This is a genomic window from Saccharopolyspora gloriosae (assembly GCF_014203325.1).
GTDB lineage: Bacteria > Actinomycetota > Actinomycetes > Mycobacteriales > Pseudonocardiaceae > Saccharopolyspora_C > Saccharopolyspora_C gloriosae.
On the sequence record NZ_JACHIV010000001.1, the window covers coordinates 1,667,763 to 1,724,537 of the forward strand.

Consider the following 56,775-nt stretch of genomic DNA (forward strand, 5'->3'; position numbering starts at 1 on the left):
CGAGGCCGATCTCCAGGCGGGCAAGTGGGGCGCCTAGGCAGTAGTGGGTGCCGACGCCCAGCGCCAGGTGCGGGTTGGGGGCTCGGGTCAGGTCCAGGGCGTCCGGGGTGGTGAACGCCGCCGGGTCGCGGTTGGCCGCGCCGAGCAGCACCACGACCTTCTCGCCCACCTCGATCCGGTGCCCGCCCAGCTCCAGGTCTCGCACGGCGGTCCGCTCGAACAGCTGGTTCGGGGTGTCGTGGCGCAGCAGCTCGTCCACCGCGGTGAGCAGCGCCGGCTCGTCCTCGCGCAGCCGGCGCAGGTACCGCCACTGCTCGGGGTGCTCGTGCAGCGCCACCACGGCGTTGCCGATGCCGTTGACGCTCGCCTCGTGCCCGGCCATCAGCAGCAGCACGTAGTTCGCGATGAGCTCGTCCCCGCTCAGGTCGCCGGAACCGTCGGCCAGGGAGCTCAGCAGGTCGTCACCGGGGCGGCGGCGCCGGAGGTCGGCCAGGTCGGCGACGTAGCCGCGGAACTCGCTCGCGGCCTGTTCGGCGTCCCTGCGGGCGGGCTCGTCGAGCTCGGGCTCGTACATCCGCACGATGCGGTTCGACCAGGACCGCAGCAGCGGCCCGTCCCGCAGCGGGAAGCCGAGCAGCGTCGCGATCACGTCCACCGGCAGCAAGCGGGCGAGCCCGGCCATGAGATCGGCCGCGCCGTGCGCCTCGATCCGCTCGCACAGCTCGTCCATGCGGCGCTCGACCAAGGCGGTGATCATCGGGCGCGTCGACTCGACGTGCCTGCGGTGGAACAACGGGGCGACGGCCGCGCGGAGCCGGTCGTGGTGCTGCTCGTTCTCCAGCATGCTCAGCCGGTGCAGCGCGTTGAACGACTCGAAGTCGGCGGCGGGCTCCCGATCGGTCCACACCCGCCGCAGATCCCGGTGCCGCAGCGCGGCCGAGCACAGCTCGTGGGACAGCACGACGTGCGCGCCCCAAGCCGGATACCAGTGCACGGCCGCGCGGGAGCGGAGCGCGTGGAAGACGGGGTACGGGGCGGCGACGAAATCCGGGTCGCCGGGATCCAGTGCGTCCGGCTCCACCTGCTCACCACCCCTCGATCATCGCGAGGGTAGGCCGTCAGCCGGTGCCTGCGGTAGCGGAGACGGGACCGGCCGGTGAGCACGAGGGCCGCGGGAATCCGGATCGGTTCCCGCGGCCCGTTCGCGTCGCAGCCGCGTCAGGCGACCGAGGCGGTGTTGATGTGCACCGGCAGCTTCGGCTTGCCATCGCCCTGACCGGTGTCGTCGCCCGCCGCGGCGACCTTGTCGACGACCTCCAGCCCCGGGTCGCCGACGGTGCCGAACACCGTGTACTTCGGCGGCAACTGGGAGTCGCCGTAGACGATGAAGAACTGGCTGCCGTTGGTGTCCGGCCCGGAGTTCGCCATCGCGAGCGTGCCCCGCGGGTAGGAGAGGCCGGGCTCGACCTCGTCCGGGAAGGAGTAGCCGGGGCCGCCGCTGCCGGTGGCGCTCGGGTCGCCGCACTGCAGCACCTGGAGGCCTTCGGTCGTGGTCAGCCGGTGGCAGTCGGTGTCGTCGAAGTACTTCGACCGCGCCAGGTGCGCGAAGTTGTTGGCCGCGCACGGCGCCTTCGCGTAGTCCAGCGTGACCGGGATGTCGCCTTGGTTGGTGCTCAGCGTGACCGGCTGGGACTGCGGTGCGTCCGGCCCCGGAGGCTGTGGTGGCTCGACCGGTTTCGCGGCGGGCTGCCCCGTCGTCGGTTCGTACGCGCAGGCCTGCTCGGCGGCAGGCGGCTGTTCCTGCGGGGCGGCGGTCGACTCGTCGCCGCTGTTGGTGAAGTAGACGACGCCCGCGACGGCCAGGATGACCACGGCCACCGTGGCGCCGATGGTGATCATCCGGCGACGCTTGGCCTGCTCGGCTCGACGCTCCAACTGGCGTTCGAGCTTGCGTTTGGCGGCCTGGCGACGTTGTTCGTTGCTCGGCACCTGCTCCCTCCCCGGGGGCTCCGACACGATCAGGACGCTTCGAGTTTATGGGCCGCCCTGTGCACCGGATCGACCAGACCATGCGGGACGATGTTCTAGGCTGAACAGGCCAAGGCCCCTGCCTGTCCGCGTGCTCGGCGCGCGGACGGCGGCGGAGTTCGTGTTCGACGACGAAAGGCGCGTTGCGTGCTGGTGCTCGGGTTCCCGGCCGGACCTCTGCAGGCGAACTGCTATCTGCTCGCCGCGGGCGAGGGCGCGGACTGCGTGATCATCGATCCGGGTCAGGAGGCCGCGGCGGCGCTCGACGAGCAGGTGCGCGACAACGGCCTGAACCCGGTGGCGGTGCTGCTCACGCACGGGCACTTCGACCACGTCTTCTCCGCGGGCGACGTGTGCCGCACCTACGACGTGCCCGCGTGGATCCACCCGGACGACCGGTACATGCTCACCGACCCGGCCGCGTCGATGGGACCGCAGGGCGCGGAGCTGTTCGCGGCGCTGCCGCCGCTGACCGCGCCCGCCGAGATCCGCGACCTCGCCGACGGCGAAGCGCTGGAGCTCGCCGGGCTGAGCCTGAGCGTCACCCACAGCCCCGGCCATACCGGCGGGTCGGTGCTGTTCGGCGTCGGCACGGACGAGGGCGGCCGGCTGCTGCTGGCCGGGGACACCTTGTTCGCCGGGGCCATCGGACGCACCGACCTGCCCGGCGGCGACCACCCGACGATGCTGCGCACCCTGCGCACCCGGGTGCTGCCGCTGGAGGACGACACGGTCGTCCTGCCGGGCCACGGACCCACGACCACCATCGGCCGCGAGCGCGCGAGCAACCCGTTCCTGCAGGACCTGGTTCCCGCGAGCGACGAAGCCGGCCGGTGACACCCCCAGCTTGAGGACAGCGAAGCACCCCTGATGAGCACCTTCACCGCCCCCAAGGGCATTCCCGAGTACTACCCGCCGGAGTCCGCCGGGTTCCTGGCCGTGCGCGAGACGCTCGCGGACGCGGCGCGCCGCGCCGGTTACGGCTACATCGAACTGCCGCTGTTCGAGGACACCTCGCTGTTCGCGCGCGGCGTCGGCGAATCCACCGACGTGGTCAGCAAGGAGATGTACACCTTCGCCGACCGCGGCGGCCGTTCCGTGACGCTGCGGCCCGAAGGCACGGCCGGCGTGATCCGGTCGGCCATCGAGCACGGCCTGGACCGCGGCCAGCTGCCGGTGAAGCTGCACTACAGCGGCGCGTTCTTCCGCTACGAGCGTCCGCAGGCCGGGCGCTACCGGCAGCTGCAGCAGGTCGGCGTGGAAGCGATCGGCGTGGACGACCCGGCGCTGGACGCCGAGGTCATCGCCATCGCCGACGAGGGCTACAAGCGGCTCGGCCTCACCGGCTACCGCATCGAGCTGACCTCCCTCGGCGACGACACCTGCCGCCCCGAGTACCGGGCGAAGCTGCAGGAGTTCCTCAGCGGCCTGCCGCTGGACGAGGCGACCCGGCAGCGCGCCGAGCTCAACCCGCTGCGAGTGCTCGACGACAAGCGCCCCGAGGTGCGGGAACTGGTCGCCGAGGCACCGCTGATGGTCGACCACCTCTCGGTCGCGGCCAAGGAGCACTACGAGCAGGTCAAGCAGCACCTGACCGACCTGGGCGTCGCGTTCACCGAGAACCCGCGGCTGGTGCGCGGGCTCGACTACTACACGAAGACGACGTTCGAGTTCGTCCACGACGGCCTCGGCGCACAGTCCGGCATCGGCGGCGGCGGCCGCTACGACGGGTTGATGGCGCAGCTCGGCGGCGCGGAGCTCTCCGGCGTCGGGTTCGGGCTGGGCGTGGACCGCACGCTGCTGGCCTGCCAGGCGGAGGGCATCGCGGTCGGCGACCAGGCGCGCTGCGACGTGTACTGCGTGCCGCTGGGCGAGTCCGCGAAGCGGCGGCTGGTGGCCACCGCAGGCGGGCTGCGGGCCGCCGGGGTGCGCGCCGACGTGGCCTACGGCGGCAAGGGCCTCAAGGGAGCCATGAAGGCCGCGGACCGCTCCGGCGCCCGGTTCGCGCTGGTGCTGGGCGAGCGCGACGTCGAAGCGGGCAGCGCGCAGCTCAAGGACCTCGCCAGCGGCGAGCAGCGCTCGGTGCCGCTGGACGCGCTCGTCGACCAGGTGAGCGCTGCCGTCGCGGAGACCGCCCGATGACCGAACCCGCGGGCAAGCCCGTCGAGACGGTCGACCTGGATCTGCTGGACCGGGCGACGGTGCGCAAGCGCGCCCGCAACGTGGTGATCGCCGGGTTGATCGTGGCCGCCGCCTTCGGCGGCATCGTCGGGCTCGTCGCGGGACCCCTCGGGTTCGCGGTGGGTTCGGCGGCGGTGGGGGTCCCGCTGCTGCTGCTCGCCTACGGCGAGTCCCGCAAGACCACCTGGCTGACCGGCAGCGAGGTCTCGGTGCGAGCGCTGGGCACCCGCATGGTCGACCTGCGCACCGCGGACCGGCTCGACGTGGTCATCACCGACGTGCGCGGGATGCGGACCGTGGGGTTGCTGGTCGCGGGCCCGCCGAAGGGCAAAGCGGTGACGGTCTCGCTGGCGATGTACGCGGGCACCGGTGGCCGCGAGCTCGGCGTGCTCGCGCTGCGGCGCATCGCGGACTCGCTGGCCTCGGTCGGCAGCACGCACGCGCTGGTGCTCTCCGAGCTCGTGGTCGCCCAGCTGCGCGCCGAGGCGCGCGGCGACGGCGCGGCGGCCCGCCCGCTCTACCGGCTGGCGTCGGCGGCTCCGCAGGGGCGGATGGCGCAGAAGCTGCACCCGCAGGCGGTGGCGGGTTTCGTCACGACCCTCGAGTGAGCTCCGCCGCCGGGCGCGGTGGTTTCAGCACGTCGACGGCCCGATGGCCGGCCGAGCGCGATGCCCGTCAGGACGAGCACGATCCCGCCGACCTGCTGGAGCGTCAGCGCCTCCGCGGCTACGACGGTGCCCAGGAGGACGCCGACCAGCGGGTTGAGCAAGCCGATGAGCCCCACCTGACCGGCCTTCAAGTGCCGCAGTCCGGTGAACCACGCGGCGAAGGCGATCGCGGTTCCGACGACGCTCACGAACGCGAAGCCCGCCACCGCCGCCGCGTCCAAGGCGGGTGGCGGGCCTTCGAGCAGCACGGCGAACGGCAGGAGCAGCAGGCCGCCCGCGATGAGCTGCCAGCAGGTCGAGGCGAGCACGGGGACCTGCCCACTCCACTTCTTGGCCAGCACGTAGCCCACCGATGAGATCGACATGGCCGCCAGGGAGGCGAGGGCACCCCGGAGGTCGATCGACTCCCCGCCGGTCAGCAGCATCGCGCAGACCCCCGCGATGCCCAGGACCGCGCCCCCTGCGGCGGCGGCGCCGGGGCGTTCGGAGAGCAGGGTCCAGGCGAGCGTCATCAGCACCACCGGGCTCATCGCCATGATCACCGCGGCCACGCTCGTGGGCAGCAGCTGGGCCGCCAAGTACACGAGGGTGAAGAACGCGCTCATGTTCAGCAGGCCGAGCAGGATCGACTTCCACCACCACGAACCGTGCGGCAGCGAGCGGCACGCGATCAGCAGCAGCAGCCCCGCCGGGAGCGCGCGCAGCACGGCCCCGTAGAGCGGGTGGCCGACCGGCAGGAACTCGCGGGTGACGAAGTAGGTGCCTCCCCACGCGACCGGAGCGATCGCGGTCAATGCCACCCATCGCCATGTAGCTTCCATGGAAGCTACTATAGCTTCCTGGGAAGCTACCCTGGGCTCATGAACCACTCGCCCGACCACGTCGCCCGCATCCAGGCCGAATGGGCCCGCGAACGCCCGGATCTCGACGTGTCCCCGCAACGCGTGCTCGGCAGGCTGCACCGCCTCGCGGCGCACCTCACCGAGGAACTGTGCGTGGTCTACCGGCGCCACGGGCTCAGCGAGGGCGAATTCGACGTGCTCGCCGCGCTGCGCCGCGCCGGAGAACCCTTCGAACGGGCACCCGGGGAGCTCGCCCGGTTCACGATGGTGACCACCGGGGCGATGACCAAACGGATCAGCCGCCTGGAGAACGCCGGCCTCGTCAAGCGCCGACCCGCCACCGACGACGGGCGCGGCCGGGTCGTCGTCCTCACGCGGGCGGGCCGGGAGCTGTTCGACCGAGCGTTCACCGATCACATGCGCAACGAGCACCGGCTCCTCGCTGCCATGACGCCCGCCGAGGCCGACCAGCTCGAAGCGCTGCTCGCCACCTGGCTGGCCCGCGTCGAAACGACCTGAGCGGGCTCCGGGTCAGGTGGTCGGCGCCTGAGGTGGCCGCCGACGCCGGTGGACGCGGGTCGTGGCGCTCTCGGCGGCCGCCGAACCGACCCGCTCGGCGGCGGTGCCGCGGGCGGTGCCGCCGGTTTCGCGGGACGCGACGAGCGCGGCGATCAGCGTGGTGATCGGCACCGCGGCCACGAGGCCGATGCTGCCGACCAAGGTGCGGACCACCTCCTGCGCGACCGCCTGGGTGCTGATGATCTCGCCGAAGCTGCGCCCGGACAGCGAGTAGGCCAGCAGCAGCGGCAGCGAAGCGCCCGCGTACGCGAGCACCAGCGTGTTCACCGCGGACGCCACGTGGTCCCGGCCGATCCGCAGCCCGGCGTTGTAGAGCTTGCGCCAGCCGAGGTTCGGGTTGGCCCGACGCAACTCCCACACCGCGCTGGTCTGGGTGACGGTCACGTCGTCGAGCACGCCGAGCGCGCCGATCACGATCCCCGCCAGCAGCAGCCCGCGCGCGTCGATCGGCGTGCCCAGCGCGGCGATGAGGCTGGAGGTGTCGTCGTCGAGCCCGGTGAGCCGGGTCGTCGCGGAGAACAGCGCGCTGAGCCCGCCGATCAGCGCCAGGCTCAGCAACGTGCCGAGCACGGCCGTGGACGTGCGCGCCGAGAACCCGTGCGTCAGGTACAGCACCACGAACATGATCAGCCCGGAGCCGACCACCGAGACCAGCAGCGGGTTCTCCCCGGCCAGGATCGCGGGCAGCACGAAACCGATCAGCACCACGAAGCTCAGCACCAGAGCTCCCAGCGCGGCGAGCCCCTGCCACCGCCCCAGCAGCAGCACGGCGACGGCGAACACCAGGCCGAGCACGATCAGCGGAGTGCCGCGCTGGAAGTCGACGACCTGGTACGAGGACTCCTCCTCCGGGTTGGCGCCCGCGTAGGAGAGGACCACCTGGTCGCCGACGGCGAAGCGCGGAGTCCCGGGCTCGGTCGGCATCACCTGGGCGATGGTGCGCCCGGGGTTCGGGCCGTCGGCCATCCGGACCTGCAGCGTGACGCAGCCGTCGGAGTCGCCGCAGCCGCCCGCTTCGGCGGCGATCACCTCGCCGTTCACCGGGTACTGGCCGAGGCCGAGGTCCGCACCGGTGCGCTGCTGGTGGCCGAAGGGGTAGAGCAGGGCGGTGCCGATGATGGCGGCCAGCGCGAACGGCACCAGGGCTATCGCCAGCAGGCGCTTGACGGTGCGGGAAGCCGGGGGACCGTCGTGTCCGTGTCCGTGTCCGTGTCCGTGTCCGTGTCCGATGGCCGTGGAGCCGGAGGCGGGCTTGGTGCTCGGGTCGGGAGCCGCGGCCTCCTCTTCGGCGGCCCGGTGCGCGGCGCCGGGGCGGTGCTCGCCGGTATCCGGGGCGGCGGGGCGGCGTCGTGAGCGCGGCCCGCTCGCGGCCGGTCCACCCGGCTGGGCGCCGGACCCCGAGCCGTGCTGGGAGCCGGGCTGCGAGCCCGGTTGGGGGCCGGTGCGCGGACCGTTGCCCGGTCCTGGCGCGGAACCCGCCGGACGCCCGCCGGAGTCCGGTCCGGGCCGTCGTGGCGGTTGCGGTCGGCCGGGCCGGGGTCGGCGATGCTCTCCGCCGCCGGGAGGCCCTGCTGGAGGCACGTCGGTCACCGGCCAATCGTATGGGGTGCTCGCGTTCGCGCACCGCCGCTCCGCCACCGCGCGATCACCGCAGCGCACCGCACCGGCACGACGCCACCACCGGATGAGGTGAACCCCCTGGACAAGTAATCGAAAATGTGTTCGACTCGAAGAATGCGATGGGAGAGCCAACGGGTTTCGAACCAGCGGGAGCAGCTGCTCCCGCTGGTGGTCGACACGGGCGCGTCCGCGCGCGGCACCGGCAGGGCGGGCCTGGCCGAACCGGGGCCGGGGCCGGTGGCGGCGGGCACCGAGGACGCGCTGGCCATCGAGGTCCAGGCCAAATCGATCATCAACCGGGTGCCCGGCGGCGCCGGTGTGCCGTTCCGCTGGACGATCAACCCCTACCGCGGCTGCTCCCACGCGTGCCGGTATTGCTTCGCGCGCAGCACGCACACGTACCTGGACTTCGACTCCGGGCACGACTTCGACCGCGCAGCAAGATCGTGGTCAAGGTCAACGCCGGAGCGCTGGTCCGGCTGGAGCTGGCGCATCCGCGCTGGGCGGGCGAAGCGGTCGCGATGGGCACCAACACCGACCCGTACCAGCGCGCCGAGGGCAAGTACCGCCTGATGCGGGAGATCATCGCCGCGCTGCGGGACCGGGCGAACCCGTTCTCCGTGCTGACCAAGGGCACGTTGATCTTGCGCGACCTGGACCTGCTGCGGCAGGCGGCCGAGGTGGCCCCGGTGTCGGTGGCGGTGTCCCTCGGGTCCTTGCAGGAGCAGGTGTGGCGGGCGGTGGAGCCGGGTGCGCCCTCGCCGCTGCGGCGGCTGGACGTGGTGCGCCGGCTGGCGGACGCGGGCGTGGGGTGCTCGGTGATGATGGCGCCGATCCTGCCGGGGCTCAGCGACACGCCGGAGCAGCTGGACGAGACGGTCGCGGCGCTGGTGGGTGCGGGCGCCACGAGCATCACTCCGCTGGTGCTGCACCTGAGACCGGGTGCGCGGGAGTGGTATCACGCCTGGCTGAGCCGGGAGCGGCCGGAGCTGCTGCCGTTGTACGAGCGGCTCTACCGCAACGGTGCCTACGCGCCGAAGTCCTACCAGGACGGCGTGGTCGAGCGGGTGCGCGCAGCGCAGCGACGGCACGGGATGCGGACGCCGCGGGAGGGGACGGGTTTCCGGATCGCGGGGGAGGAGCGGGTGCCGGAGGGCTCCGGTCAGCTCGCGCTGCTGTGACGGCGGGAGGTCCAGTCCAGTCGGCGGCGGAATCGTCGGGCGCACGATTCGGGTTCGCTGCGAACTCGGGAAATCCGAACCGGCGGAGGTGTTTCCGAACGCGCGGAATCCGTGTTGAAAACCGTTGTCGAAATACCGACGAAAGTAGTATTGAGCCGCGAATTTCTTTCGCGTGAACTAGTCGTGTCGTAGATCGAATCCGCAGGTCGCGCGGTTCGCCCACAGGCGGCGATGGCTACTCTGAGTGTCGGAGCAACTTCCTCTAATGGAGCAGTGGCGCGGATCGAGGCGCCAGGCCGGCCGGGGCGGCGACGTGCGCCGCCCGTCCTCGCCTCGATCAGTGCCCGTCGAGCAGCGCGCGGCGCGACGGCTGCCAGCGGACGCCGAACACGCCCATGCCGAAGTCGAGCGTGACCGCGTGCGTGCGCGCGTGCCGGTCCAGCGACAACGGCTTGGGCTGCGCGGTCTCGTTCGCCGCCGAGTCGCCGACGAAGCTCTCCACGTGCTCCGGCGGGCAGGACGGGTCGAACTCGAGCTCCACCACGTACTGGCGCACCGGCAGCCGGAACAGCCGGCAGAAGGTGTGCTCCGGCTCGTTCGCGCCGGTGGGCATGTCGGAGATCTCGTACTCCAGCAGCATCGTCTCGCCGCGCTCCAGCGGGCGGTCGAACAGCAGCTCCGCGACGATCACGTCCCGCGCGTGGTCGGTGAGGACCTGGCCGATGCGGCAGGACCGCAGCGGCCGGATCGTCGGTGACACCGGGCTGGTCGAGGCGCCGTCGAACATCACGACCCAGCGGTCGGCCCCGTTGGCCTCCGCGCGCACCAGCTTGCTCGCGCGCACCATCCGCTGATCGCCGTAGGCGTCGATGTGCACCACGTCGTGCTGCGAGAGCCGGGTCAGCTTGCTGTCGTGGCTGGTGTCGATGCGGGTGAGCAGCTCCACCGCCGACTCGTTCTCCGACCACAGCTCGCTCAGCGGCGGCGCGTCGTGCGCGGCCTGCCTGGTCCGGCCGCGCGGGCGCGGCGGCCCGAGCAGCGCCGAGAGCGCGCAGTCGGGGACGCCGAGCACGCTCTCCAGCTGCTGCAGGGCCAGCAGCGAGTCGGGTCGTTCCGGGCGCCGGCGACCGGACTGCCAGTAGCTCAGCGCCGTGATGCTCACCGGTGTTCCGCGGGTTTGCAGGCGGTGCTGGATCCGTTCCAGGCTCAACCGGCTGGAGCGGATCGCCGCCCGCAGCGCCACCTCGAACGGTCCGGTTCGCAGAAGTTCGGCGAGCTCGGGTGAGACATGCGGCGCCGGGTCGCTTCGGACGGCAGTGCGCGACATGGAACGGATGTCGGTCTTCGGACCGGTCATGGTTACTCCTCGTGTCCGCCGAACTCGGGGCCTTACGCTAATGAGTGAGACTCGGTGGCGCAACGATCAAGTTTCGGTTCCCGCCACCTACTAAAGTGTGAGGCGAATTCGCGGACTTTCTGCAGGAGGGCGTTATTTGCTCCAGCGGCCCTCTTGACATCGCGAAGTGGACGACGAGGGTCCGAACGCGTCCATTGCCTTCTCGAACGGTCCCGGCGGGTACCGGACTCGGACGGTGAATCCGCGGGCCGCCGGACTCCGGTCGCCGCCACCGCGGCCAACACGCCGCGCGGAAACCTGCTGGACGGCCTCCCCGCCTCGTTGGATAACCTTGACCTCCCATTGCGTCCACGCAGGACGGGCACCTCGTCTCCGAGTCGTGCGCACCCTGGCGGACGCCTCAGTCAGTCGTCGCCAGCCGACTCGAACTCGAAGAGGAGCTCAGTACCCGTGATGCGCACGCACGAGGCCGGATCGCTTCGCGCCGGTCATGCCGGGCAGTCCGTCACCTTGGCAGGCTGGGTGGCGCGCCGTCGCGATCACGGTGGAGTGATCTTCATTGATCTCCGTGACGCGTCCGGTGTCGCCCAGGTGGTCTTCCGCGAAGGCGAGATGGCCGAGCGCGCCCACCGGCTGCGGGCGGAGTTCTGCGTCCGCATCACCGGTGACGTCGTGCGCCGCCCCGAGGGCAACGAGAACGCCGAGATCGGCACCGGCGAGATCGAGGTCTACGCCACCGAGCTCGAAGTCCTCTCCGAGGCCGCGCCGCTGCCGTTCCCGCTGGACGAGCACCTCGAGGTCGGCGAGGAGATCCGGCTCAAGCACCGCTACCTGGACCTGCGCCGCGCCGGACCGGCCAAGATCATGCGGCTGCGCAGCGACGTCAACCGCGTCGCCCGCGAGGTGCTGCACGAGCGGGACTTCGTCGAGATCGAGACGCCGACGATGACCCGCTCCACCCCGGAAGGCGCCCGCGACTTCCTGGTGCCCGCGCGGTTGCAGCCGGGCAGCTGGTACGCGCTGCCGCAGTCGCCGCAGCTGTTCAAGCAGCTGCTCATGGTCGGCGGCATGGAGCGCTACTTCCAGATCGCGCGCTGCTACCGCGACGAGGACTTCCGGGCGGACCGGCAGCCGGAGTTCACCCAGCTCGACGTCGAGATGAGCTTCGTCGAGCAGGACGACGTGATCGAGCTCGGCGAGCAGATCATCGCCGGGCTGTGGAAGCTGATCGGGCACGAGATCACCACGCCGATCCCGCGGATCACCTACGCCGACGCGATGGCCCGCTACGGCAGCGACAAGCCGGATCTGCGCTTCGGGCTGGAGCTCACCGAGCTCACCGAGTACTTCGCCGACACCCCGTTCCGGGTGTTCCGCGCGCCCTACGTCGGCGCGGTCGTCATGCCCGGCGGCGCGAGCCAGCCGCGGCGCCAGCTCGACGCCTGGCAGGACTGGGCGAAGCAGCGCGGCGCCAAGGGCCTGGCCTACGTGCTGGTGGGCGAGGACGGCACGCTGTCCGGTCCGGTCGCGAAGAACCTCTCCGACGCCGAGCGCGAAGGCCTGGTCAAGGCCGTCGGCGCGACGACGGGCGACTGCGTGTTCTTCGCCGCCGGCGAGCGCGCCCCGTCCCGCGGGCTGCTGGGCGCGGCCCGGCTGGAGATCGGCGAGCGCTGCGGCCTCATCGACCACGACGCCTGGTCGTTCGTGTGGGTGGTGGACGCGCCGATGTTCGAGTCCATCGCCGACAGCGACGACGTCGCGGTCGGCACCGGGCGCTGGACGGCGGTGCACCACCCGTTCACCGCGCCCAACGCCGACTGGGCCGACACCTTCGACCAGGACCCGGAGAACGCGCTGGCCTGGGCCTACGACATCGTCTGCAACGGCAACGAGATCGGCGGCGGCTCCATCCGCGTGCACCGCGGCGACGTGCAGGAGCGGGTGTTCTCGGTGCTGGGCATCTCCGAGGAGCAGGCGCGGGAGAAGTTCGGCTTCCTGCTCGACGCGTTCAAGTTCGGCGCGCCCCCGCACGGCGGCATCGCCTTCGGCTGGGACCGGATCTGCATGCTGCTGGCCGGGGCGGACTCGCTGCGCGAGGTCATCGCCTTCCCGAAGAGCGGCGGCGGTTTCGACCCGCTGACCAGCGCGCCCGCGCCGATCACCGACGCGCAGCGCAAGGAGGCGGGCGTGGACGCCAAGCCCGAGGTGAAGCCGAAGGACCCGGTGCCCACCGAGAAGCTGACCGAACAGCAGAGCTGAGAAGTCCGTTCAGAATGGTCCGCGTGGTGGTTCGCCGTGCCGGACCTCAGCGGTTCCGCCGCTGACGGGACGCCGACGCGGACCAGTCCGGAAGGACTTCCGAGGCCGAGGCGGGGTTCGTCGTGCTGCACCTGCGGATAGTCAGCCCATCGGAGCGGACCGAGCAGGTGCTGGCGGTGCTGCGCGAGCAGCGCGGCACCGCGCACCTGTGCCTGTTCCCGCAGGCGGCGCTCGACCCCTCCGGTGACGTCATCGAGCTCGACGTGGCCAGGGAGGCGGCCGACGACGTCCTCGACGCCATCGCCGCCGACGAACTCGCCCAGGTGGGCGCGGTGCAGCTCACCGACGGCGGGACGGTGCTGTCCGAGCGCGCGGAGAAGGCGGAGTGGGCGGCTCCCGGCGACCCGTCGGACGCCGTGGTCTGGGACGACCTCATCGCTCGAACAGGTGAAGAGGCCCGGCTCAGCGGCACGTTCGTCGCGTTCTTGGCGCTGGCCTGCCTGCTGGCCGCGGTCGGGGTCATCACCGACTCCGAAGTGACCGTGGTCGGCGCGATGGTGGTCGGCCCCGAGTTCGGTCCGCTGGCCGCGGTCGTCGTCGGCATCGCCCGGCGGCGCTGGGAACTGGTGCGGCAGGCGCTGCTGGCGCTGGGCGTCGGGTTCCCGGTGGCGATGGTGATCACCGTCGGCGCGACGCTGCTGGGTGAGGCGCTGGGGCTGATCAGTCCCGGTTCGCTCGCGGACAACGACCAGGTGGCGTTCGTCTACCAGGTCGGCTGGGCCTCGCTCGTCGTGTCGTTGCTGGCCGGGGCCGCCGGAATGCTGTCGCTGACCTCCGCGAAGTCGGCGGTGCTGGTCGGCGTGTTCATCTCGGTGACCACGGTGCCCGCCGCCGGGTACGCCGCGGTGGCCGCGACGCTGGGCGCTTGGGACCGGTTCCTGGCGTCGACGGCGCAGCTCGCGGTGAACCTCACCGGGATCGTGCTCGCGGCGTCGCTGGTGCTGCTGGTGCGTTCCTCGCGCAGGCGCGCCGGAGACGGGGCGGTGCCGATCGCTTGAGCTCCGGGCCGTTCGCACGCGGCCGTTCGAGCTTTCTTCTCACGGATGCAACGCGAGCGTCCCCCGGCTCCGTCAGGGTCAACGTGGGAGAGCCGGGCCGGTGCGGCGGCGACGTGTGGGCGTCCTCGCGCACTCGTCGGGGTGGCTGTGATTCAGCCGGATGAGCGCGAACGGTGTGCGTGCTACTACGAACGGTGGCGCACTTGACCGGTCTTGCCCATTCGGGTTCAGGTTGTGGGGGTAGTGTCTGGAGACGATGAGCGTGGAGATCACTTCCGGCCCTCCGGAGGTTCGAGTGCCCGGCAGCACCACGGTGACCGACACCGTCGGCACCGCAGAAGCCGTGCTCAGCAAGCGCATGGGAGCTCCGGTCCGCCTCGCCGACGCCGAAGACCTGGGCGGCAGCGAGCGCTCGGTGGTGCTGCGCGTGCGGGTCGCCGAGACGCCGTACGAACTGCCGCGCACCCTGGTGCTCAAGCACTACGGCGAATGCCCGGAAGAGGCCCGCTCCGACCCGTTCGCGCACGAGGCGGCGAGCTGCCAGCTGGCGACCGCGCTGCCCCCGGAGATCCGCGTCGGCCCCGAACTCATCGCGCACGACGCCGACCGGCGGCTGCTGGTGCTGGAGGACCTGGGGCGCGGTTCGACGCTCGCGGACGTGCTGTTCGGCGAGGATCCGCGGGCCGCCGAGCGCGCCCTGCTGGCCTGGGCTCGGGCGCTGGGCAGGCTGCACACGACGATGGCCGGCCGCGAAGCCGATTTCGACGCGCTGATGCGGCGGGTGGGTGCGCGGTCCTGGACGGACCCGGTGGCCGACGACATCGTCCGCTCGCTGACGGACCTGCCCGGACTCATCGAGCAGTCGTTGGGCGTGAGCACGCCGCCGGAGGTGGTGTCGCGGCTGCAGACGGCCGCCGAGCTGCTGAGCCAGGGCCGCTACCGCTCGTTCAGCCCGTCGGACATCTGCCCGGACAACAGCCTCGTGACGGGGACCGGGGTGCGGTTCCTGGACTTCGAGTGGGGCTGCGTGCGGGACGTCGCGCTGGATGCTGCCTACCTGCAGTACCCGTTCCCGTCGTCGTGGTGCTCGTACTCGCTGCCGGAGAACCTCGCGGACGGGATGCTGGCGACCTGGCGTTCCGAGATCGCCGAGGTGTGGCCGGAGCTCGACGACGACGCGGTGCTGATGCCGCGGCTGTTCAACGCCCAGGTGCTGTGGGTGTGGGTGTCGACGTGGTGGTTCCTGCCCCGCACGGGGGAGTCGGACCGGCCGATCGACCTGCACATGCCCTCGCCGCGCCGCAGCACGGCGCTGGTGGACCGCTGGCGCAAGTTGCGCGACGACGCGGTGGAAAGCGGTGAGCCGCAGCTGGCGGGGTACGCCTCGGCGATGGTCGACGCGCTGGTGGAGCGGTTCGGCGCGGGCGCGCTGCAACTGCTGCGCTACCCGGCGTTCCGCGACGAGGAGAAGTGACCGGTCCGACCTCGTGCTCCTCGGGGCTCGACGCGGTCGACCGGATCTTCGAGGTCGAGCGGGCCGCCGCTGACACGTGGCCCGCGACGACGGTGCGGGAGTCGCAGGGCTGGCTGCTGCGGCACTGCGAGCGGCTGCGCCGCGGCCGTTCAAACTCGGCGTTGCCCCCGCGGCACGTCCGCGACCTCGACTCCTCGGTCGACGAGCTGGTGCGGTTCTACGCCGATCACGGCGCGCCGCCGCGGGTGCAGGTCGGGCCGATGCCGTGGCACGCGGAGCTGGACGAGCACTTGGCCGCGCGCGGGTTTCGCCGGGACGGCTCGGTGCGGGTGCTGACCTCCGGCCGGGTGCTCGACACCGCGGAGCACGCGCCGGAGGTGCGGGTGCGGCTGGACGCGGAGCCGACGCCGGACTGGCTGGCCGCCTCGGTGGCGGCGGGCGGGCGCGCGGAGCCCGCGCTGGCCGCGATCGGCGGCCCCGTCCGGTTCGCGACGGCGGAGGTGGACGGCGTGGCCGCGGGAGTCGGCCTGTTCGTCGTGCGGGGTTCGTGGTGCGCGGTGTACTGCATGGCCACGGCAGCGGCGTTCCGCAGGCGCGGGATCGCCCGTTCCGTGCTGCGCGCGGGTGCGCGGTGGGCGCGGGACTCGGGTGCGGCGGAGCTGTTCCTCCAGGTGGCGGCGGACAACGAGCCCGCGGTGCGGCTGTACGCGGGATGTGGTTTCGAGTCGTCGCACGAGTACCACTACCGTGTTGCGGATACGCGGATTTAGTTTAGCGCTCATCTTTTCGCAACTCGGCCTGTTCGGAACCACTCGTTCGGGCGCGAAGTACCCGTGCGGGGGAGGACATGTAGCGAAACGCGCATGTCCGGGCGGTGAACGGGTGCCGCGCTTGCGGCTGAGCGAGTGAAGCGGTTTTAGTGCATTAATCTTTCTTCATGTTTGGGGTGATGATCACCCTTGCATTTACACTGGGTGCATCGGATAGGTTGTGTCGAGCAACCGGTAGCCCGCCCCCTCAAAAGGCGAGGGCGGTGCATCGGCTGCGAGCGCCGGAGTGAGCGGTCCCGCGCTGCGGTGGGATGAACCGCCGGCATTCGGGACACCTCGGCTGGGCATCGTCGCCCCCGTTCTCCGTCGACCGCGGGTTCGAACAGGTTCTTCCAGGAGGCATCATGCGCACCAGGATCGTGAGGGCGGGATTGTTCCTGCTGTTCACGGTTCTGCTCGCGGTCGTGGTGCCGTTCCAGTCGACGCTGTGCGCCGAGCTGGCCGTGCGCAACACCTCGGAGATCAAGACCAACGAGATCAAGGAGCACAGCGAGAAGCTCCGTCAGCGCCCGATGCCCGCCTCCCCGTCCCGAAGGGAGGACCGCAAGCCGGAGCCGCGCGGACCGCTGCCCAAGATCTTCCAGCAGGACCTGGCCGCGCTGCACGCCCCGTGCTCCTCCAACGAGGTGGCGCACCCGATTTCCCAACCCGGCGCGAACTGCGTCCGGGAAAGACATGCGCCCGCCGTTCTCCAGGTCTATCGGCACTGAGCACATATCCGCGGCACGGATATGTCCGAACGTCCATGACCTTTCTTACGTCCAGTGAGGCGGCGCCATGAATTTCGAACACCTGGTGGACCATGCACGGCGGCACCCCCGCATGGTCTCCGAAGCACATCGCAGGGAACTCGCCACGGGACAACAACCGGTGGCATTGTTCATCACCTGTTCAGATTCGCGGGTGATGCCCTCCAAGATCACTGGTGCGGAACCCGGAAAGCTGTTCGAATTGCGCACCGCGGGGAATGTGGTGCCGCACTACGTGCCGGATTCGGCGTCCAGCGAAATGGCGACCATCGAATACGCGGTGCTGCAGCTGCGGGTGCCGGAGATCGTGGTCTGCGGGCATTCGCACTGCGGCGCGGTGACGGCCAAGTGCGTGGCAGGTCACGGCCTCGACCAGCTCCCCGCGATGCGGAGCTGGCTGGGCTTCGGCGAGCCGCCGCAGACCGCGGTGACCGCCCCGGAACCGGGAGTGCGCTCGGAGAGCAAAGCGCACGTCCGCGAACAGCTCGACACGCTGTTCGAGTACCCGTTCATCCGCGACCGGGTTTCGAACGGGGACCTGCGCGTGCACGGGTGGTTCTACGAGATCGACACCGGTCTCGTCTTCCGCTCCCCGGATCGGACTCCTGATCAGACCGGAAATGTGGACTTCCTCCCGCTGTGACCGGAACGGTGCGGATCGTGACCGATCACGCGCCATTCGAACGCCATTCGGCGTAGTTCGCTGAACCGAATATCCCAAGAGCGGATCCGGTCGGGTGCGCGCTCATCGACGGAGCGCGCACCGGCGGGATCGCCGTCGATGCCTCGTGTTCGCGGGGCGTCGATTCATCCCGAGCGGGACGGCACGAGCCGATCGCCGGCCGCGGAACTCCGCGGTGGCGCGCTCGTGCTCGGGCGCTGCGCCGCCCTCCCGCCTGCCGCCGCCTCCCGCAGGTGCCGCGGCGACCTGATCAACCAAGACATCCATGGAGAGTGCACAGTGACCGCTCAACTCGACGCGTCCTCGAAGAAGGGGCGCGGTGCCGGAGTTCCGCAGTGGCCGAAGGGGACCATCGGGGCCGACTTCGCCGCTTCGCTGGTGGTGTTCCTGGTGGCCCTGCCGCTGTGCGTCGGCGTCGCCGTCGCCTCCGGCGTGCCCGCCGAGCTCGGCATCATCACCGGTGTCATCGGCGGCATCGTGGTGGGGCTGCTCCCCGGCAGCACCATGCAGGTCAGCGGGCCCGCCGCCGGTCTGACCGTGCTGGTGGCCTCGGCGGTCTCCGACCACGGCCTCGGCACCCTGGGCGTGATCGTCCTCGGCGCCGGTCTGATGCAGATCGTGATGGGCATCGGCCGCATCGGCACCTGGTTCCGGGCGATCTCGCCCTCGGTCGTGACCGGCATGCTCGCCGGCATCGGCCTCGTGATCATGCTCGGGCAGCTCTACCCGGTCGGCGGGCTGGAGCAGCCCGCGCACACCGCGGAGAAGTTCACCGGACTGCCCGGCCTCGTCGCGGCGATGTTCACCACGCCGCAGGGGCAGGCGGGGCTAGGCGTCGCGGTGGTGACGCTGGTGATCCTGTTCGGCTGGCAGAAGATGCCGGAGAAGGTCCGCGGGATTCCCGCTCCGCTGGTCGCGGTCGTGCTGGTCAGCGCCGCGGCGTGGGCGCTCTCGCTGCCGTTGAAGATGACCGAGGTCGGATCGCTGCTGGACGCGATCAACATCCCGGCCGGTGACGCGTGGGCCTCGGCCGTCACGCCCGCCGTGATCGGTTCGATGGTGACCTTCGCGCTGATCGCCTCGGCGGAGAGCCTGTTCAGCGCCGCCGCCGTGGACCGGATGCACGACGGTCCGAAGACGCAGTACAACAAGGAGCTCCTCGCCCAGGGTGCGGGCAACGCTGCCTGCGGTCTGCTGGGCGCGCTGCCGATGACCGCGGTGATCGTGCGCTCCGGCGCCAACGTGCGCGCCGGTGCGAAGACGAAGGCGTCCCGCGTGCTGCACGGCGTCTGGCTGCTGCTGTTCGTGATGGCGCTGCCGGGCCTGCTCGGCTACATCCCGACCGCGGTGCTGGCCGCCCTGCTGATCCAGGCGGGCTGGAAGCTGCTTGAGCTCAACAAGGTCGTCGAGATGATCCGGACGAACCGGCCCGAGGCGCTCATCCTCGTGCTGACCGCCGTGATGATCGTGTCGACCGACCTGCTCATCGGCACCCTGATCGGCCTCGGCGCCGCCGTGATCAAGACCGCGTTCGACGTCTCGCGCCTGTCGGTGAAGGAGGAGGAGCACGACGACGGCCACCTGCGCCTGGAGTTCGGCGGCAACGCCACCTTCCTCCGCCTGCCGCGCCTGCTGGAGCGGCTGGAGAACGTTCCGGCGGACAAGAGCGTGCACCTCGACCTGAGCACCGTCCGGCACCTGGACCAGGCGTGCCACCAGGCGGTCGAGAACTGGGTCGCGCAGCGCGAGCGGGACAACGCCCGCACCGAAGTGGCGATGCCCGCGGGCGTCCGCTGACCTCGACGAACCGCACGCCGCGCCGGAGGCCCTCCGCGGGAGGACCTCTGGCGCGGTCGTGTCGGGGGCGGCGGGTAGCGTCGGCGACGTGAGTGACGGCCTGTTCGACGAGGGGTTGTTCGGCGCCGAGACCGAAGATCGCGCCGGGGAACGGCTGGCCGAGAACGCGCCGTTGGCGGTGCGGATGCGCCCGCGTTCGCTGGACGAGGTGCTCGGCCAGGACCACCTGCTGGGCGCCGGTGCGCCGCTGCGCAGGTTGGTGGAGGGCGCGGCCCCGGCGTCGATCCTGCTCTACGGTCCGCCCGGCACCGGCAAGACGACGCTGGCGAACCTGGTGTCCCGCGCGACGGGACGCCGGTTCGTGGCGCTGTCCGCGCTGTCGTCCGGGGTCAAGGAGGTCCGCGCCGTCATCGAGGAGGCCCGCCGCCGCCTCGGCCGCTCCGGTGAGGCGACGGTGCTGTTCATCGACGAGGTGCACCGGTTCTCCAAGACCCAGCAGGACGCGCTGCTCGGCGCCGTCGAGGACCGCACGGTGCTGCTGGTGGCCGCGACGACCGAGAACCCGTACTTCTCCGTGGTGGCCCCGCTGCTGTCGCGATCCCTGGTGCTGCAGCTGCGCAGCCTGGAGGAGGACGACGTCCGGGAACTCGTGCGGCGCGCGGTCGCCGAGGAACGCGGCCTGGCCGGGGAGCTCGAACTCGACGAGGACGCGCTGGAGCACCTGGTGGCGCTGGCGGGGGGCGATGCCCGTCGCGCGCTGACCGCGCTGGAGGCCGCCGCGGAGTCCGCGGGCTCCACCGGCTCCGGCCGGATCGACCTGGGCACCGTGGAGGCCACGGTGAACCGGGCCGCCGTGCTCTACGACCGCGGCGGCGACCAGCACTACGACGTGGTCAGCGCGTTCATCAAATCGATCCGCGGCTCCGACGTGGACGCCGCGCTGCACTACCTGGCCCGCATGGTGGAGGCGGGGGAGGATCCGCGGTTCATCGCGCGCCGCCTGGTGGTGCACGCCAGCGAGGACGTCGGCATGGCCGACCCGACCGCGTTGCAGGCCGCGGTCGCTGCCTCGCAGGCCGTGCAGTTCATCGGGATGCCGGAGGGGCGCTTGGCGCTCGCGCAGGCCACGATCCACCTCGCCACGGCGCCCAAGTCGAACGCGGTGATCATGGCGATCGACGCGGCGATGGGCGACGTGCGCGCGGGCAAGTCCGGCACGGTGCCGCCGCACCTGCGCGACGGGCACTACGCCGGGGCGAAGAAGCTCGGCAACGCCAAGGGCTATCAGTACCCGCACGACCGCTCCGAAGGCGTGCTGGAGCAGCAGTACGCACCGGACGAGCTGGTCGGCACCGACTACTACGAGCCGACCGGACGCGGAGCCGAGCGGGTCCTGGGCGAACGAGTACCCAAGCTGCGCGGCATCGTCCGCGGGGGGTGACGGCTCTTTTTGCTCTGGTGGTCATTTGGCGGACCCTCAGCGTCCTTCTCGCTGCGGGATCTTTTTCCCGAGTGGCTCCGCCACGAGGGAAAAAGCCGTCCTCGCGAGAAGGACGCTGAGAACCCGCAGGTGGTCACCTTTTTGACGTGGGCTATGTGCTTCGCACATGCAGGCACGGCTTCGCCGCCAGGCAGGCGTGCTTCGCCGCCTAAGGCACGTCTTCGCCGCTGGTTGGGTGAGGATGAAGGTTATTCGAGCGCCCGGGTGTCGGGTGCTGTGAGAACGACTTGAAGTAGTCAGGAGTCAGCTGTGCGCATCGTCGTCACCCGCAACGTTCCCGAGGCGGCCGTGGAGTTGCTGCGCGGCGCCGGGCAGGTGCACGTGTGCGAGCGGGATCAGGCGCTGGACCCCGCGGAGCTGCGGGAGGTCGTGGCGGGGGCCGACGGGCTCGTGACGATGCTCGGCGATCAGGTGGACGGTGCGGTCGCCGACGCGGCCGGCTCGCAGCTGAAGGTCGTGGCGAACGTGGCCGTGGGCTACGACAACCTCGACGTGCCCGCGCTGGCCGCGCGAGGCGTCACCGTGACGAACACGCCCGGGGTGCTCACCGACGCCACCGCCGATCTCGCGTTCGCGCTGCTGCTGATGGCGACCCGCAGGCTCGGCGAGGCCGAGCGGTTGATCCGCTCCGGTGAGCCGTGGTTCTTCCACCTCGGGTTCATGCTGGGCACCGGCTTGCAGGGCAAGACGCTCGGCATCATCGGCCTCGGTGAGATCGGGCAGGCCGTGGCGCGCCGGGCGCGCGCGTTCGGCATGCGGATCGCGTACTCGGGACGCCGCCGGGTGGCCGCCGACGTCGAGTCCGAACTCGACGCCCGGTACCTGACCAGGGACGAGCTCCTGCGCGAAGCGGACGTGCTGTCGCTGCACTGCCCGCTCACCGAGCAGACCCGGCACCTGATCGACGCGGCGGCGCTGGCGACGATGAAACCGTCCGCGGTGCTCGTCAACACCAGCCGCGGCCCCGTCGTGGACGAGGCGGCGCTGGCCGAGGCGCTGCGCGCGGGCCGGATCGCCGCGGCCGGGCTGGACGTGTTCGAGCAGGAACCGGCGGTGCACCCCGGACTGCTGGAGCTGGAGAACGCGGTGCTCATCCCCCACTTGGGGTCCGCGACGGTGGAGACGCGCACGGCGATGGCCGAACTGGCGGCACGCAACGTGGTCGGCGTCCTCACGGGGAACGGCCCGGTCACCCCGGTGGAGGCTTGACCGCCGGACGCGCCGACGCACCGGAAGCGCCCGCCGCGGGGTGGCACGGTAACCTGGCGCGCGATCAAGACACCGGTGAATCCTTGCCGGTGGCAGGAAAACCACGTGGAAACCGGGAGGGCACGTGACGCCCACGCAGATCGCCGCGCTGATCGTCGCGGGCGCGTTCGTGCTGCTGGTCGTGCTGCTGGCGATCCCGCTGGTCAAGCTCGGCCGAACGCTGGACGAGGCGACCGTCGCGATCCGCAAGGCGCACGAGAACACCGACCCGATCTTCACCGGGGCCAACTCGACGCTGACGCACGTCAACACCCAGCTGGAACGGGTGGACGGCATCACCGCCAACGCCAAGACGGTCAGCGGCAACGTCTCGGCGTTGTCGTCGCTGTTCACGGCTACACTGGGTGGCCCATTGGTGAAGACCGCGGCCTTCTCGTACGGGGTGAGCAAGGCTCTGCGAGCTCGCCGCAAGCGCAAGGAAGAGCCGTGGGGCAAGCACTCCCGCCGCAAGGGAGGACGCAAGTGAGGCGGATGTTCTGGTTCGGGGCCGGAATCGCGGCCGGTATCGCGTTGACCCGCAAGGTCAACGAGACCGCCCGCAAGGCGACCCCGAGCGGCGCTGCCGAGCAGCTCGGCGGTGCGATGCGCGAGCTCGCGGGTGCCGTGGGCTCGTTCGGCGCGGACGTGCGCGCCGGGATGAGCGAGCGTGAGCAGGAGTTGCAGGACGTCGTCGACGGCACCTCGATGCCGCGGCGGAGGTTCGACACCGACGCGATCGACGCTCGCCCGGCGGACGGCCGGGGGCGCCCGGCCGGTGATGGTGTGCGCGCACCGGCTCGGCGAGCTCGCCGGGCGGAACGCTGAACGGCGGGCGTTCCGGGGAACCGGTCCGTCCGCGCCGGCTCACCGGTCGCGAACTGCTCCGGTTCCCCGAACGCCCCGCCTGCCACGTCCCGCCGCAGCCCCGCCCCCGACTCCGCAGCACCCTTCGAAGGAACCACCGTGCAGACCCACGAGATCCACAGCCGCTTCCTGGAGCACTTCCGCAGCACCGGCCACACCGTGGTGCCCAGTGCCTCCCTGATCCTCGACGACCCCACCCTGCTGTTCGTGAACGCGGGGATGGTCCAGTTCAAGCCGTACTTCCTCGGTGACGCCCCGGCGCCGTACCCGCGCGCGACGAGCATCCAGAAATGTGTGCGCACCGGCGACATCGACGAGGTCGGCAAGACGACCCGGCACAACACGTTCTTCCAGATGGCGGGCAACTTCTCCTTCGGCGACTACTTCAAAGAAGGCGCCATGGAGCACGCGTGGAAGCTGCTGACCTCCTCGGTCGCCGAGGGCGGTTACGGCATCGACCCCGAACGCCTGTGGGTCACCGTCTACGAGCACGACACCGAGTCGGCCGCGCTGTGGCGCAACACCACCGGCATCGACCCGGCCCGCATCCAGGTGCGCGGCGCGGAGGACAACTACTGGGACATGGGCGTGCCCGGTCCCGGCGGCCCCTGCTCGGAGATCTACTACGACCGCGGCCCCGCCTACGGCGTCGAGGGCGGTCCGAACGTCGACGAGGACCGCTACATCGAGATCTGGAACCTGGTGTTCATGCAGGACATCCGGGGTGAGGAGAGCCCGAAGAAGGGCGCTCCGCTGCTCGGTGAGCTGCCCACGAAGAACATCGACACCGGCATGGGCGTCGAGCGGGTGGCGTGCCTGCTGCAGGGCGTGGAGAACGTCTACGAGACCGACCTGGTGCGCCCGGTGATCGCGAAGGCCGAGGAGCTCTCCGGCCGCCGCTACGGCGCGAACCACGAGGACGACGTGCGGTTCCGCGTGATCGCCGACCACGCCCGTTCCGGCGTGATGCTCGTCGGCGACGGCGTCACCCCCGGCAACGAGGCGCGCGGCTACGTGCTTCGCCGCCTGCTGCGCCGCATCGTGCGCTCCACCCGGCTGCTCGGCGTGCAGGAACCGGTGCTGGGCGAGTTCACCCAGGTCGTGCGGGACGCGATGGCCCCGGCGTACCCGGAGCTGCGCACCGATTTCGAGCGCATCGACTCGGTGATCCGCAACGAGGAAGAAGCGTTCCTGACGACGCTCACCGCCGGCTCGAAGATCTTCGACGTGGCCGTCGCCGACACCAAGAAGTCCGGTGCGTCCCAGCTGCCCGGCGCGAAGGCGTTCCAGCTGCACGACACCTACGGCTTCCCCATCGACCTCACCTTGGAGATGGCCTCCGAGCAGGGCCTGTCGGTCGACGAGCACGGTTTCCGCGAGCTGATGGGCGAGCAGCGCCGCCGCGCCAAGGAGGACGCGAAGGCGCGCAAGACCGGCCACGGCGACCTCTCGACGTACCGGACGCTGCTCGACCAGCACGGCACCACCGAGTTCATCGGCTACACCGACCTGGAGTCGCAGAGCCGGGTGCTGGGGCTGCTCGTCGACGGCGCCCCGGCGAAGTCGGCCGCAGCGGGCACCGAGGTGGAGCTGGTGCTCGACCGCACCCCGTTCTACGCGGAGGGCGGCGGCCAGATCGCCGACACCGGCACCCTGGTCGGCCCCGGCGTCGAGGTGCGCGTCTCGGACGTGCAGCGGTCGGTGCCCGGCCTGTTCGTGCACCGCGCGAAGGTCGTCTCCGGTGAGCTGGGCGTGGACACCATGCTGGAAGCCGGTGTGGACCGCGACCGTCGCCGCGCCATCGAGCGCTCGCACTCCGCGACGCACCTGGTGCACGCCGCGGTGCGCGGTGCCTACGGCAAGCGCGCGGCGCAGGCGGGTTCGCTGAACTCGCCGGGCCGGATGCGCTTCGACTTCACCGCGCCCAGCTCGGTGTCGGCCTCCGTGCTGGGCGGCGTCGAGGAAGAGGTCAACTCCTACCTGCAGAACGACGTCGAGGTCTCGTCGTACACCACGACGATGGACAAGGCGATGGAGCTCGGCGCGATGGCGCTGTTCGGCGAGAAGTACGGCGACCAGGTGCGAGTGGTCGACATGGGCGACTACTCGCGGGAGCTGTGCGGCGGCACCCACGTGGGGCGCATCGGCCAGCTCGGCGTGGTCAAGCTCGTCGCGGACTCCTCGGTGGGGTCCGGCGTGCACCGGGTCGAGGCGCTGGTCGGCATGGACGCGATGCGCCACATCAGCAAGGAGCACCTGCTGGTCACCCAGCTCGCGGAGCAGTTCAAGGTCCCGGCCGAGGAACTGCCGGAGCGCATCGCCGGTGTGGTCAGCAGGCTGCGCGGCGCGGAGAAGGAACTCCAGCAGCTGCGCGTGCAGCAGGTGCTGTCCTCGGCGGGCGAACTCGCCGGCCGCGCGAGCGACGTGCACGGCGTCAGCCTGGTCGCCGAGCAGGTCCCGGACGGCGTGGACGGCGGCGGGCTGCGCGCGCTGGCGGGCGAGATCCGCGGCAGGCTCACCGGCCGCCCGGCGGTCGTGGCGCTGTTCGCCGCGGAGCCCTCGGAAGGCAAGGTCTCCTTCGTCGTCGGCGTCAACGACGCCGCGCGGGACCTCGGCCTGGCCGCGGGCAAGCTGGTGCCCTCGTTCGCCGCGGAGGTCGGCGGCCGTGGCGGCGGCAAGCCCGACATGGCCCAGGGCGGCGGGACGAACCCGGCGGGCGTGACGGCCGCGATCGGCGCGCTGCACCGCGAACTGGACAAGGCGGTCCAGGGGTGACTTCAGGTAATCGGGGCGTCGGCCCGGCCGCCGACGCCCCGGACCCCGGAGCGGGACGCCGGATCGGTGTGGACGTCGGCGCGGTGCGCGTCGGCGTCGCGCTGACCGATCCGTCCCCGATGCTGGCGACGCCGTTGGTGACGCTCCAGCGCGATGAGGACGCGGGCAGCGATCTGACGGAGCTGGTGCGCCTGATCGCCGAGCACGAGGTGGTCGAGGTCGTGATCGGCCTGCCGAAGACGCTCGCAGGACGGCACGGCAGTGCCGCGGATTCGGCGCATTCCTACGCCGAAGCCCTGGCCACCAGGATCGCCCCGATCCCGGTGCGCTTTCACGACGAACGGTTGACCACGGTCACCGCGAGCCGCATGCTCTCCCAACGGGGGGTTCGCGGTAAGCGACAGCGCGCCGTGGTCGACCAAGCCGCCGCAGTGGAGATCTTGCAGGCATGGCTTGACGCCCGGTCGCAGACCACCTGAGAGGACCTTTCGTGAGCGACGATCTCGGCCTGTTCGCGGACGACGCGGGCGAGCCGCCCCGGCGCAGCCGCAGGGAGGCCCGCGAGCAGCGGGCCCAACTGCGCCGCCGGAAACGACGCGGTTCGGTGACCGCCCTGGCCGGACTGCTGGTCCTGCTGCTGGTGGGCGGAGGCGTGGTGTACGGCGCCATGCAGATACTGCAAATCGGGTCCTACGACGACTACGAGGGCGCGGGGACCGGCGAGGTGGTCGTGGAGGTCTCCTCCGGTGACACCGTCAGCCACATCGCGCAGACCCTGTCCAAGGCCGATGTGGTGGCGTCGTCGACGGCGTTCACCAAGGCGGCCGCGGAGAACAAGCAGATCAACAGCATCCAGCCGGGCTTCTACCTGATGAAGTCGAAGATGTCCGGCTCCGCCGCGGTCGGGCACATCCTGTCCGCCGAGGCGAAGACCGGCCGCATCGAGGTGCGCGGCGGGCAGCGGCTGGAGGACCAGCTCAGCCCGGACGGCGGCAAAACGCCGGGCATCCTCACCAAGCTGGCCGAAGCGACCTGCACCGGTGATGAGAGCCAGTGCACGACCTCGGAGCAGATGCACGCCGCGGCGGGTTCCGCGGACCTGGCTTCGCTGGGCGTGCCGGAGTGGGCCATCGAGGGCGCGTCGAAGGCGGAGCCGGAGCGGCGCCTCGAAGGGCTGATCATGCCGGGCATCTACGACGTGAAGCCGGGCGAACCGCCGGAAGAGGTGCTGCGCCAGGTGGTGACGAAGTCCGCTGCGCTGCTGGAGGCGGCGGGGCTGCCGCAGGCCGCCGACAGCACCGGTCGCACCCCGTACGAGCTGCTGACCATCGCGTCGCTGGTGCAGAGCGAGGGCATCGAGCGGGACTTCGACAAGGTCTCGCGGGTGATCTACAACCGCACCACCGACCCGCAGATGCGCCTGCAGTTCGACTCGACGATCAACTACCCACTGGACAAGCCGACGCTGCTGACCAAGTCGGAGGACCGCCAGCGGCCGGGGCCGTACAACAGCTACCAGAACTACGGCCTGCCGCCGACGCCGATCTCCACGGTGAGCAAGGCGGCGGTGACGGCGGCGGAGAAGCCGGCCGACGGAACCTGGGTGTACTTCGTGAAGTGCTACCCCGACGGCACGTCCTGCTTCGCCACGACGATGGCCGAGCACGACCGCTACATCACCGAGGCGCAGCAACGTGGCGCGTTCTGATCCAGCGGCCCGCAAGGCGGCGGTGGTCGGTTCCCCGATCGGCCACTCGCTGTCCCCGGTGCTGCACGGCGCGGCGTACCGCGAGCTCGGGCTGACCGGGTGGACCTACGAGCGGTTCGACCGGGACGCCGACGGGCTCGCCGAGCTGATCGGCGGGCTCGGCCCGGAGTGGGCGGGCCTGTCGGTGACGATGCCCGGCAAGCGCGCCGCTCTCGGGTTGGCGAAGGAGGTCACCGAGCGGGCGGCCGCGGTGGGCGTGGCGAACACGTTGACCCGGCTGGCCTCGGGGGAGTGGTCCGCGGACTGCACCGACGTCGACGGGGTGACGGGGGCGTTGCGCGCCGCGGGCGGGTTCACCGGTGGCAGCCGGGCGTTGCTGCTCGGCGCGGGTGGTACCGCGGCGGCGGCGATGGCGGCGTTCGCGGAGCTCGGGCTCACCGATGTGACGCTCGCGGTCCGCGAACCGGCGCGGGCCGGGGACGTGGTGCTGACCGCGGAGCACGTGGGCCTGCGGGTCTCGGTGCAGCGGCTCGATTCGATCGACCTGGACGCCGCCGCGTCCGAAGTGGACGTGCTGGTGTCGACGTTGCCCGCCGGTGCGGCGGATCCGCACGTGTCGGCGTTGGCGCGGGCGGCGTGCGTGCTGGACGTGATCTACCACCCGTGGCCGACTCCGCTGGCGAGCGCCGTCTCCTTCGCGGGCGGCCGGCTCGCGACCGGACTGGACATGCTGCTGCACCAGGCGTTCGGCCAGGTCGAGCTGTTCACCGGTCGTCCCGCGCCACGGGCCGCGATGCGGGACGCGTTGTCCGCCGCGACCGGTGGTGAACTGGACCTGCCGCTCTGACCCCGCGCGGCGACCGCCGAGGCCGGGCTCGCGCATCGGAACCGCACGGGGACCGGTCGTCGTCCTGCGGAGGTCACCGCGTGCGAGTGTCTTGTCGCGGATCGTCGTGCGGTGACCGTAAGTCGTACTCCTCGTCGGCTCATCGGCCGATCCGCCGGGCCGCGTTGATCCATAGCGTCGTGTTCCGCAAGGAGATCAGCGCGATGCGAGGAGCACTGCATGACCGAACAACGGATCAGCCCGGCCCGTCGAGTCCGAAGGGGACGGTCGGCGGCGGTCGGGGCGCTGGGAGCGTTGGCGCTCGCGGCGGCGCTGGCACCGACGGCGGTCGCCGCGGAGGCGGGCCCGGCGGTCGTCGGCGGCCACGACGCCACGGAGGAATACCCGTTCATGGTGTCCCTGCAGCAGCAGGGCCAGCACTTCTGCGGCGGATCGCTGATCCGGCCGGACTGGGTGGTGACCGCGGCGCACTGCGCCGCCGCCGTGGAACCCGAGGACGTCACGACCCGCATCGGCAGCGGGGACCGCACGACCGGCGGGGCGGAGACCGGAGTCGCCGAGCTCGTCGTGCACCCCGGCTACGACCAGGCCGCGCCCGGTGACGACGTGGCGCTGGTGCGGCTGGACCGGCCCGTCGAGCAGCAGCCGATCTCGCTGGCCGCGGACTCCGGCGCCCCCGGCGATCCGACGCGGATCATCGGCTGGGGCGTCACGTGCGACGACCGGGAGCAGTGCCCCGAGCTGCCGACGCGGCTGCAGGAGCTGGACACCGAGCTCGTCGCCGACGACCGGTGCGCCGACTTCGACGGGGCCACCGAGCTGTGCACCGACAGCCCCACCGAGAACGCGCAGGGCTGCAACGGCGACTCCGGAGGCCCGCAGCTCAAGGGCGAACCGGGACGCTGGGAACTGATCGGCGCGACCAGCCGCGACGGCGACGAGAGCCCGATCTGCGGCACCGGCCCCGGAATCTGGACCGACGTCACCGCCTACGCCGACTGGATCGACCAGACGACGTCCTGACACAGGAGTGCGGTGCGGGATCAGCTAGATCCCGCACCGCACGAACACCTACCACCACCGCAACCCAGAAGGCCAAGCGAAGCGAAGCCCGCCTCGCGGCCGAAGGCCGTGCAGTGGGCGGACGAAGTCCCGCCTGCTTCGCGGCCGAAGGCCGTGCCTGGGGCTGCGAAGCAAGCCTGCCTTGCGGCGTAGCCGTGCCTGTATTCGCGCAGCGAATAGCCCACGTCACAAAGCCGACCACCGGCGGGTTCTCAGTCGGTCTCTCGCGAGGACGGCTTTTTCCCTCGTGGCGGAGCCACTTGGGAAAAAGATCCCGCAGCGAGAGACCGACTGAGGTTCCGCTAAATGACCACCCAAGCAGAACGAGCCGTCAGCTATCCAGATCAGACCCGACGAGTTCTGCTAGTTGGTCGAGGGCCGCGTCCGCGCCGTCGCCTTCGGCGGCGAGCACGACCTCGTCGCCGTGACCGGCGCCCAGCGTCATCAGACCGAGGATGCTGCCGGCCTGCACCGGTTCGGTGTCCGACTTGCGGATGGTGATCTGCACGGACTGCGCGGCGGCGGCTTTGGCGACCAGCGCCGCGGGACGCGCGTGCAGGCCGACCTTGCTGGCCACGGTGACCCGTCGCTCGGGCATGGGATTCCCTTTCCTCGAGGAACTGCGGTGGGGTGGGTCGGGACGTCAGGCCTTGCCCGCGTCCTTGCCGTTCTCGTCTCCTCCGCCGGTTTCGGGCGGAGCGTCCTGGGTCATCGTCGCCTTGGTGGCACTGGACGTTTCCCCTGTTTCGCCGCTGCCCTGGCCTTCGTCGAGCAGGGCGGAACCCTCTCCGTCGTCTTCGCGGCCCGGGGTGCGCAGGTTCCACTTGGTGATCACGAAGCGGAACACGAAGTAGTAGATGACGGCGTAGACCAGCCCGATCGGAATGAGCCACAGCGACTTCTGCGAGATGCCGAAGTTGAGCACGTAGTCGATGGCACCGGCGGAGAACCCGAACCCGGAGTGGATGTCCAGGAAGTTCACCAGCGCGTGCGAGGTGCCGGTGAGCACCGCGTGGATCAGCAGCAGCGGCCACGCCACGAAGATGAACGAGAACTCCAGCGGCTCGGTGATGCCGGTGAGGAACGAGGTGAGGCCGACCGAGAGCATCACGCCGCCGACGACGGTGCGCTGCGCGGGCGGTGCGCTGCGCCAGATGGCCAGGGCGGCGGCGGGCAGCGCGAACATGAAGATCGGGAAGAAGCCGGTCTGGAAGGTGCCCGCCGTCGGGTCACCGGCGAAGAAGCGGGCGATGTCGCCCTTCTCGCCGTTGTAGTCGCCGAACAGGAACCACACGACGTTGTTCGGGATGTGGTGCAGGCCGAACGGCAGCAGCAGCCGGTTGATCACGCCGTAGAGGCCGCCGCCGAGGACGGCGTTGGCGGTGACGAGGTCGCTGAACCCGGTCAGGACCGCGTCGAACAGCGGGAACAGCAGCCCGAGCACAACACCGATCACCAGCATCGCCACGGCGGTGACGATGGGCACGAAGCGGCGTCCGCCGAAGAACCCGAGGTAGTCGGGCAGCTTGATCCGGTGGTAGCGCTGCCACAGCCAGGCCGCGACGAGACCGGCGATGATGCCGCCGAGCACCCCGTACGGACCCTTGTTGAAGGTGGTCCCGTCCTCCTGCTCGGTGATCTGCCACATCACCCCGGACAGCACCAGGTAGCCGACCGCGCCCGCGAGCGCGGTGGTGCCGTCGGCCTTGCGCGCGAATCCGATCGCGACGCCGATGGCGAACAGCAGCGGCAGGTTGTCGAACAGGGCGCCACCGGCGGCGCCGATCACGCCGGCGACGGTCTGCAGACCCCCCACGCTGCCCAGCAGGTCATCCTGGCCGAGCCGCTGCAGCAGCGCGGCGGCCGGGAGCACCGCGATGGGCAGCATGAGGCTCCGGCCGAGCCGTTGCAGCAGCGCGAAGCCCTTGCTCGCGCCGCCGCTCGCTGAGCCGACGGTCATGGGGCTACCTCCTCGGATGGGCGGCCGGACTCTCCGGCCTCGGTTCGCAGTGGCATCGTCACTTGGTACGCGTCGCCCCGGTACCAGGACCGCATGTCCTCGACGGGGATGTCGCGAGCGGTGGAGATCCGGCGGAACACCAGCAGCGGGCTTCCGGGATCGACTTCTAGCAGGCGCGCCGTCTCCGCGTCCGCGCTTTCGGCGAGGACGGTCTGCGTCGCGTGTTCGAGCCGCACGCCGTAGTGCCGGTGCAGCAGCGAGTACAGCGACTCGGTGAGGTCGTGGCCGAGCAGGCCGGGAGCCGCGGCCGGGTGGAACCAGCCGCGCTCGACCGCGAGCGGCGCGCCGTCGGCCTTGCGCAGCCGGGTCAGCCAGTACGCGGGGTCACCGGGCGCGAGCCGCAGCGCCTCCGCGGTGTCCGGCGGCGGGGGTAGTTCGGCGTGGCCGAGCACCGTCGTCTCCGGGTGCAGGCCGCGTTGGCGCATGTCCTCGGTGAAGGAGGCCAGGTGCAGCCGGACGTCGACGCGGGGGCGGCCGGTGAAGGTGCCCTTGCCGCGGACCCGCACGAGCAGTCCTTCGGCGACGAGCTGCCCGATGGCTTCGCGCACGGTCAGCCGGGAGACGCCGTAGCGCAGCGTGAGGTCTCGTTCGGAGGGCATCGCGGAGCCGGGCGGCAGTTCCCTGGTGGCGATCTCGCGGAGGATCTCCCGCAACTGGGCGTGCTTCGGCGTGGGGCCGTCGAGCAGCGTGTCCGCTGTGCTGCGCTTGGCCACGACGCTCTCCCTGATCAGGGCCGGTTCCGGCCGTCCGTGCGGTGTCGGCCGGGTTGGTTCCGCTCGTGCGGTCGAATGCGTTCCACCGTGATGCGGATCATTGGTACTGTCCGGTCTATACCAGTTGATGCGGAAGAATGCTGCCTCACACGGATGGGTGTCAAGGCGGGGATGTTTTTGTTGCCGCTTCGACACTCGGTAACGCAAGATCGACCAACTGCGGGACCCTTCCGGCACCGCTAACGATCACCGACGGGCGAAGACCGCCGGAGTACGAAGGGAGCACGGGTGGCTCAGAACAAGGCCGCCGCGATCCTGGCCGCGCTGGGCGGCGGGGACAACGTGGTGGAGATCGAACCGTGCATCACGCGCCTGCGCTGCGAGGTCCACGACGACTCGCGCGTGGACGAGGCCGGGTTGAAGTCGGCGGGCGCGCACGGGGTGCTGCGGCAGGGCTCGGTCGTGCAGGTCGTCGTCGGTCCGGAGGCCGACACGCTGGCGGGCGACATCGAGGACCTGTTGTGAGCGTCGAGGTCCGCAGCCCGGTGACCGGCCTGGCCGCGTCGCTGGCCGACGTGCCCGACCCGGTGTTCTCGCAGGCCATGGTGGGCCCCGGCGTGGCGGTGAAACCGGCGGCCGGGCCCGCCGACGCGGTCGCGCCGATCGCGGGGACGGTCGCCACGCTGCACCCGCACGCGTTCGTGGTCGCCTCCGCGGGCGGCACCGCGGTCCTGGTGCACCTGGGCATCGACACGGTGCAGCTCAAGGGCGAGGGGTTCACCTTGCACGTCGCCAAGGGCGACACCGTCGAGGCGGGTCAGCCGATCGTGACCTGGGACCCGTCGGCGGTGGAGGGCCACGGCTACTCCTCGGTGTGCCCGGTGGTCGCGCTGGACCTGACTCCCGAGTCGCTGGGCGACCTGCGGGAGGACGGCCAGGTCGCGGCGGGCGATCCGCTGTTCACCGTCGAGGGCGGCTAACTCGAAGTCGATCGGAAGGCGGCCCGCCGGGCTCCGGTGGGCCGCTCTTTCGTGTCCGCCGCCGCAGCGGTCCGACACGCCGACGAATGTCGGCACCTCGCTTTCCGCGTTCGTCGGTGACGCTGGGCGCATGGATCACACGAGCGCGTTCGCGATGTTGTCCGCCGGAGCCTTGGGAGCGGTGGCGGGCCGAGCAGGCCGGTCGCTGCTGGCGTCCCGGCTGGTCGGAGTGCGACCTCCCCGGTGGTGCTGCGAAGCCGGCGTCGGAGTGCTGTGGGCGCTGGTCGCGGCGCGGACGGCGTCCGGGGCCTTACCGGTGTGGTGGGCGCCGGTGCCGCTGCTGCTGGGCTGGGCCGGGGTGCTGCTCGCGGTCTGCGACCTGATCGCCTCCCGGCTGCCGGACGTGCTGACGCTGCCCGCCTATCCGGTCGCCCTCGCGGCCGTCGGAGCCGCGGCCGTGGCCGTCGGTGAGCCCGCGCCGCTGTTCGCGGCGTTGCTGGGCGCGCTGCTGTTCGCGAGCTGCTACGCGCTGGTGCGCATGCTCTCGCCGCCCGCGCTGGGGCCGGGCGATCTGAAGCTGTCGGGATCGCTCGGCGCGGCCGTGGGCGCCGTCTCGGTTCCGGCGGTGCTGGGGTGCGTGCTCGCGAGCGCGGTGCTCACCGTGCTGCACGCCTGCTGCGCCCGGAAGCGGGCCGTGGCGCACGGTCCGGCGATGCTGCTGCCCGCCTGGCTGGTCACGGCGTTCGGCCCGATTCCGGGAGGTGGTTGACCGATCCGCACCCGCATCGGCCGTGCGCAGGTGCTGCGTGGCAGGATTTCGGGTGTGTTGCGTTGGATGACAGCCGGAGAATCGCACGGTCCCGCCCTGGTGGCGGTGCTGGAAGGCATGGTCGCCGGAGTGGAGGTGACCACCGCTGACATCGCGACCCAGCTGGAGCGCCGCAAGCTCGGCTTCGGCCGCAGCCCGCGGATGAACTTCGAATCCGACGAGCTGGAGATCATTGGCGGGGTGCGTCACGGCCGCACCCAGGGCGGTCCGATCGCCGTCCGCATCGGCAACACCGAATGGCCCAAGTGGGAACAGGTCATGTCCGCCGACCCGGTGGACGAGGACGTGCTGGCCGGGCTGGCCCGCAACGAGCCGCTGACCCGGCCGCGGCCCGGCCACGCCGACCTGCCCGGCATGCAGAAGTACGGCTTCGAGGAATCCCGCCCGGTGCTGGAGCGCGCCAGCGCCCGCGAGACCGCCGCCCGCGTGGCGGCGGGCACCGTCGCGCGCCGCTTCCTGCACCAGCTGCTGGGCGTCGAGATCGTCAGCCACGTGGTGAGCCTCGGCTCCGTCAGCGTGGCCGGCGAAGCGCTTCCCGGCCCGGACGACCTCGCTGCGATCGACGAGAATCCCGTGCGGGCCTTCGGCGGCGACGCGACCGAGCGGATGATGGCGGAGGTCGACGCGGCCAAGGCCGACGGCGACACGCTCGGCGGCGTCGTCGAGGTCATCGCCTACGGCCTGCCCGCGGGCATCGGCTCGCACGTGCACTGGGACCGCAAGCTCGACGCCCGGCTCGCCGGTGCGCTGATGAGCATCCAGGCGGTCAAGGGCGTGGAGATCGGTGAGGCGTTCGCGAACGCCGCCCGCCGTGGCAGCGCCGCGCACGACGAGATCTACCCGGCCGACGGCGCCAAGTGGGTCAGCCGCGGCAGCAACCGCGCGGGCGGGCTCGAAGGCGGCATCACCAACGGCGAACCGCTGATCCTGCGCGCCGCGAAGAAGCCGATCTCCAGCCTGCCGCGCGCGCTGGCGACCGTGGACACCGTGACCGGTGAACCGGCGCAGGCGATGCACCAGCGCTCCGACATCACCGCCGTGCCCAGGGCCGCCGTGGTCGCCGAGACGATGGTCGCGCTGGTGCTGGCCGAGGCGGTGCTGGAGAAGTTCGGCGGCGACTCGCTGCCGGAGACCCGCCGCAACGTCGAGGGCTACCTCGCCGCGCTGGCCGAACGCGCCGAGAAGCGGCAGGTGCGCTGATGTCACCGCGCGCCGTGGTGGTCGGCCCCCCGGGTTCGGGGAAGACGACGGTGGGGCGGCTGCTCGCCGACCACCTCGGGGTGGAGTTCCGCGACACCGACGACGACGTGGTGCGCCTGGCGGGCAAGCCGATCCCGGAGATCTTCACCGTCGACGGCGAAACCGCGTTCCGCGAGCTGGAGGAGCAGGCGGTGGCCACGGCCCTCGCCGAGCACCCCGGCGTGCTCTCGCTCGGTGGTGGCGCGGTGATCTCCGAGCGCACCCGCAAGCTGCTCGCCGACCACCCGGTGGTGTTCCTGACGGTCGGACTCGCCGAAGGTGCGCGGCGCACGGGGCTGGCGCAGACCTCCCGTCCGCTGCTGGCCGGGGTGAACCCCCGCGCGACGTTCAAGGCCCTGCTGGACGCGCGGCTCCCGCTGTACCGGGAGGCCGCTGACGTGGAACAACCCACCGACGGCCTGGAGCCGTGGCGCCTGGTGGAGCTGGTGGCGGGCAAGCTCGACGAGATTCGTCCGGGCGGCGCCACCCGCGACGGCGAAGCGTGAATAATCGCGAGTGAGCGCCGCGGGACTCGTGTGGTCCCGGCGGCGGTTGCCGAGCCGCGACTGAATGAGTGGAGAACGATGCCCGAACCGGTGCGGATCAGGGTCGAGTCCGAGCAGCCCTACGACGTGGTGGTGGGCCGCGGACTGCTCGGCGATCTCGTCGAGTTGCTGACCGGAACCTCGGTGGTGGCACTGCTGCACCAGCCGAGCATCACCGCGACCGTGGAGACGGTGCGGGAAGAGCTGGCCGCGGCCGGCCTCGACGCGCACCGGGTGGAGATCCCCGACGCGGAGGAGGGCAAGAGCCTCGCCGTGGCCGGGTTCTGCTGGGAGGTCCTCGGCAAGATCGGCATGGATCGCGCCGGTGTGGTGGTCTCCTTCGGCGGCGGCGCGGTGACCGATGTGGCCGGGTTCATCGCCGCGACCTGGATGCGCGGCGTTCGCGTCGTGCACGTGCCGACCACGCTGCTGGGCATGGTGGACGCCGCCGTCGGCGGCAAGACCGGCATCAACACCGAGGCGGGCAAGAACCTCGTCGGGATGTTCCACGAGCCGACCGCGGTCATGGTGGACCTGGCGACGCTGGAGAGCCTGCCGCGCAACGAACTCATCGCGGGCAGCGCGGAGATCGTCAAGACCGGGTTCATCGCCGACCCGCACATCCTCGAACTGATCGAGCAGGACCCGCAGGCGGCGCTCGACCCGACCGGCGACGTGCTCGAAGAGCTGGTGCGGCGTTCCATCCAGGTGAAGGCCGAAGTGGTCGCATCGGACCTGCGCGAATCCGGCCGCCGCGAAATCCTCAACTACGGCCACACCTTGGCGCACGCGATCGAGCGCCGGGAGCGCTACCGGTGGCGCCACGGCGCCGCGGTCAGCGTGGGGCTCGTGTTCGCCGCCGAGCTGGCCCGGCTGGCGGGCCGCCTCGACGACGAGACCGCGGACCGGCACAAGCGGGTGCTGGACCTGCTGGGCCTGCCGACCTCCTACGACCCGGAGGCGCTCGGCCAGCTGCTGGAGTCGATGAAGCTGGACAAGAAGTCCCGCTCCGGCCTGCTGCGGTTCGTCGTGCTCGACGGCATCGCGAAGCCCGGTCGGTTGGAAGGCCCGGACCCGTCGCTGGTGGCGGCGGCCTATTCGGCGCTGACCGGCGGTGAGAGCAAGCAGAGCGGCACGGAGGTGTTCCTGTGAGGACCTTGGTGCTCAACGGCCCGAACCTGGGCAGGCTGGGGTCGCGGGAGCCGTCGATCTACGGCGCCACGACGTACGCGGACCTGGTCGCGCTGTGCGAGCGCACCGGCCGGGAGCTGGGCCTGGACGTGGAGGTCCGCCAGACCGACCACGAGGGCGAGATGCTGGGCTGGCTGCACGAGGCGGCCGACGCGGGCGTTCCGGTGGTGCTCAACGCGGCGGCGTGGACGCACTACTCCGTCGCGGTCCGCGACGCGTGCTCGCAGCTGACCGGCCCGTTGCTGGAGGTGCACATCTCCAACGTGCACAAGCGGGAGGACTTCCGCTCGCACAGCTACCTCTCGGAGATCGCCACCGGCGTGATCGTCGGGCTCGGCGTCCGCGGCTACACCTTGGCGCTGCGCTGGATCGCCGAGGAGCACTCCGCGGAGGCGTGAGGATCAGGTGTCCGGTGGCGGAGGTCGCCTCGGCCTCCGCCGCGCGACCGCCGAGTCCGGTGTGGACGTCGCGGCCGGTTCCGTTGCGGAGATCACTGCTCATCGGCTTCGCACCGGCGGAAAAGGCCCCGAGCCCGCCGCGGTGACCGCCTAGACTGAGCTTCGCCCGGCGGTGGCCGGGCGTCCCGCGGGTGGCGGGTGATCGCACGGGGGAAGGCTCTTTCCGCACATGGTCGAACGGTCCCGCCTGTCCTGGTGGGCGCGCAGGGCGGTGCCGATCGGCGTGGTGTTCGCGCTGGGCGCGGCCTGCGCGCCGGGAACCCCGCCGCCGCGGCTGGAGCGGCCCGTGGAGCGCAGCCTGACCACCACGACGCTTCGCACCGCGAACGAGCGGTCGAGCGGATCGGTGGTGGCTTCCGGCGGGAACCCGGCGCCGTACAACTACGGGCCGACGGTGCTGGCCGAACCGGACGGCGAGGGCATGCGGTACCGGGCGTGGTGGTGCAGCCAGCTCCCAGCGATCGGGCCGCCCGGCGACGACGTCCTGTTCGCCGAATCCGGGGACCTGCAAGGCGATTTCGGCTTCTCCGGAGCTCCGGCCGTGCCGGTGTTCACGGGTGAGCCCGGCGCGTTCGACGGCAAGCACACCTGCGATCCCTCGGTGCTGCGGACCGGCGGCCGGTTCCACCTGTACTACACGGGTGCGGCCGGGGAGCACGCGCACGGCAACGCGATCGGCGTCGCGACCAGCGGTGACGGCAGGTCCTGGCGGCGGGCGGCGGCCGGTGGGCCGATCGTGCGGCCGTCCGGCGAGGTGCGGCGGGACAACGACTACGGCGCGGGCCAGCCGTCCGCGCTGTTCCTCGACGGCTGGTTCTACCTGCTGTTCACCGACACCACAGCGTCCGGTGCGGGCTGGAACGGGGCGGGGCAGTTCGTGCTGCGCGCCAGGGACGCGGAGTTCTCCGACCGGGTGCAGGCGTTGACGGACTCCGGTTTCGAGCCCGCGGGCACCACGGACGCGCCGCGACGCCGCTCGGTGGTGGACGCGTTCAGCGCGGACTGGATGTGGAGCGACGCGCTGGCGGCGTTCGCGATCGCGCACCAGACGGAGCGGGGAACGACGATCACCTTCTGGGACCGCGATTTCACCGGTCACCCGTACGAGCCGCTCCTGCTGCCGGGGCCGTGGCGTGAGGGCCCCGGTTTGGTCCGGGCTGACGACGGCCGCGCTCCCACATCCACCGCGGACCCGTGCGGCACGGTGCCGGTGGACCTGCTGCGGGCGACCGAGCCGGCCCCGGCGCCCACCGCGCTGCGCTCGTTCGGACTGGACGTGCCGGGGGTGGCCGGCTGCGCTGATCCGGAGCGGGCGCGCGGGGTGCTGGAGGCGTTCGGCGTCCCCTCGCCGCAGCGGACCGTGGACGTGGTGCGCGGCGGCCGGAAGGTGCGCGTGGAGCGTCGTTCGGTGGCCGAGACGATGGTCCGCCGAGTCCTCGACGAACGGGTCCCCGCGCTGGAGGAGGTGCCCACCGAGGGCACCATCCGCGCCGGCGCACCGGTCCTGCGCTCCCCGTCGGGCGAACTCGCCATCGTCGACGACCACGGCCGGACGTGGACGATCGGCCCGGACACGGCCGAAGCCAACGACTCACCGATCTCCGACACCGACCAGCGAACCTGGGACGCAAGACCCCAAGTCGGCGACCTCCGCTGAACAGCCCCCACCCACCGATAGTGCTGCAACGGCAACGAACAAGCCCCTCCCCATCAAGGTCAACGGCAAGAAACACCAGCTCAACCCGGCCGCGAAGTCGCGCCGCGCACAGGCGAAGCCCCGCCTGCTCGGCAGCCGACGGCCGTGCTTGTGCGGCGAAGCCGTGCCTCGGGCGGCGGAGCAAGCCTGTTCGGCGGCCGTAGCCCGTGCTTTGCGGCGTAGCCGTGTCTTTGGACGAGCGAAGCGAAGTCTGCCTTGCGGCCGTAGGCCGTGCCTGTATTCGCGCAGCGAATAGCCCACGTCACAAAGCCGCTCACCGGCGGGTTCTCAGTCGGTCTCTCGCGAGGACGGCTTTTTCCCTCGTGGCGGAGCCACTTGGGAAAAAGATCCCGCAGCGAGAGACCGACTGAGAACCCGCCACTCGATCCCCGAAGCAGAACGACCCGTGGCGCCTTCCCGCTACGAAAGAAACAGCAGGGGGCGTCTCGTTAGGCTGGTGCGTATGCCCGAGACCCACTCCCGCCGCCGCCATGCCCTGCGCGAACTGCTCCGCGAAGCCGACCTCGACGCCCTCTTGGTGACCGATCTGCTCAACATCCGCTACCTCACCGGGTTCACCGGTTCGCAGGCCGCGGTGGTGGTGCACGCCGCCGATGAGCCGGGCGCGGAGCGGGCCACCGCGTTCAGCACCGACGGGCGCTATTCGACGCAGGCGGCCGAGCAGGTCCCGGATCTGGAGCGGATCATCGAGCGGCCCAGCGAGCTCGTGCTGGCCGAGCACGTCGCCAAGGCGCCCGACCGGTACCGGCGAACGGGTTTCGAGAGCCAGCACGTCACGGTCGACGGCCGCGATGCGCTGGCCGAGGCGGCGCCGGGCATCGAGCTCACCCGTGCCCCCGGCCTGGTCGAACGCCTCCGGCTGGTCAAGGATGCCGCGGAGGTGGACGCGATCCGGATGGCGTGCGCCGCCGCCGACCGGGCGCTGGCGGATCTCATCGAGCACGGCGGGCTGCGTCCCGGCCGCACCGAGCTGGAGGTGGCCCGCGAGCTGGAGGCGCGGATGCTGGAGCACGGTGCCGCGGGTCCCGCGTTCGACACGATCGTCGCGGCGGGCGCGCATTCCGCGATCCCGCACCACCGGCCGACTTCGGCCGCGTTGGCGGCCGGGGACTTCGTGAAGATGGACTTCGGCGCTCTGGTCGACGGGTACCACTCGGACATGACGCGCACCGTGGTGCTGGGTGCTCCGGCCGACTGGCAGCGCGAGGTCTACGAGCTGGTGCACGCCGCGCAGGCAGCGGGTCGCGGCGCGGTCCGGGTGGGCACCGATGTGCGCGACGTGGACGGCGCGGCGCGCCAGGTGATCGACGACGCGGGGTACGGCGAGCGGTACCCGCACAGCGTCGGACATGGCGTGGGTCTCGAGATCCATGAGGCACCGGCGTTGTCGCAGCGGGGGGACGGTAGGATCGAAGAGGGGATGGTGGTCACCGTCGAACCCGGCGTGTACTTGCCGGAGCGTGGCGGGGTCCGCATCGAGGACACCCTGGCCGTGCGCGAGAGCACGCCGGAACTCCTCACCTTGACGACCAAGGAGCTCGTCGCCGTCTGAGCGCGGTGCGCGTGCGGCCGACATGCAGCGGCGGCGCCGCACTCGACTCAGCGAGTCAACCGCAGCCCGCATCACATGGAGAGACCGGACACGTGGCATCCACGAACGACCTCAAGAACGGACTCGTGCTCAAGATCGACGGCCAGCTCTGGTCCGTCGTGAACTTCCAGCACGTCAAGCCGGGCAAGGGCGGCGCCTTCGTGCGCACCACGCTGAAGAACGTGCTCTCCGGCAAGACCGTGGACAAGACCTTCAACGCAGGCGTGAAGGTCGAGACCGCGAACGTGGACCGCCGCGAGATGACGTACCTCTACGACGACGGCACCGATTTCGTGTTCATGGAGCAGGACACCTACGACCAGGTCCAGGTCTCGCGCGGCGTGGTCGGTGACGCGGCGGACTACATGCTGGAGAACAGCAACGTGGTCATCGCCCGCCACGAGGGTGAGCCGCTGTACGTCGAACTGCCCGCCTCGGTGGAGCTGCACGTGCAGCACACCGACCCCGGCGTGCAGGGCGACCGTTCGACCGGTGGCACCAAGCCGGCGAGCCTGGAAACCGGCGCGGAGATCCAGGTGCCGCTGTTCCTGAACACCGGCGACAAGGTCAAGGTCGACCCGCGCGACGGTCGCTACCTGGGTCGCGTCAACACCAAGTGATTCGTTCCCGCCGCACCCGCGGCCCCGCCGGTTCGTCCGGCAGGGCCGCGGTTCGTGCCGGGCGGGGAACAGTGGAAAGAGAGATGTGAGTTGGGCTCACGGAGCAAGGCCCGCAAGCGGGCGGTGGACGTGCTGTACGAGGCCGACCTGCGCGGTCTCGACGCGGTGACGTTGCTGTCCGAGCGGCTCGCCGCGCCCGAGGCCGCGCCGGTCGGGGACTACACGGTCACCCTCGTGGAGGGCGTCGCCGGCAACCGGCAGCGCATCGACGACGTGCTCGTCGAGCACTCCGAGGGTTGGACGCTGGCCCGGATGCCCGCGGTGGACCGGGCCGTGCTGCGGCTGGGGCTCTACGAGCTGCTGTGGAGCGAGGACGTGCCGCCCGCGGTCGCGATCGACGAGGCCGTGGAGCTGGTGAAGGCGCTGTCCACGGACGATTCGCCGCGGTTCGTCAACGGCGTGCTGGGCCGCATCGCGGGTATCAGCGATCGGCTGCGCACGTCGATCCGCAACCTGGAGGCGGCCGAGGCGGCGGCGAAGGAACGCGCGGACTCCGAAGCCCAGAGCTGACCCGCGCCCATCGCGGGGTTCGCCGATCCCGGCGTCCTCCCGCGATTTCTCGCGCCGGTCCCGGTAATCGGTTTCTCGGCCACCCATGATCTTGCCGCTCCCAGTGAGCGGGCCTTTTGGTCGTCGCCTTCTCAGCGGGTGAAGTCGCAACGGCGGCAGAAGTCACGCTTGCCTTCGCCTTGCTGCCGAAGGCCGTGCCTAGCGGCGTAGCCGTGCCTTTGGGCTGCGGAGCAAGCCTGCCTTGCGGCGAAGCCGTGCTTGGATTCGCGAAGCGAATAGCCCATGTCGAAAAGCCGCTCACCGGCGGGTTCTCAGTGAGCCTCTCGCGAGGACGGCCTTTTCCTTCGTGGCGGAGCCACTTGGGAAAAAGATCCCGCAGCGAGAGGCTCACTGAGGTTCCGCTACCCGGACACCCGGGCAGAACGACTGCGTTTCACTCCTCCCGAGCGGGTCGTGCCTCGGGCGGCAGGACACCCCAGTCGATGAGCTGTTCGGTCAGCTCGCCGGGGGTCATGTCGTAGATGATGGCGAGGGATCGCAGGTCCTCGGTCCGGATGGACAGCACCTTGCCGTTGTAGTCACCGCGCTGGCTCTGGATGGTCGCCGCGTACCGGGCGAGAGGCCCGACCTTCTCGGCAGGCAGCTGCTGCAACCGTTCCAGGTTGATCACGACCTTGGTGGCCGGTTCGGCGCCGGAGGGCACCCGTCCCTCCGGGAGTAGCTCCGCGACCGGAACACCGTAGAAGTCGGCCAGTTCGGCGAGTTTCTGGACGGTGACCGCTCGGTCGCCACGTTCATAGGACCCGACGACCACGGCCTTCCACCGCCCGCCTGACTTCTGCTCGACGCCGTGCAGCGAGAGACCCTGCTGCTGGCGGATAGCGCGGAGCTTGCCGCCCAGCGCCTTGGCGTAGTCGCCCATGTGGCGTTTCTCCGTTTCATTCGCCCCGTCAGCCTAAATCGGATGCCGGGGAGGAAAGCTCAGATTGATACGGAGAGTAATGTTCGCTCGCAAGTGTCACTAGGTCAAGTTGGTCTTCGTGTGGCGGCAGGGCGAGTACTCCCACACCACCCGGACGATTGACCTCGGGACGCTGATAGCGTACAAGCCGAAGTCGGTGGTCACCTGGTGACCTGCCGATGTTCGCACCGGAGGGCGGGTGCAGGCGCATCCGGTCCACTGGGGAATCAACCATCCTTTAAGGACCCGTCCAGTGAGGCGGGGAAGGAGGCTCGCCCGTGGCGTCACGCCGGCAGGCGGGCGCGACGGACCCGGCCGGGCAGCGGGAGCTGCTTTCGGCCGGTGACGTTGCGCGCACGATCGCCCGCATCGCTCATCAGATCATCGAGAAGACGGCACTGGACACCGCGTCGCACGACGCGGCGAGCGGCCCCCGCGTGGTGCTGCTGGGTGTTCCGACCCGGGGTGTGCCGCTGGCGCGGCGGCTGGCGGACCGGATCGCCGAGTTCAGCGGTGTGGAGGTGCCCACGGGCACCCTGGACATCACGCTGTATCGCGATGACCTGCGCAAACGACCCAATCGGCCGTTGGAGCCGAGCAGTCTTCCGCCGTCGGGGATCGACGGCGCGCTGGTCGTCCTCGTGGACGACGTGCTGTTCTCCGGCCGCACGGTGCGCGCCGCTCTGGACTCGTTGCGGGACCAGGGCAGGCCCAGTGCGGTGCAGCTCGCGGTCCTGGTGGACCGGGGCCACCGGGAGCTGCCGATCCGCGCGGACTACGTCGGCAAGAACGTGCCGACGTCCCGCGCCGAGGACGTCGCGGTGCGGCTGGCCGAGGTCGACGAAGCCGATTCAGTGATCATCCGGCGCGTTGAGGAGGTGCGGTGATGCGGCACCTGCTCTCCACCGAAGGCTTGGACGCGGCGACCGCGACGGCGGTGCTCGACACCGCGGACACCCTCAAGCAGACCTTGCTGGGGCGCGAGGTGCGCAAGCTTCCGACGTTGCGCGGGCGCACCGTGATGACGATGTTCTACGAGAACTCCACCCGGACCAGGGTGTCGTTCGAGGTCGCGGGCAAGTGGATGAGCGCCGACGTGATCAACGTGTCGGCCTCGGCGTCCTCGGTCGGCAAGGGCGAGTCGCTGCGCGACACGGCGCTGACCCTCTCGGCGGCGGGCGCGGACTGCGTGATCGTGCGGCACCCGGCTTCGGGTGCGGCGCACCGCCTGGCGGGTTGGCTGGACGAAGCCGGGACGCAGGTCGTGAACGCGGGCGACGGGATGCACGAGCACCCGACGCAGGCCTTGCTGGACGCGGCGACGCTGCGGGAACGCCTCGGTGAGCTCGCGGGCCGCCGGATCGCGATCGTCGGTGACCTGCTGCACAGCCGGGTCGCCCGCTCCAACGTGCACCTGCTGCGCACCCTCGGCGTCGACGTGGTGCTGGTGGCGCCGCCGACGCTGGTCCCGCAGGGCATCGAGCACTGGGGTGCCGAGGTCGTGCACGAGCTGGACCCGGTGCTGCCGGGCGTGGACGCGGTGATGCTGCTGCGGGTGCAGGCGGAGCGGATGCACGGCGGGTTCTTCCCGTCGGCCCGCGAGTACTCGATCGCCTACGGCCTCAACGAGAAGCGGCTGGCGCTGCTGCCGGAGCACGCCGTGGTGCTGCACCCCGGTCCGATGCTGCGCGGCATGGAGATCGCTCCGGCGGTGGCGGATTCGCCGCGCGCCGCCATCACCGAACAGGTCCGCAACGGGGTCCACGTGCGCATGGCGGTGCTCTACCACCTGCTCGCCGGAGAGGAGATCGCGGCATGAGCCGGGTGCTGATCAAGGAAGTCCGTCCCTACGGCGACGGTGAAGCGGTGGACGTGCTGGTCGACGGCGAGCTGATCGCCGAGATCGGCGCGGACCTGGACGTCGAGGCAGACGAGGTCGTGCACGGCGGGGGCGGTGTGCTGCTGCCCGGTTTCGTGGACCTGCACACGCACCTGCGCGAGCCGGGCCGCGAGGACACCGAGACGGTGGAGACCGGTTCGGCGGCGGCGGCGCTCGGCGGCTACACGGCGGTGTTCGCGATGGCCAACACCGATCCGGTCGCGGACAACGCGGTGATCGTGGAGCACGTGTGGCGCCGGGGCCTGGAGATCGGCCTGGTCGACGTGCACCCGGTGGGCGCGGTGACGGTCGGGCTGGGCGGTGAGCAGCTCGCGGAGCTGGGCACGATGGCGCGTTCGGCGGCCGGGGTGCGGATGTTCTCCGACGACGGCAAGTGCGTGCACGATCCGCTGGTGATGCGCCGCGCGCTGGAGTACGCGAAGGCGTTGGGCGTGGTGGTGGCCCAGCACGCGGAGGAGCCGCGGCTCACGGTCGGCGCGCAGGCCCACGAGGGCGCGAACGCCGCCCGGCTGGGCTTGGCGGGCTGGCCCGCTCCGGCGGAGGAGTCGATCGTGGCGCGGGACTGCCTGCTGGCGGGGCACACCGGCGGCACGTTGCACGTCTGCCACGTGTCGACGGCGGGCACCGCGGAGATCTTGCGCTGGTGGAAGTCGCGCGAGTCCGCGGGCACCGTGTCGGCGGAGGTCACGCCGCACCACCTGCTGCTGACCGACGAGCTGCTGTCGACCTACGACCCGGTGAACAAGGTCAACCCGCCGTTGCGCACCGACGAGGACGTGCGGGCGCTGCGGGAGGCGCTGGCCGACGGCACCGTCGACTGCGTGGCCACCGACCACGCGCCGCACGCGTCGCAGGACAAGGACTGCGAGTGGTCGGCGGCGAAGCCGGGCATGCTCGGCCTGCAGACCGCGCTGGGCGTGGTGGCGCGCACGATGGTGGAGCCGGGCCTGCTGGATTGGCGCGGCGTGGCGCGGGTGCTCAGCGAGCGGCCCGCCGAGATCGCCGGACTGGCCGACCAGGGCCGTCCGATCGCGGTGGGCGAGCCCGCGAACCTGGCCGTGGTGGACCCCGACGTCCGCTGGACGGTGCGGGGTGCTGAGCTGGCGAGCATCTCGGCGAACACGCCGTTCGAGGGCGTGGAGCTGCCGGGCCGGGTGCTGGCGACGGTGTTGCGCGGCCGGATCACCGCGCACGAGGGCGAGGTGCGGCGCTGATGGAGCGGACGTTGTGGGTGCTGGCGCTGCTGTTGCTGCTGGCGCTGGTGTACTTCGGGATGCGGCGCGGCTGGCTCAACCGCAAGCGGCGGCAGACCGCGGAGCTCGCGGAGTTCCCGGTGGCGCCCGAGGGCGTGGCCGAGCAGCCGGCGCTGCTGGCCGACGCGAGCGGGTTCTACGTGGGCAGCACGCGGGCCGGTGATTGGCAGGACCGCATCGCGGTCGGCGACGTCGGGCACCGCGCGAACGCGGTGGCGCGGCTGCGCGGTTCGGGCCTGCTGCTGGAGCGGACGGGCGCGAGCGCGCTGTGGATTCCCGCGGAGTCCGTGGTGGACGCGCGGGTGGATCACAAACTGGCGAACAAGGTCGTTCCCGGTGCGGGGATGCTCGTGGTGACCTGGCGCTTGGGGGGCCAGGGCATCGACACGGGCTTCCGCGCGGATGACAAGTCCACTCAGGACGAGTGGGCGGGTGCGGTGCGGGCATTGGCGCCTGCCGCAGGACGTGACGACATGGAGGGACAGGCATGACCGCGCACACCCCGGCGGCACTGGTGCTCGAAGACGGCCGGATCTTCCGCGGCGTCGCCTACGGCCAGGAGGGCCGCGCGCTCGGCGAGGCGGTGTTCTCCACCGGCATGACCGGCTACCAGGAGACGCTGACCGACCCGTCGTACCATCGCCAGATCGTGGTGCAGACCGCGCCGCAGATCGGCAACACCGGCTGGAACGACGAGGACGACGAATCCCAGCGCATCTGGGTCGCGGGTTACGCGGTGCGCGACCCCGCCCGGGTTCCGTCGAACTGGCGCTCCCGCCGGTCGCTGGACGAGGAGCTCAAGCGCCAGGAGATCGTGAGCATCGCGGGTCTCGACACCCGCACCGTGACCCGGCACCTGCGGGAGCGCGGCGCGATGCGCGCCGGGATCTTCTCGGGTTCGGCGGTGGGCTCGGACGACGAGCTGGTGGCGCAGGTCGCGGCCTCCGATTCGATGGCGGGCGCGGACCTTGCCGGTGACGTGACCACGAGCGAGCCCTACGTCGTCGAGGCGCAGGGCGAGAAGAAGTTCACCGTGGCGGCCTTGGACCTGGGCATCAAGTCGAACACGCCGCGGATGATGGCCCAGCGCGGCATCGAGGTGCACGTGCTGCCGCTGTCGTCCACTGTGGACGACCTGCTGGCGGTGAACCCGGACGGCGTGTTCCTGTCCAACGGCCCCGGCGACCCGGCGACCGCCGACCACGCCGTCGCGCTCACCCGCGAGGTGCTGTCGCGCAAGCTCCCGCTGTTCGGGATCTGCTTCGGCAACCAGCTGCTGGGCCGCGCGCTCGGCCGCGGGACCTACAAGATGCGCTACGGCCACCGGGGCATCAACATCCCGGTGATCGACGTGGACACCGGCAAGGTCGCGATCACCGCCCAGAACCACGGCTTCGCCGTGGAGGGCGAGGCGGGGGAGCGGTTCGACACCGACTTCGGCGCCGCGAAGATCAGCCACTTCTGCCCGAACGACGGCACCGTCGAAGGCCTGCGCCTGCTCGACGGCCCCGCGTTCAGCGTCCAGTACCACCCGGAGGCCGCGGCCGGTCCGCACGACGCCGCGCCCCTGTTCGACGAGTTCACCAGCCTGATGAGCGAGGCCCGCTGATGGCTCCGGGCGCGTCGATCGAGCGGCTCCGGGTGCGCAACTACCGGGTGCTGCGCGACGTGACGTTCGAGAACCTGTCGCCGTTGACGGTGCTGTTCGGGCCGAACGGCAGCGGTAAGTCGACGGTGATCGACGTGTTCGCCTTCCTGCACGAGGCGTTCACGACGAACCTGCGGCGGGCGTGGGACGCGCGCGGCCGGATGGCGGAGATCCGCAGCCGGGGATGCGACGGGCCGGTGGAGATCGAGCTGACGTACCGGCCTGGGGACGGGCTGCATCAGCGGCTGACCTACCTGCTCCGCATCGACGAAGCGGACGACGGCCGCCCGGTCGTGCTCGACGAGGCGCTCACGTGCGTAGGTGCGGGGCGGTTGCTCGACGTCGCGAAGGGGGCGGGCGTCTTCGAGGAGCGGAACGTTGCCCTGGACGGCTCGGACATGCTTGCAGCCCCGGCGCTGGGGCAGTTCGAGGACTTCCTTGAACTCGTAGAACTCCGGCGGTTCATCTCCAGCTGGTACCTGTCGCACCTCGGTGCTGGCGACCCTCGTGCGGTAGCTGAAATCGGTCCGCAGGAGCGGATTTCGGGCAGCGGCGAGAACCTGCCGAACGTGCTGCGGTACCTACGCGAGCAGCACCCGGGCCGCCTCGATCAGATCCTTAAGGCATTGCGTCAACGGGTGCCGAACCTGGAGCGGATCGAGCCGGAAGAGGTCGACGGCAGGCTGGCGTTGCGGCTGAAGGACCTGCCGTTCGACGAGCCGATCTACGCAAAGTTCGCCTCCGAGGGCACGCTGCGGCTGCTGGCTTATCTGATCGTTCTGCACGACCCCGTCCCCGCGTCGATCGTCGGGATCGAGGAGCCGGAGAACCAACTGCACCCGAGGTTGCTGCACGGGCTGGCCGAGGAGTGCCGATCGGCCGCTCAGCGCAGTCCCTTGCTGGTCACGACCCATTCGCCGCAGTTCGCCGACGCACTCCGCTTGGAGGAACTGTGGGCTTTGCACCGCGGTTCCGATGGTTTCGCGCTGGTGACCAGGGCGAGCGAGATCCCGCAGGTCGTCGCGATGGCGGAGTCGGGCGGGACTCTCGGCGATCTCTGGATGGAGGGCTACTTCGGCGTCGGTGACCCGCTGGATCCCCCTGGACGGGACGGATGAGCACGGCGAACCTGGAGGTGCTGGTCGAGGAACCGTCCGCGGAGGCGGCGCTGTCCGCGCTGTTGCCGAAGATCGTTCCCGTGACGCCGTGGCAGCTGCGGGTCTTCCCCGGCAAGCAGGGGCTGCTGCGCCGGTTGCCGGCACGGCTGCACGGGTACTCCGCGTGGGCTCCGGCCACCGGAACGCGGCTGGTGATCCTGCTGGATCGGGATCGCGACGACTGCTTGGAGCTCAAGACCGAGGTCTCCAAGATGGTCGTGGACGCCGGGTTACGCGTCGCGTCCGCGACGGAACCGGCCGGGACGGTGCTGCCCAGGATCGTCGTGAAGGAGCTCGAAGCCTGGTTCCTCGGCGACGTTCCGGCCTTGCGAAGCGCCTTTCCCCGGCTGCCCGCCGGGCTCGCCCAGCGTGCGAAGTACCGCGATCCGGACGGGATCACCGACACCTCACGGGTCCTCGAATCCCTGCTCCAGCAACACAACTACCACGTCAGCGGTCTGCAGAAGCTGGCCCTCGCGCATGAAGTGGCCCCGCACATGGACGTGGACAACAACAGCTCGCGCAGCTTCCAAGTCTTCCGGGACGGACTGCGTCGCCTAGCAAGTGAGGGAACTGATGTCCAAGCGCACTGATATCAAGCACGTCATGGTGATCGGTTCCGGGCCGATCGTCATCGGGCAGGCCTGCGAGTTCGACTACTCCGGTACGCAGGCGTGCCGGGTGCTGCGGGAGGAGGGGCTGCGGGTCAGCCTGGTCAACTCCAACCCGGCGACGATCATGACGGACCCGGAGTTCGCCGACGCCACCTACGTGGAGCCGATCACCCCGGAGTTCGTGGAGAAGGTCATCGAGGCCGAGCGCCCCGACGCGCTGCTGGCGACCCTCGGCGGTCAGACCGCGCTGAACACGGCGATGGCCCTCGACGAGCGCGGCGTGCTCAAGAAGTACGGCGTGGAGCTCATCGGTGCCGACATCGAGGCCATCGAGCGCGGTGAGGACCGGCAGCGGTTCAAGGACATCGTGCGCTCCATCGGCGGCGACGCGCCGGAGAGCGCCGTGTGCAAGTCGATGGACGAGGTCCGCGCTTTCGTCGCCGAGCACTCGCTGCCGGTGGTCATCCGCCCGAGCTTCACCATGGGCGGCCTGGGCTCCGGCATGGCGCACACCTCCGAGGACCTGGAGCGGATGGCCACGCTGGGCCTCACCGAGTCCCCGGTGCACGAGGTGCTCATCGAGGAGAGCGTGCTCGGCTGGAAGGAGTACGAGCTCGAATTGATGCGCGACCACGCGGACAACGTGGTCGTGATCTGCTCCATCGAGAACATCGACCCGATGGGCGTGCACACCGGTGATTCGGTGACGGTGGCCCCGGCGATGACGCTGACCGACCGCGAGTACCAGCACATGCGCAACGTCGGCATCGACGTGCTGCGCGAGGTGGGCGTGGAGACCGGCGGCTGCAACATCCAGTTCGCGATCCACCCGGAGACGGGGCGCATGGTCGTGATCGAGATGAACCCGCGGGTGTCGCGCTCCTCGGCGCTGGCGTCGAAGGCGACGGGCTTCCCGATCGCCAAGATCGCCGCGAAGCTGGCCATCGGCTACACGCTCGACGAGATCAGCAACGACATCACCGGCGAGACCCCGGCGAGCTTCGAGCCGACGCTGGACTACGTGGTGGTGAAGGTGCCGCGGTTCGCCTTCGAGAAGTTCCCCGGCGCGGACCCGGCGCTGACGACGACGATGAAGAGCGTCGGCGAGGCGATGTCGCTGGGCCGCAGCTTCCAGGAGGCGCTGGGCAAGGCGCTGCGCTCCATGGAGACCTCGCGGATCGGCTTCTGGACGAAGGACGACCCGGAAGGCGCGACGCTGGAGTCCACTCTGGACGACCTGCGCACCGCGCACGACGGCAGGCTCTACGCGGTGGAGCGCGCGCTGCGGCTGGGCGCGAGCGTGGCGCAGGTGCACGAGGCCTCGGGCATCGACCCGTGGTTCGTGGATCAGATCGCCGCGCTGGTGGAGCTGCGCGCCGAGCTCTCGGCGGCCCCGGTGCTGGACGCGGACCTGCTGCGGCGGGCGAAGCGCTCCGGTCTGTCGGACCGCCAGCTCGCCGCGCTGCGCCCGGAACTGTCCGATGAGGACGGCGTGCGGTCGCTGCGGCACCGCTTGGCGGTGCGGCCGGTGTACAAGACGGTGGACACCTGCGCGGCCGAGTTCGCGGCCCGCACCCCGTACCACTACTCGGCCTACGAGCTCGACCCCGCCGCGGAGTCGGAGGTCACCGAGCAGCGCGACCGTCCCAAGGTGATCATCCTGGGTTCGGGCCCGAACCGCATCGGCCAGGGCATCGAGTTCGACTACTCCTGCGTGCACGCGGCCACGTCGCTGCGCGACGCCGGGTTCGAGACCGTCATGGTCAACTGCAACCCGGAGACGGTGTCCACGGACTACGACACGGCGGACCGGCTGTACTTCGAGCCGCTGACGTTCGAGGACGTGCTGGAGGTCGTCGAGTCGGAGCGGGCCTCCGGCGAGGTCGTCGGCGTGATCGTGCAGCTCGGCGGCCAGACGCCGCTGGGCTTGGCGCAGCGCCTGGCCGACGCCGGGGTGCCGATCGTGGGCACGCCGCCGGAGGCGATCCACCTGGCGGAGGAGCGCGGCGCGTTCGGCGACGTGCTGCGCAAGGCGGGCCTGCCCGCGCCGAAGTACGGCATGGCCACGTCGTTCGACGCGGCCAAGCGCATCGCCGACGAGATCGGCTACCCGGTGCTGGTGCGCCCGTCGTACGTGCTCGGCGGCCGCGGCATGGAGATCGTCTACGACGAGGCGTCGCTGGAGAACTACATCGCCCGCGCCACCGAGGTCACCCCGGAGCACCCGGTGCTCGTGGACAACTTCCTCGACGACGCCATCGAGATCGACGTGGACGCGCTGTGCGACGGCGCCGACGTGTACCTGGGCGGCGTGATGGAGCACATCGAGGAGGCCGGCATCCACTCCGGCGACTCGGCGTGCGCGCTGCCGCCGATCACGTTGGGGCGCCAGGACATCGAGAAGGTGCGCGAGTCCACCAAGGCCATCGCGCACGGCATCGGTGTGCTGGGCCTGCTCAACGTGCAGTACGCGTTGAAGGACGACGTGCTCTACGTGCTGGAGGCGAATCCGCGGGCGTCGCGCACGGTGCCGTTCGTGTCGAAGGCGACGGCGGCACCGCTGGCGAAGGCCGCGTCCCGCATCATGCTGGGCGCCAGCATCTCCGACCTGCGCGGCGAGGGCGTGCTGCCCGCGACGGGCGACGGCGCGGACCTGCCGATGGACGCTCCGGTGGCGGTGAAGGAGGCGGTCCTGCCGTTCCACCGCTTCCGCACCCCGGAGGGCCACGGCGTGGACTCGCTGCTGGGGCCGGAGATGAAGTCGACCGGCGAGGTGATGGGCATCGACGTCTCCTTCGGGCAGGCGTTCGCGAAGTCCCAGTCCGCCGCCTACGGTTCGCTGCCGACTTCGGGCACCGTGTTCGTGTCGGTGGCGAACAAGGACAAGCGCTCCATGGTGTTCCCGGTCAAGCGGCTCGCCGACCTGGGCTTCGAGATCCTCGCGACGGCCGGGACCACGGATGTGCTGCGGCGCAACGGGATTCCGGCGAAGGAGGTCCGCAAGCACAACGAGTCCGGTGCGGACCGCGACGTCATCGACCTGATCCGCGCCGGTGAGATCGACATGGTCGTGAACACCCCGTACGGCAATCCCGGTCCGCGCGTCGACGGCTACGAGATCCGCACGGCCGCCGTGTCGCGCGACATCCCGTGCATCACCACGGTGCAGGGCGCCGCGGCGGCGGTGCAGGGCATCGAAGCCGGCATCCGCGGCAGCATCGGCGTGCGCCCGCTGCAGGCGCTGCAGGCCGCGCTGCGCCAGGGCGGTGAGCGCCGGTGACGGTCCGGGCCGGTTTCGGGCGGCGGCTCGCGGAGTCGGTCGCCGCCCGCGGCGCGCTGTGCGTGGGCATCGATCCGCATCCGGCGCTGCTCAACGCGTGGGGCTTGGAGGAGAGCCCCGCCGCGCTGGAGCGGTTCGCGATGACGGCGGTGGAGGCGCTGGCCGGTGAGTTCGCGGTGCTCAAGCCGCAGTCGGCGTTCTTCGAGGTGTACGGCTCGGCGGGCGTGGCGGTCCTGGAGAAGGTCGTCGCCGCGTCCCGCGAGGCCGGCGCGCTGGTGCTGCTGGACGTGAAGCGCGGCGACATCGGTTCGACGATGACGGCGTACGCGAACGCCTACCTCGACGAGCACTCGCCGCTGGCGGCCGATGCGCTGACGGTGTCGCCGTACCTCGGTTTCGGTTCGCTGGCACCGGCGTTGGGCATCGCGGAGCAGACCGGGCGCGGCGTGTTCGTGCTGGCCCGCACCTCGAACCCGGAGGGCGCGGCGCTGCAGCGGTCCACTGCGGACGACGGCCGCACCGTCGGCCAGTCCATCGTGGACGCGGCAGGGGAGAACAACGCCGGGGCCGACCCGTACGGCTACGTGGGCGTGGTCGCCGGGGCGACGATCAAGCCGGGCGAGCTGGACTTCTCCCGCCTGAACGGCCCGATCCTGGCCCCCGGCCTGGGAGCCCAGGGCGCCACCGTGCAGAGCCTGCGCGCCACGTTCGGCGCGGCCCTGCCCTCGGTCCTGCCCGCCACGGCCCGAGACGTACTGCGCCACGGCCCGTCCGTGGCGGACCTGCGCTCGGCGGCGCGCAGGGTGCGCGACGAACTGGGTGTGCTGCTGGAGTCCTGATTTCGCGGCACGAACGGCCCCGTCGATCCTCGGATCGGCGGGGCCGTTCGCATGTCCGGGGAAGTGCTGGGGCACCTCGGCGTCACTTCGGGAAGTGCTCTTCCGCGGAGGGGATGGTGCCGGACAGGCGGTGCGAGGTGTCGTAGTAGTTCGTGCCGTTGTCCTCGTCGTAGGTCTGCTCGTGGTACTGCTCCGAGCCGAAGGCGCCGCGCGCGAGCTGGCTTTCGCCCGTACGGACGTCTGACACGGCCTCCGCCGTTTCGCGGGCGGCGGCGTTGTTGATGCTGCCGCCTTCCCGCCACAGCGTGGCGTCGTCGACGAAGGACTTGGTGGCGTTCTGCGCCGAGCGGCCCAGGTCGTCGGCGTTGCCCATCAGCCCGACGCCGCGTCCGCCGAGTTGTTCGGCGCTCTTGCCGAGGCCGGCCGCCGCGTCGGCGCCGCGCGTCCCGGCGGTGCCGAGCGCTTCGCTTCCCCTGCCGACGGCGCTCGCGGCGGAGCCCGCCGCGTCCGACGCGCGGGAGGTGGCCTGCCCGGCGGCGGTGGCGGCTCCGCCGAGTCCCGGCGAGGCCGGGAACACCTTCGCTCCACCGGTGGTGAGCTTGGCGCCGACCTTCGCGCCCGCCTCGGCCATGTCGTCGAGGGCCTTGGCCAGGTGCGTTCCGGCTTTGCCGAGCTTGCCGAGCAGCTGGCTGATCTTCGTGGCGATCTTGGACAGGGTCATCCCGATCCGTCCGGCCGCGTAGCCGAGGTAGCCGGCGACGGTCGCGCCGAAGCTGATGACGGAGCCGGCGAGCGCGGCCAGCGCGCCCTTGATGAGTTCGGCGACGATGGCGGCGATGATGTCCCGGATCAGGCCGCGGCAGGTGGCGACCATGGTGCCCGCGGTCGCCATCGCGCCGGAGGCGGTGCCCGCGCTGACCGACATGGCTTCGACGCCTTCGGCGAGTTCCGCGGACCGCTGCCGGTAGGCGTCGCAGGCCTGGCCCTGCCACTCGGCGCAGTCCGACTGGACCTGCCCGGGGATCTCCGCGGCCAGCTTCTCCAGGTCGGCCTTCACCTGCTGCCAGGTGTCCGCGCCCGCTTTGATCGCGTTCGGGTCGCCCGCGAGGAAGTCGAGGACTTCGCGCAGCGGCGCGAAGTGCTCCATGAGCCAGCCGACCCCGGCGGCCAGCGCGGAACCGATCGGGTCGATGGCGGTGATCAGCCCGTCCAGCGCGAGCACCCCGGCGCTGGCGGCGAACTCGCCCCAGTCCTCGTTGTTGAACGCCGTCCAGGTCGCCCGAGCGGAGTCGACGATCCCCGCGCCCGCGGTCACGGCGCCGGATTGGACCGCTTCGCTGCCGGTGTCGGTGAACATCCCGGTCATATCTGCACCTGCCCGAGATCGTCGGAGTTCTTGTCGTCGATGTCCTGGTAGTCGGTCGCGGTCGCGCTCACCCGATCACCGAGGTCGCTGGTCAGCTCGGAGAACTTCTGGATCTCGGCGGCGGCCTGCTGCGAGGTCTGCCGGGCCTGATCCGCGAAGAGCTGGCCCACCAGGCCGAAGCTGTCGACGCCGAACGAGACTCCCGCGCCCTGCTGTCCTGCCGCGGCGATGTCGCCCGCGAGTCCGGCGAGCCATTGCGAATGCGTGGTCAGCCGCGCCGGCATGACGTTGAACATGGTCTGCTGCTCCCGTTGATCAGCGAAGGTAGCTTCGCGGCGGCTCGTCGTCGAAGTCCGGATCGTCGTTGCGACTCGCGGCGCCTTCGTCCGGTTCCGCGGGGAGCTGAGTTCGCAGGAATTCCATCGCCGAGGCGCCCGCGAACGGCTCCACGGTCTGCGCGACCTTGTGCGCGACCGCGCCCTGCGCCTGCGCGGACAGCCGCAGGATCGCGGCGCGCAGCTCGGACGGGCCGCGCTGCATCGAGCTCCGGTCGAACTGCACGTCCTGGAGCGCGCCGTTGGAGCCGACGGTGACCGAGACGCCGCCTTCGGTGGCGGTTTCGGTGAGCGAGCCGAGCTGCTCCTGGATCTGCTGGGACTGCTGCACCATCTCGTCGGCGCGGGTTTGCAGCGATTCCAGGAACTGCTGCGGTGACTGCTGATTCATGTTGTTTCCCCAGTGTCGTGCTTGGTGCGGTGCGGCCTCGTGCCGGTTGAGGTCGGACCGGGTCCATCGAGATCGACGATCCGAGGGGCCCTGATGGTTTCCCGAATCCCGGAGGATTCCTCGCGGCAGGACGGACCGACCGGCACGAGCGCCCCCAGCGCTCGCGTCCATCCTCGTGCCACGGCCGTTCGGGCGTGCTCCGGGGTCAGCTCAGGGCGCGCAGGCGCCCCGCGACGAGTCGGCCGCGGACGCCGAACCCGGCGGCGACCAGCGGCAACGCGGTGAGCGCGACGATCCCGGTCGCAGGCTGCCCGCTGAGCAGCCCGCCGACGACGCCGACGACGCCGAGCCCGAGCAGCAGGTTCGCGCGCAGCAGCAGCCCGCCGGTGGCGACGGGGGGTTCCCGGTCCGGGTAGCCGTGGCGCCGCCGGGCGATGGCGAACGCGGCGCCGACGGCGAGGAACGCGTGACCGGCGATGATCACGACCACCGGCGACCACGTCAGGACGTCGAGCGAACCGCTGCCCAGCCCGCCCGCGACGACCAGCCACCACCCGGCGGCGAGGATCGCGGGCGGCCAGATCCCCAGCCGGGCCCGCCTGCGGCGTTCCGGATCCGGGCCGTGCGGCGGAATTCCGGGGATGCGGACTCCGAGCAGCGCCAGCCCGAGCAGCGGGACGAACAGCGCCCAGCCCAGCGCGGCGGGCGCGGCCGGGTCGGCGATGACGACGTTGCTGCCTCGGTTGTCGAGCTCGCGGCGTTCGACCGGGGCCGGCGTCGTGCGGTTGTCCGGGGTGAGGTCGGAGAACTTGAAGGTGCGCTGCTCGCTGGAGCCGTCCTCCCAGGTGACGGTGGCGTCGCAGACCCACCACCAGCCCAGGCCGGACATGCTGACAGGGCCGACCCGCTCGCACCGGGTGGCCAGCGCCGTGCCGCGGTCGGTGGGCGTGCCGTCGGTCGTCGTGATCCCGGTGGCGCCCATGACGGTGTGGAACACCAGCAGCACCAGCAGCCGCACCACGATCTGCGAGGCGATGTACCCGAGGCGCCCACCCCGGCCCGAGTCGTCCGGCTCTCGCGGTGCACGCCGCGGCTCGGTGTGTCCGGGCAGCATGTCGTCGGAAGGTGCCACGTTCGCGTCCTGTTCCCCCAGTGTCGCCTGCGGCGCGAACGTAACAGGGCGGTGTCCGGGGACGGCGCGGGACCTGTGCGAGCGGTGGCCGGGTTTCGGATCCCACTTCCGAGCGG

The 56,775-nt window shown here is 71.2% G+C and carries 54 protein-coding genes and 1 pseudogene (1 of these 55 cut by a window edge); 42 read left to right on the plus strand and 13 right to left on the minus strand.

The genetic code is table 11. From position 1 onward, the window contains the following. On the minus strand, positions 1–1,081 hold the 5' portion of the coding sequence (locus BJ969_RS07590) for a cytochrome P450 (RefSeq protein WP_343071288.1). 110 nt of this gene lie to the left of the window's left edge; 1,081 of the gene's 1,191 nt are visible here — the first part of the coding sequence; its start codon is at positions 1,079–1,081; the stop codon falls past the left edge of the window. Between the two features lie 137 nt (positions 1,082–1,218). After that, positions 1,219–1,989: a peptidylprolyl isomerase gene (locus BJ969_RS07595; RefSeq protein ID WP_184478112.1), complete on the minus strand. Its 771-nt coding sequence runs from the start codon at positions 1,987–1,989 to the stop codon at positions 1,219–1,221. Between the two features lie 186 nt (positions 1,990–2,175). Here BJ969_RS07595 and BJ969_RS07600 point away from each other — a divergent pair, with 186 nt between their 5' ends. From BJ969_RS07600 to BJ969_RS07610, 3 genes are read left to right on the plus strand one after another with little or no spacing between them, the layout of a single operon-like run. Further along, complete coding sequence (locus BJ969_RS07600; RefSeq protein ID WP_184478113.1) at positions 2,176–2,865, plus strand: MBL fold metallo-hydrolase; 690 nt, start codon at positions 2,176–2,178, stop codon at positions 2,863–2,865. A 33-nt stretch (positions 2,866–2,898) separates the two neighbouring features. After that, complete coding sequence (hisS, locus tag BJ969_RS07605; RefSeq protein WP_184478114.1) at positions 2,899–4,170, plus strand: histidine--tRNA ligase; 1,272 nt, start codon at positions 2,899–2,901, stop codon at positions 4,168–4,170. Next, positions 4,167–4,817 (plus strand): hypothetical protein, encoded by a 651-nt coding sequence (locus BJ969_RS07610; RefSeq protein ID WP_184478115.1) that lies wholly within the window; start codon positions 4,167–4,169, stop codon positions 4,815–4,817. The genes hisS and BJ969_RS07610 overlap by 4 nt, the downstream gene beginning before the upstream one ends. On the opposite strand, the gene BJ969_RS07615 is transcribed toward BJ969_RS07610, so the two are convergent. Then, positions 4,727–5,698 (minus strand): DMT family transporter, encoded by a 972-nt coding sequence (locus BJ969_RS07615; RefSeq protein ID WP_184478116.1) that lies wholly within the window; start codon positions 5,696–5,698, stop codon positions 4,727–4,729. The two genes, BJ969_RS07610 and BJ969_RS07615, sit on opposite strands and share 91 nt — an antisense overlap. 39 nt (positions 5,699–5,737) lie before the next feature. On the opposite strand from BJ969_RS07615, the gene BJ969_RS07620 reads away from it, so the two are divergent. Continuing rightward, positions 5,738–6,238 (plus strand): MarR family winged helix-turn-helix transcriptional regulator, encoded by a 501-nt coding sequence (locus tag BJ969_RS07620; protein ID WP_184478117.1) that lies wholly within the window; start codon positions 5,738–5,740, stop codon positions 6,236–6,238. 12 nt (positions 6,239–6,250) lie between these two features. On the opposite strand, the gene BJ969_RS07625 is transcribed toward BJ969_RS07620, so the two are convergent. Next, positions 6,251–7,438, minus strand: coding sequence for a YibE/F family protein (locus BJ969_RS07625; RefSeq protein ID WP_343071289.1), 1,188 nt, complete (start codon positions 7,436–7,438; stop codon positions 6,251–6,253). Between the two features lie 594 nt (positions 7,439–8,032). Here BJ969_RS07625 and BJ969_RS30770 point away from each other — a divergent pair. Continuing rightward, complete coding sequence (locus BJ969_RS30770) at positions 8,033–8,491, plus strand: radical SAM family protein (protein WP_343071290.1); 459 nt, start codon at positions 8,033–8,035, stop codon at positions 8,489–8,491. Continuing rightward, on the plus strand, positions 8,440–9,099 hold the full coding sequence (locus tag BJ969_RS07630) for a radical SAM protein (RefSeq protein ID WP_343071698.1): 660 nt from the start codon (positions 8,440–8,442) through the stop codon (positions 9,097–9,099). The genes BJ969_RS30770 and BJ969_RS07630 overlap by 52 nt, the downstream gene beginning before the upstream one ends. 337 nt (positions 9,100–9,436) lie before the next feature. Here the strand turns inward: BJ969_RS07630 and BJ969_RS07635 are convergent, their stop codons facing one another. Next, the gene (locus BJ969_RS07635) at positions 9,437–10,456 is read right to left on the minus strand and encodes a hypothetical protein (RefSeq protein ID WP_184478118.1); all 1,020 of its coding nucleotides are present in this window, start codon (positions 10,454–10,456) and stop codon (positions 9,437–9,439) included. Between the two features lie 450 nt (positions 10,457–10,906). On the opposite strand from BJ969_RS07635, the gene aspS reads away from it, so the two are divergent. The 16 genes from aspS to BJ969_RS07715 all read left to right on the plus strand — a co-directional run bounded on the left by aspS (position 10,907) and on the right by BJ969_RS07715 (position 29,271). Then, positions 10,907–12,715 (plus strand): aspartate--tRNA ligase, encoded by a 1,809-nt coding sequence (gene aspS, locus BJ969_RS07640; RefSeq protein ID WP_184478119.1) that lies wholly within the window; start codon positions 10,907–10,909, stop codon positions 12,713–12,715. 122 nt (positions 12,716–12,837) lie between these two features. Continuing rightward, entirely contained in the window at positions 12,838–13,773 is a 936-nt protein-coding gene (locus tag BJ969_RS07645) for a DUF389 domain-containing protein (protein ID WP_184478120.1), read from the plus strand. Positions 13,774–14,029: 256 nt separating this feature from the next. Beyond that, positions 14,030–15,247, plus strand: a complete 1,218-nt coding sequence (locus BJ969_RS07650; protein WP_184478121.1) for a phosphotransferase family protein — start codon at positions 14,030–14,032, stop codon at positions 15,245–15,247. Beyond that, complete coding sequence (locus BJ969_RS07655; RefSeq protein ID WP_343071291.1) at positions 15,244–16,017, plus strand: GNAT family N-acetyltransferase; 774 nt, start codon at positions 15,244–15,246, stop codon at positions 16,015–16,017. Before BJ969_RS07650 ends, BJ969_RS07655 begins: the two co-directional genes overlap by 4 nt. A 404-nt stretch (positions 16,018–16,421) precedes the next feature. Beyond that, positions 16,422–16,787 carry a hypothetical protein gene (locus tag BJ969_RS07660; protein WP_184478122.1) on the plus strand — a complete coding sequence of 122 codons (366 nt, stop codon included), beginning with the start codon at positions 16,422–16,424 and terminating at the stop codon, positions 16,785–16,787. A gap of 112 nt (positions 16,788–16,899) precedes the next feature. Next, entirely contained in the window at positions 16,900–17,469 is a 570-nt protein-coding gene (locus tag BJ969_RS07665; protein WP_281398508.1) for a carbonic anhydrase, read from the plus strand. 318 nt (positions 17,470–17,787) lie between these two features. Further along, positions 17,788–19,305: a SulP family inorganic anion transporter gene (locus BJ969_RS07670; RefSeq protein WP_343071292.1), complete on the plus strand. Its 1,518-nt coding sequence runs from the start codon at positions 17,788–17,790 to the stop codon at positions 19,303–19,305. 88 nt (positions 19,306–19,393) lie between these two features. Continuing rightward, a complete protein-coding gene (locus tag BJ969_RS07675) occupies positions 19,394–20,746 on the plus strand; it encodes a replication-associated recombination protein A (RefSeq protein WP_184478125.1) in 1,353 nt (450 codons plus the stop codon). Positions 20,747–21,055: 309 nt separating this feature from the next. Beyond that, a complete protein-coding gene (locus BJ969_RS07680; RefSeq protein ID WP_184478126.1) occupies positions 21,056–22,015 on the plus strand; it encodes an NAD(P)-dependent oxidoreductase in 960 nt (319 codons plus the stop codon). 124 nt (positions 22,016–22,139) lie between these two features. Beyond that, positions 22,140–22,541: a DUF948 domain-containing protein gene (locus BJ969_RS07685; RefSeq protein ID WP_184478127.1), complete on the plus strand. Its 402-nt coding sequence runs from the start codon at positions 22,140–22,142 to the stop codon at positions 22,539–22,541. Next, positions 22,538–22,879, plus strand: coding sequence for a hypothetical protein (locus BJ969_RS30050; protein ID WP_343071293.1), 342 nt, complete (start codon positions 22,538–22,540; stop codon positions 22,877–22,879). Before BJ969_RS07685 ends, BJ969_RS30050 begins: the two co-directional genes overlap by 4 nt. Positions 22,880–23,017: 138 nt before the next feature. Further along, on the plus strand, positions 23,018–25,693 hold the full coding sequence (gene alaS / locus BJ969_RS07695; protein WP_184478128.1) for an alanine--tRNA ligase: 2,676 nt from the start codon (positions 23,018–23,020) through the stop codon (positions 25,691–25,693). Beyond that, a complete protein-coding gene (ruvX, locus tag BJ969_RS07700) occupies positions 25,690–26,172 on the plus strand; it encodes a Holliday junction resolvase RuvX (protein WP_184478129.1) in 483 nt (160 codons plus the stop codon). Before alaS ends, ruvX begins: the two co-directional genes overlap by 4 nt. 11 nt (positions 26,173–26,183) lie before the next feature. Beyond that, a complete protein-coding gene (mltG, locus tag BJ969_RS07705) occupies positions 26,184–27,401 on the plus strand; it encodes an endolytic transglycosylase MltG (protein ID WP_184478130.1) in 1,218 nt (405 codons plus the stop codon). Continuing rightward, the gene (locus BJ969_RS07710) at positions 27,388–28,248 is read left to right on the plus strand and encodes a shikimate dehydrogenase (RefSeq protein WP_184478131.1); all 861 of its coding nucleotides are present in this window, start codon (positions 27,388–27,390) and stop codon (positions 28,246–28,248) included. Before mltG ends, BJ969_RS07710 begins: the two co-directional genes overlap by 14 nt. Before the next feature lie 219 nt (positions 28,249–28,467). Next, the gene (locus BJ969_RS07715) at positions 28,468–29,271 is read left to right on the plus strand and encodes a S1 family peptidase (RefSeq protein WP_184478132.1); all 804 of its coding nucleotides are present in this window, start codon (positions 28,468–28,470) and stop codon (positions 29,269–29,271) included. 370 nt (positions 29,272–29,641) lie between these two features. Here the strand turns inward: BJ969_RS07715 and BJ969_RS07720 are convergent, their stop codons facing one another. From BJ969_RS07720 to BJ969_RS07730, 3 genes are read right to left on the minus strand one after another with little or no spacing between them, the layout of a single operon-like run. Then, the gene (locus BJ969_RS07720) at positions 29,642–29,908 is read right to left on the minus strand and encodes an HPr family phosphocarrier protein (RefSeq protein ID WP_184478133.1); all 267 of its coding nucleotides are present in this window, start codon (positions 29,906–29,908) and stop codon (positions 29,642–29,644) included. A gap of 45 nt (positions 29,909–29,953) precedes the next feature. Continuing rightward, on the minus strand, positions 29,954–31,270 hold the full coding sequence (locus BJ969_RS07725; protein WP_184478134.1) for a PTS transporter subunit EIIC: 1,317 nt from the start codon (positions 31,268–31,270) through the stop codon (positions 29,954–29,956). Continuing rightward, positions 31,267–32,043, minus strand: a complete 777-nt coding sequence (locus BJ969_RS07730; protein WP_184478135.1) for a UTRA domain-containing protein — start codon at positions 32,041–32,043, stop codon at positions 31,267–31,269. Before BJ969_RS07730 ends, BJ969_RS07725 begins: the two co-directional genes overlap by 4 nt. Positions 32,044–32,325: 282 nt before the next feature. Between BJ969_RS07730 and BJ969_RS07735 the strand changes: the two are divergent. The 11 genes and pseudogenes from BJ969_RS07735 to nusB form a co-directional block, all read left to right on the plus strand. Further along, positions 32,326–32,568, plus strand: a pseudogene (locus BJ969_RS07735) (PTS sugar transporter subunit IIB); the annotation flags it as partial. After that, positions 32,565–33,023: a glucose PTS transporter subunit IIA gene (locus BJ969_RS07740; RefSeq protein WP_184478137.1), complete on the plus strand. Its 459-nt coding sequence runs from the start codon at positions 32,565–32,567 to the stop codon at positions 33,021–33,023. The pseudogene BJ969_RS07735 and the gene BJ969_RS07740, both read left to right, overlap by 4 nt. 130 nt (positions 33,024–33,153) lie before the next feature. Then, on the plus strand, positions 33,154–33,792 hold the full coding sequence (locus tag BJ969_RS07745; protein ID WP_246456714.1) for a prepilin peptidase: 639 nt from the start codon (positions 33,154–33,156) through the stop codon (positions 33,790–33,792). Positions 33,793–33,846: 54 nt separating this feature from the next. Further along, positions 33,847–35,052, plus strand: coding sequence for a chorismate synthase (gene aroC, locus BJ969_RS07750; RefSeq protein ID WP_184478138.1), 1,206 nt, complete (start codon positions 33,847–33,849; stop codon positions 35,050–35,052). Next, complete coding sequence (locus tag BJ969_RS07755; RefSeq protein ID WP_184478139.1) at positions 35,052–35,597, plus strand: shikimate kinase; 546 nt, start codon at positions 35,052–35,054, stop codon at positions 35,595–35,597. The genes aroC and BJ969_RS07755 overlap by 1 nt, the downstream gene beginning before the upstream one ends. 78 nt (positions 35,598–35,675) lie before the next feature. Continuing rightward, a complete protein-coding gene (aroB, locus tag BJ969_RS07760) occupies positions 35,676–36,788 on the plus strand; it encodes a 3-dehydroquinate synthase (RefSeq protein WP_184478140.1) in 1,113 nt (370 codons plus the stop codon). Beyond that, on the plus strand, positions 36,785–37,225 hold the full coding sequence (gene aroQ, locus BJ969_RS07765; protein ID WP_184478141.1) for a type II 3-dehydroquinate dehydratase: 441 nt from the start codon (positions 36,785–36,787) through the stop codon (positions 37,223–37,225). Before aroB ends, aroQ begins: the two co-directional genes overlap by 4 nt. Positions 37,226–37,454: 229 nt before the next feature. Further along, the gene (locus tag BJ969_RS07770) at positions 37,455–38,942 is read left to right on the plus strand and encodes a glycoside hydrolase family protein (protein WP_221315739.1); all 1,488 of its coding nucleotides are present in this window, start codon (positions 37,455–37,457) and stop codon (positions 38,940–38,942) included. Between the two features lie 502 nt (positions 38,943–39,444). Beyond that, positions 39,445–40,554 carry a M24 family metallopeptidase gene (locus tag BJ969_RS07775; RefSeq protein WP_184478142.1) on the plus strand — a complete coding sequence of 370 codons (1,110 nt, stop codon included), beginning with the start codon at positions 39,445–39,447 and terminating at the stop codon, positions 40,552–40,554. A 92-nt stretch (positions 40,555–40,646) separates the two neighbouring features. Beyond that, the gene (gene efp / locus BJ969_RS07780; RefSeq protein ID WP_184478143.1) at positions 40,647–41,213 is read left to right on the plus strand and encodes an elongation factor P; all 567 of its coding nucleotides are present in this window, start codon (positions 40,647–40,649) and stop codon (positions 41,211–41,213) included. A 90-nt stretch (positions 41,214–41,303) separates the two neighbouring features. After that, positions 41,304–41,783 (plus strand): transcription antitermination factor NusB, encoded by a 480-nt coding sequence (nusB, locus tag BJ969_RS07785; protein WP_184478144.1) that lies wholly within the window; start codon positions 41,304–41,306, stop codon positions 41,781–41,783. A 433-nt stretch (positions 41,784–42,216) separates the two neighbouring features. Here the strand turns inward: nusB and bldD are convergent, their stop codons facing one another. Beyond that, on the minus strand, positions 42,217–42,705 hold the full coding sequence (bldD, locus tag BJ969_RS07790; RefSeq protein WP_009943043.1) for a transcriptional regulator BldD: 489 nt from the start codon (positions 42,703–42,705) through the stop codon (positions 42,217–42,219). A gap of 317 nt (positions 42,706–43,022) precedes the next feature. Here bldD and pyrR point away from each other — a divergent pair, with 317 nt between their 5' ends. The 9 genes from pyrR to pyrF are packed head-to-tail and all read left to right on the plus strand — an operon-like array spanning position 43,023 to position 53,435. After that, positions 43,023–43,631: a bifunctional pyr operon transcriptional regulator/uracil phosphoribosyltransferase PyrR gene (gene pyrR / locus BJ969_RS07795; RefSeq protein ID WP_184478145.1), complete on the plus strand. Its 609-nt coding sequence runs from the start codon at positions 43,023–43,025 to the stop codon at positions 43,629–43,631. Next, the gene (locus BJ969_RS07800) at positions 43,631–44,563 is read left to right on the plus strand and encodes an aspartate carbamoyltransferase catalytic subunit (RefSeq protein WP_184478146.1); all 933 of its coding nucleotides are present in this window, start codon (positions 43,631–43,633) and stop codon (positions 44,561–44,563) included. Before pyrR ends, BJ969_RS07800 begins: the two co-directional genes overlap by 1 nt. Continuing rightward, positions 44,560–45,858, plus strand: coding sequence for a dihydroorotase (locus BJ969_RS07805; RefSeq protein ID WP_184478147.1), 1,299 nt, complete (start codon positions 44,560–44,562; stop codon positions 45,856–45,858). Before BJ969_RS07800 ends, BJ969_RS07805 begins: the two co-directional genes overlap by 4 nt. Then, positions 45,858–46,388: a PH-like domain-containing protein gene (locus tag BJ969_RS07810; protein ID WP_184478148.1), complete on the plus strand. Its 531-nt coding sequence runs from the start codon at positions 45,858–45,860 to the stop codon at positions 46,386–46,388. The genes BJ969_RS07805 and BJ969_RS07810 overlap by 1 nt, the downstream gene beginning before the upstream one ends. Then, positions 46,385–47,506, plus strand: coding sequence for a glutamine-hydrolyzing carbamoyl-phosphate synthase small subunit (gene carA / locus BJ969_RS07815; RefSeq protein WP_184478149.1), 1,122 nt, complete (start codon positions 46,385–46,387; stop codon positions 47,504–47,506). Before BJ969_RS07810 ends, carA begins: the two co-directional genes overlap by 4 nt. Beyond that, positions 47,506–48,663: an AAA family ATPase gene (locus BJ969_RS07820; RefSeq protein WP_184478150.1), complete on the plus strand. Its 1,158-nt coding sequence runs from the start codon at positions 47,506–47,508 to the stop codon at positions 48,661–48,663. The genes carA and BJ969_RS07820 overlap by 1 nt, the downstream gene beginning before the upstream one ends. Further along, positions 48,660–49,295, plus strand: coding sequence for a DUF4276 family protein (locus tag BJ969_RS07825; protein ID WP_184478151.1), 636 nt, complete (start codon positions 48,660–48,662; stop codon positions 49,293–49,295). Before BJ969_RS07820 ends, BJ969_RS07825 begins: the two co-directional genes overlap by 4 nt. Further along, entirely contained in the window at positions 49,279–52,596 is a 3,318-nt protein-coding gene (carB, locus tag BJ969_RS07830) for a carbamoyl-phosphate synthase large subunit (RefSeq protein WP_184478152.1), read from the plus strand. The genes BJ969_RS07825 and carB overlap by 17 nt, the downstream gene beginning before the upstream one ends. Then, positions 52,593–53,435, plus strand: coding sequence for an orotidine-5'-phosphate decarboxylase (pyrF, locus tag BJ969_RS07835; protein ID WP_184478153.1), 843 nt, complete (start codon positions 52,593–52,595; stop codon positions 53,433–53,435). The genes carB and pyrF overlap by 4 nt, the downstream gene beginning before the upstream one ends. Before the next feature lie 82 nt (positions 53,436–53,517). On the opposite strand, the gene BJ969_RS07840 is transcribed toward pyrF, so the two are convergent. The 4 genes from BJ969_RS07840 to BJ969_RS07855 form a co-directional block, all read right to left on the minus strand. Then, complete coding sequence (locus BJ969_RS07840; RefSeq protein WP_184478154.1) at positions 53,518–54,801, minus strand: WXG100 family type VII secretion target; 1,284 nt, start codon at positions 54,799–54,801, stop codon at positions 53,518–53,520. Continuing rightward, complete coding sequence (locus BJ969_RS07845; RefSeq protein WP_184478155.1) at positions 54,798–55,097, minus strand: type VII secretion target; 300 nt, start codon at positions 55,095–55,097, stop codon at positions 54,798–54,800. Before BJ969_RS07845 ends, BJ969_RS07840 begins: the two co-directional genes overlap by 4 nt. 19 nt (positions 55,098–55,116) lie before the next feature. Further along, the gene (locus BJ969_RS07850) at positions 55,117–55,527 is read right to left on the minus strand and encodes a YbaB/EbfC family nucleoid-associated protein (protein ID WP_184478156.1); all 411 of its coding nucleotides are present in this window, start codon (positions 55,525–55,527) and stop codon (positions 55,117–55,119) included. 205 nt (positions 55,528–55,732) lie between these two features. Continuing rightward, on the minus strand, positions 55,733–56,659 hold the full coding sequence (locus BJ969_RS07855) for a DUF6346 domain-containing protein (protein WP_184478157.1): 927 nt from the start codon (positions 56,657–56,659) through the stop codon (positions 55,733–55,735). Positions 56,660–56,775 lie beyond the last annotated feature (116 nt).

Bases quoted from the DNA above. Each gene is read 5' to 3' on its own strand.
- BJ969_RS07665 (WP_281398508.1), top strand. From the start codon at position 16,900: ATGGTCTCCGAAGCACATCGCAGGGAACTCGCCACGGGACAACAACCG.
- BJ969_RS07650 (WP_184478121.1), top strand. From the start codon at position 14,030: ATGAGCGTGGAGATCACTTCCGGCCCTCCGGAGGTTCGAGTGCCCGGC.
- carA (WP_184478149.1), top strand. From the start codon at position 46,385: ATGACCGCGCACACCCCGGCGGCACTGGTGCTCGAAGACGGCCGGATC.
- BJ969_RS07720 (WP_184478133.1), bottom strand. From the start codon at position 29,908: ATGCCCGAGCGACGGGTCACCGTGGCCAGCAAGGTCGGCCTGCACGCG.
- BJ969_RS07775 (WP_184478142.1), top strand. From the start codon at position 39,445: ATGCCCGAGACCCACTCCCGCCGCCGCCATGCCCTGCGCGAACTGCTC.
- BJ969_RS07825 (WP_184478151.1), top strand. From the start codon at position 48,660: ATGAGCACGGCGAACCTGGAGGTGCTGGTCGAGGAACCGTCCGCGGAG.
- BJ969_RS07660 (WP_184478122.1), top strand. From the start codon at position 16,422: ATGCGCACCAGGATCGTGAGGGCGGGATTGTTCCTGCTGTTCACGGTT.
- aroB (WP_184478140.1), top strand. From the start codon at position 35,676: ATGCCCGAACCGGTGCGGATCAGGGTCGAGTCCGAGCAGCCCTACGAC.
- bldD (WP_009943043.1), bottom strand. From the start codon at position 42,705: ATGGGCGACTACGCCAAGGCGCTGGGCGGCAAGCTCCGCGCTATCCGC.
- BJ969_RS07755 (WP_184478139.1), top strand. From the start codon at position 35,052: ATGTCACCGCGCGCCGTGGTGGTCGGCCCCCCGGGTTCGGGGAAGACG.
- BJ969_RS07770 (WP_221315739.1), top strand. From the start codon at position 37,455: ATGGTCGAACGGTCCCGCCTGTCCTGGTGGGCGCGCAGGGCGGTGCCG.
- hisS (WP_184478114.1), top strand. From the start codon at position 2,899: ATGAGCACCTTCACCGCCCCCAAGGGCATTCCCGAGTACTACCCGCCG.
- BJ969_RS07840 (WP_184478154.1), bottom strand. From the start codon at position 54,801: ATGACCGGGATGTTCACCGACACCGGCAGCGAAGCGGTCCAATCCGGC.
- BJ969_RS07725 (WP_184478134.1), bottom strand. From the start codon at position 31,270: ATGACCGTCGGCTCAGCGAGCGGCGGCGCGAGCAAGGGCTTCGCGCTG.
- BJ969_RS07820 (WP_184478150.1), top strand. From the start codon at position 47,506: ATGGCTCCGGGCGCGTCGATCGAGCGGCTCCGGGTGCGCAACTACCGG.
- BJ969_RS07635 (WP_184478118.1), bottom strand. From the start codon at position 10,456: ATGACCGGTCCGAAGACCGACATCCGTTCCATGTCGCGCACTGCCGTC.
- BJ969_RS07620 (WP_184478117.1), top strand. From the start codon at position 5,738: ATGAACCACTCGCCCGACCACGTCGCCCGCATCCAGGCCGAATGGGCC.
- BJ969_RS07610 (WP_184478115.1), top strand. From the start codon at position 4,167: ATGACCGAACCCGCGGGCAAGCCCGTCGAGACGGTCGACCTGGATCTG.
- carB (WP_184478152.1), top strand. From the start codon at position 49,279: ATGTCCAAGCGCACTGATATCAAGCACGTCATGGTGATCGGTTCCGGG.
- BJ969_RS07810 (WP_184478148.1), top strand. From the start codon at position 45,858: ATGGAGCGGACGTTGTGGGTGCTGGCGCTGCTGTTGCTGCTGGCGCTG.
- BJ969_RS07805 (WP_184478147.1), top strand. From the start codon at position 44,560: ATGAGCCGGGTGCTGATCAAGGAAGTCCGTCCCTACGGCGACGGTGAA.
- BJ969_RS07745 (WP_246456714.1), top strand. From the start codon at position 33,154: ATGGATCACACGAGCGCGTTCGCGATGTTGTCCGCCGGAGCCTTGGGA.
- BJ969_RS30770 (WP_343071290.1), top strand. From the start codon at position 8,033: ATGCGATGGGAGAGCCAACGGGTTTCGAACCAGCGGGAGCAGCTGCTC.
- BJ969_RS07845 (WP_184478155.1), bottom strand. From the start codon at position 55,097: ATGTTCAACGTCATGCCGGCGCGGCTGACCACGCATTCGCAATGGCTC.
- BJ969_RS07630 (WP_343071698.1), top strand. From the start codon at position 8,440: ATGGGCACCAACACCGACCCGTACCAGCGCGCCGAGGGCAAGTACCGC.
- BJ969_RS07850 (WP_184478156.1), bottom strand. From the start codon at position 55,527: ATGAATCAGCAGTCACCGCAGCAGTTCCTGGAATCGCTGCAAACCCGC.
- BJ969_RS07715 (WP_184478132.1), top strand. From the start codon at position 28,468: ATGACCGAACAACGGATCAGCCCGGCCCGTCGAGTCCGAAGGGGACGG.
- BJ969_RS07800 (WP_184478146.1), top strand. From the start codon at position 43,631: ATGCGGCACCTGCTCTCCACCGAAGGCTTGGACGCGGCGACCGCGACG.
- BJ969_RS07615 (WP_184478116.1), bottom strand. From the start codon at position 5,698: ATGGAAGCTACATGGCGATGGGTGGCATTGACCGCGATCGCTCCGGTC.